The sequence below is a fragment of the Laspinema palackyanum D2c genome, from assembly GCF_025370875.1.
GTDB lineage: Bacteria > Cyanobacteriota > Cyanobacteriia > Cyanobacteriales > Laspinemataceae > Laspinema > Laspinema palackyanum.
Genome location: NZ_JAMXFD010000017.1, coordinates 1 through 57,671 on the forward strand (window position 1 = coordinate 1; position 57,671 = coordinate 57,671).

General features: G+C 49.3%; 55 protein-coding genes (1 of these 55 running past the window's edge). 24 read left to right on the forward strand and 31 right to left on the reverse strand.

Features of this window, described 5'->3' with window-relative positions; genetic code table 11:
• Positions 1-156: 156 nt before the first annotated feature.
• Complete coding sequence (locus NG795_RS18325) at positions 157-2,004, reverse strand: 3'-5' exonuclease (RefSeq protein WP_367290086.1); 1,848 nt, start codon at positions 2,002-2,004, stop codon at positions 157-159.
• Positions 2,005-2,198: 194 nt separating this feature from the next.
• Here NG795_RS18325 and NG795_RS18330 point away from each other — a divergent pair, with 194 nt between their 5' ends.
• Positions 2,199-2,468, forward strand: coding sequence for a hypothetical protein (locus NG795_RS18330; protein WP_367290087.1), 270 nt, complete (start codon positions 2,199-2,201; stop codon positions 2,466-2,468).
• A gap of 33 nt (positions 2,469-2,501) precedes the next feature.
• On the opposite strand, the gene NG795_RS18335 is transcribed toward NG795_RS18330, so the two are convergent.
• The 12 genes from NG795_RS18335 to NG795_RS18390 all read right to left on the reverse strand — a co-directional run bounded on the left by NG795_RS18335 (position 2,502) and on the right by NG795_RS18390 (position 14,987).
• Entirely contained in the window at positions 2,502-2,678 is a 177-nt protein-coding gene (locus NG795_RS18335) for a hypothetical protein (protein WP_367290088.1), read from the reverse strand.
• The gene (locus tag NG795_RS18340; protein WP_367290089.1) at positions 2,659-3,654 is read right to left on the reverse strand and encodes an IS630 family transposase; all 996 of its coding nucleotides are present in this window, start codon (positions 3,652-3,654) and stop codon (positions 2,659-2,661) included. The genes NG795_RS18335 and NG795_RS18340 overlap by 20 nt, the downstream gene beginning before the upstream one ends.
• Before the next feature lie 250 nt (positions 3,655-3,904).
• On the reverse strand, positions 3,905-4,282 hold the full coding sequence (locus NG795_RS18345; RefSeq protein WP_367290090.1) for a hypothetical protein: 378 nt from the start codon (positions 4,280-4,282) through the stop codon (positions 3,905-3,907).
• A gap of 191 nt (positions 4,283-4,473) precedes the next feature.
• The gene (locus tag NG795_RS18350; protein WP_367290091.1) at positions 4,474-5,172 is read right to left on the reverse strand and encodes a DUF1993 domain-containing protein; all 699 of its coding nucleotides are present in this window, start codon (positions 5,170-5,172) and stop codon (positions 4,474-4,476) included.
• 226 nt (positions 5,173-5,398) lie between these two features.
• Positions 5,399-5,578 carry a hypothetical protein gene (locus NG795_RS18355; protein ID WP_367290092.1) on the reverse strand — a complete coding sequence of 60 codons (180 nt, stop codon included), beginning with the start codon at positions 5,576-5,578 and terminating at the stop codon, positions 5,399-5,401.
• A 155-nt stretch (positions 5,579-5,733) separates the two neighbouring features.
• Positions 5,734-5,904, reverse strand: a complete 171-nt coding sequence (locus NG795_RS18360; protein ID WP_367290093.1) for a hypothetical protein — start codon at positions 5,902-5,904, stop codon at positions 5,734-5,736.
• Between the two features lie 432 nt (positions 5,905-6,336).
• Positions 6,337-9,210, reverse strand: a complete 2,874-nt coding sequence (locus NG795_RS18365; RefSeq protein WP_367290094.1) for a DUF5906 domain-containing protein — start codon at positions 9,208-9,210, stop codon at positions 6,337-6,339.
• A gap of 768 nt (positions 9,211-9,978) precedes the next feature.
• A complete protein-coding gene (locus NG795_RS18370; RefSeq protein WP_367290095.1) occupies positions 9,979-12,456 on the reverse strand; it encodes a S26 family signal peptidase in 2,478 nt (825 codons plus the stop codon).
• Positions 12,457-12,618: 162 nt separating this feature from the next.
• Positions 12,619-12,912 carry an excalibur calcium-binding domain-containing protein gene (locus NG795_RS18375; protein WP_367290096.1) on the reverse strand — a complete coding sequence of 98 codons (294 nt, stop codon included), beginning with the start codon at positions 12,910-12,912 and terminating at the stop codon, positions 12,619-12,621.
• A 215-nt stretch (positions 12,913-13,127) separates the two neighbouring features.
• Positions 13,128-13,514: a hypothetical protein gene (locus tag NG795_RS18380; RefSeq protein ID WP_367290097.1), complete on the reverse strand. Its 387-nt coding sequence runs from the start codon at positions 13,512-13,514 to the stop codon at positions 13,128-13,130.
• 125 nt (positions 13,515-13,639) lie between these two features.
• Entirely contained in the window at positions 13,640-14,197 is a 558-nt protein-coding gene (locus tag NG795_RS18385) for a YHYH domain-containing protein (protein ID WP_367290098.1), read from the reverse strand.
• 400 nt (positions 14,198-14,597) lie between these two features.
• On the reverse strand, positions 14,598-14,987 hold the full coding sequence (locus NG795_RS18390; protein ID WP_367290099.1) for a DUF262 domain-containing protein: 390 nt from the start codon (positions 14,985-14,987) through the stop codon (positions 14,598-14,600).
• Between the two features lie 228 nt (positions 14,988-15,215).
• Here NG795_RS18390 and NG795_RS18395 point away from each other — a divergent pair, with 228 nt between their 5' ends.
• Positions 15,216-16,175 carry a RelA/SpoT-related domain-containing protein gene (locus NG795_RS18395; protein ID WP_367290100.1) on the forward strand — a complete coding sequence of 320 codons (960 nt, stop codon included), beginning with the start codon at positions 15,216-15,218 and terminating at the stop codon, positions 16,173-16,175.
• Positions 16,176-16,202: 27 nt separating this feature from the next.
• Here the strand turns inward: NG795_RS18395 and NG795_RS18400 are convergent, their stop codons facing one another.
• Genes NG795_RS18400 through NG795_RS18415 form a run of 4 tightly spaced genes read right to left on the reverse strand, consistent with a single transcriptional unit; the run spans position 16,203 to position 17,915 of the window.
• On the reverse strand, positions 16,203-16,991 hold the full coding sequence (locus NG795_RS18400; RefSeq protein ID WP_367290101.1) for a polyamine aminopropyltransferase: 789 nt from the start codon (positions 16,989-16,991) through the stop codon (positions 16,203-16,205).
• Between the two features lie 15 nt (positions 16,992-17,006).
• Complete coding sequence (locus NG795_RS18405; RefSeq protein ID WP_367290102.1) at positions 17,007-17,222, reverse strand: hypothetical protein; 216 nt, start codon at positions 17,220-17,222, stop codon at positions 17,007-17,009.
• 1 nt (position 17,223) lies between these two features.
• Entirely contained in the window at positions 17,224-17,667 is a 444-nt protein-coding gene (locus tag NG795_RS18410) for a DUF5049 domain-containing protein (protein WP_367290103.1), read from the reverse strand.
• On the reverse strand, positions 17,664-17,915 hold the full coding sequence (locus tag NG795_RS18415) for a hypothetical protein (RefSeq protein ID WP_367290104.1): 252 nt from the start codon (positions 17,913-17,915) through the stop codon (positions 17,664-17,666). Before NG795_RS18415 ends, NG795_RS18410 begins: the two co-directional genes overlap by 4 nt.
• Before the next feature lie 13 nt (positions 17,916-17,928).
• On the opposite strand from NG795_RS18415, the gene NG795_RS18420 reads away from it, so the two are divergent.
• Positions 17,929-18,873 (forward strand): HNH endonuclease, encoded by a 945-nt coding sequence (locus NG795_RS18420; RefSeq protein ID WP_367290105.1) that lies wholly within the window; start codon positions 17,929-17,931, stop codon positions 18,871-18,873.
• On the opposite strand, the gene NG795_RS18425 is transcribed toward NG795_RS18420, so the two are convergent.
• The 6 genes from NG795_RS18425 to NG795_RS18450 form a co-directional block, all read right to left on the reverse strand.
• Complete coding sequence (locus NG795_RS18425) at positions 18,870-19,559, reverse strand: winged helix-turn-helix transcriptional regulator (RefSeq protein ID WP_367290106.1); 690 nt, start codon at positions 19,557-19,559, stop codon at positions 18,870-18,872. The two genes, NG795_RS18420 and NG795_RS18425, sit on opposite strands and share 4 nt — an antisense overlap.
• 2 nt (positions 19,560-19,561) lie before the next feature.
• A complete protein-coding gene (locus NG795_RS18430) occupies positions 19,562-19,981 on the reverse strand; it encodes a ParB N-terminal domain-containing protein (protein ID WP_367290107.1) in 420 nt (139 codons plus the stop codon).
• Complete coding sequence (locus tag NG795_RS18435) at positions 19,974-20,477, reverse strand: hypothetical protein (RefSeq protein WP_367290108.1); 504 nt, start codon at positions 20,475-20,477, stop codon at positions 19,974-19,976. The genes NG795_RS18430 and NG795_RS18435 overlap by 8 nt, the downstream gene beginning before the upstream one ends.
• Positions 20,478-20,480: 3 nt before the next feature.
• Entirely contained in the window at positions 20,481-20,999 is a 519-nt protein-coding gene (locus NG795_RS18440) for a hypothetical protein (RefSeq protein WP_367290109.1), read from the reverse strand.
• Between the two features lie 76 nt (positions 21,000-21,075).
• A complete protein-coding gene (locus NG795_RS18445; RefSeq protein ID WP_367290110.1) occupies positions 21,076-21,480 on the reverse strand; it encodes a hypothetical protein in 405 nt (134 codons plus the stop codon).
• 79 nt (positions 21,481-21,559) lie between these two features.
• Entirely contained in the window at positions 21,560-21,796 is a 237-nt protein-coding gene (locus NG795_RS18450; RefSeq protein WP_367290111.1) for a hypothetical protein, read from the reverse strand.
• 68 nt (positions 21,797-21,864) lie between these two features.
• On the opposite strand from NG795_RS18450, the gene NG795_RS18455 reads away from it, so the two are divergent.
• The gene (locus NG795_RS18455) at positions 21,865-22,785 is read left to right on the forward strand and encodes an AAA family ATPase (RefSeq protein WP_367290112.1); all 921 of its coding nucleotides are present in this window, start codon (positions 21,865-21,867) and stop codon (positions 22,783-22,785) included.
• 23 nt (positions 22,786-22,808) lie between these two features.
• Here NG795_RS18455 and NG795_RS18460 read toward each other — a convergent pair whose 3' ends face one another.
• The 3 genes from NG795_RS18460 to NG795_RS18470 all read right to left on the reverse strand — a co-directional run bounded on the left by NG795_RS18460 (position 22,809) and on the right by NG795_RS18470 (position 25,000).
• Entirely contained in the window at positions 22,809-23,336 is a 528-nt protein-coding gene (locus tag NG795_RS18460; RefSeq protein WP_367290113.1) for a DUF262 domain-containing protein, read from the reverse strand.
• 251 nt (positions 23,337-23,587) lie between these two features.
• Positions 23,588-23,956: a DUF6794 domain-containing protein gene (locus NG795_RS18465; protein ID WP_367290114.1), complete on the reverse strand. Its 369-nt coding sequence runs from the start codon at positions 23,954-23,956 to the stop codon at positions 23,588-23,590.
• 93 nt (positions 23,957-24,049) lie between these two features.
• Positions 24,050-25,000, reverse strand: coding sequence for a class I SAM-dependent methyltransferase (locus NG795_RS18470; protein WP_367290115.1), 951 nt, complete (start codon positions 24,998-25,000; stop codon positions 24,050-24,052).
• A 506-nt stretch (positions 25,001-25,506) separates the two neighbouring features.
• Here NG795_RS18470 and NG795_RS18475 point away from each other — a divergent pair.
• Both NG795_RS18475 and NG795_RS18480 read left to right on the forward strand, forming a co-directional pair.
• Complete coding sequence (locus NG795_RS18475) at positions 25,507-26,298, forward strand: ParA family protein (RefSeq protein WP_367290116.1); 792 nt, start codon at positions 25,507-25,509, stop codon at positions 26,296-26,298.
• 2 nt (positions 26,299-26,300) lie between these two features.
• Complete coding sequence (locus NG795_RS18480) at positions 26,301-27,443, forward strand: ParB/RepB/Spo0J family partition protein (RefSeq protein WP_367290117.1); 1,143 nt, start codon at positions 26,301-26,303, stop codon at positions 27,441-27,443.
• A 6-nt stretch (positions 27,444-27,449) separates the two neighbouring features.
• Here the strand turns inward: NG795_RS18480 and NG795_RS18485 are convergent, their stop codons facing one another.
• Positions 27,450-28,436: a methyltransferase gene (locus NG795_RS18485; RefSeq protein WP_367290118.1), complete on the reverse strand. Its 987-nt coding sequence runs from the start codon at positions 28,434-28,436 to the stop codon at positions 27,450-27,452.
• A gap of 286 nt (positions 28,437-28,722) precedes the next feature.
• Here NG795_RS18485 and NG795_RS18490 point away from each other — a divergent pair, with 286 nt between their 5' ends.
• Together NG795_RS18490 and NG795_RS18495 are read left to right on the forward strand one after the other, a co-directional pair.
• Positions 28,723-29,205, forward strand: a complete 483-nt coding sequence (locus NG795_RS18490) for a hypothetical protein (RefSeq protein ID WP_367290119.1) — start codon at positions 28,723-28,725, stop codon at positions 29,203-29,205.
• Between the two features lie 142 nt (positions 29,206-29,347).
• Positions 29,348-29,887, forward strand: a complete 540-nt coding sequence (locus tag NG795_RS18495; RefSeq protein ID WP_367290120.1) for a hypothetical protein — start codon at positions 29,348-29,350, stop codon at positions 29,885-29,887.
• Between the two features lie 299 nt (positions 29,888-30,186).
• Here NG795_RS18495 and NG795_RS18500 read toward each other — a convergent pair whose 3' ends face one another.
• Positions 30,187-31,692, reverse strand: a complete 1,506-nt coding sequence (locus tag NG795_RS18500; protein ID WP_367290121.1) for a hypothetical protein — start codon at positions 31,690-31,692, stop codon at positions 30,187-30,189.
• Between the two features lie 394 nt (positions 31,693-32,086).
• On the opposite strand from NG795_RS18500, the gene NG795_RS18505 reads away from it, so the two are divergent.
• From NG795_RS18505 to NG795_RS18530, 6 genes are all read left to right on the forward strand, one after another.
• Complete coding sequence (locus NG795_RS18505; RefSeq protein WP_367290122.1) at positions 32,087-32,947, forward strand: ATP-binding protein; 861 nt, start codon at positions 32,087-32,089, stop codon at positions 32,945-32,947.
• A complete protein-coding gene (locus NG795_RS18510; RefSeq protein ID WP_367290123.1) occupies positions 32,947-33,972 on the forward strand; it encodes a metal-dependent hydrolase in 1,026 nt (341 codons plus the stop codon). Before NG795_RS18505 ends, NG795_RS18510 begins: the two co-directional genes overlap by 1 nt.
• 4 nt (positions 33,973-33,976) lie before the next feature.
• Positions 33,977-35,116: an ATP-binding protein gene (locus tag NG795_RS18515; protein WP_367290124.1), complete on the forward strand. Its 1,140-nt coding sequence runs from the start codon at positions 33,977-33,979 to the stop codon at positions 35,114-35,116.
• A gap of 4 nt (positions 35,117-35,120) precedes the next feature.
• Positions 35,121-36,002, forward strand: a complete 882-nt coding sequence (locus NG795_RS18520; protein WP_367290125.1) for an HlyD family secretion protein — start codon at positions 35,121-35,123, stop codon at positions 36,000-36,002.
• Complete coding sequence (locus tag NG795_RS18525; protein WP_367290126.1) at positions 35,999-36,832, forward strand: DNA/RNA non-specific endonuclease; 834 nt, start codon at positions 35,999-36,001, stop codon at positions 36,830-36,832. The genes NG795_RS18520 and NG795_RS18525 overlap by 4 nt, the downstream gene beginning before the upstream one ends.
• A gap of 210 nt (positions 36,833-37,042) precedes the next feature.
• Positions 37,043-37,231: a hypothetical protein gene (locus tag NG795_RS18530; RefSeq protein ID WP_367290127.1), complete on the forward strand. Its 189-nt coding sequence runs from the start codon at positions 37,043-37,045 to the stop codon at positions 37,229-37,231.
• 484 nt (positions 37,232-37,715) lie between these two features.
• Here NG795_RS18530 and NG795_RS18535 read toward each other — a convergent pair whose 3' ends face one another.
• Both NG795_RS18535 and NG795_RS18540 read right to left on the reverse strand, forming a co-directional pair.
• Entirely contained in the window at positions 37,716-38,369 is a 654-nt protein-coding gene (locus NG795_RS18535; protein WP_261250916.1) for a 2OG-Fe(II) oxygenase, read from the reverse strand.
• 299 nt (positions 38,370-38,668) lie between these two features.
• Positions 38,669-39,610: a GIY-YIG nuclease family protein gene (locus NG795_RS18540; protein ID WP_367290128.1), complete on the reverse strand. Its 942-nt coding sequence runs from the start codon at positions 39,608-39,610 to the stop codon at positions 38,669-38,671.
• 910 nt (positions 39,611-40,520) lie between these two features.
• Between NG795_RS18540 and NG795_RS18545 the strand changes: the two genes are divergently transcribed.
• Both NG795_RS18545 and NG795_RS18550 read left to right on the forward strand, forming a co-directional pair.
• Positions 40,521-43,991, forward strand: a complete 3,471-nt coding sequence (locus NG795_RS18545; RefSeq protein ID WP_367290129.1) for a plasmid replication protein, CyRepA1 family — start codon at positions 40,521-40,523, stop codon at positions 43,989-43,991.
• A gap of 90 nt (positions 43,992-44,081) precedes the next feature.
• Positions 44,082-45,068, forward strand: a complete 987-nt coding sequence (locus tag NG795_RS18550) for an AcrVA2 family anti-CRISPR protein (RefSeq protein WP_367290130.1) — start codon at positions 44,082-44,084, stop codon at positions 45,066-45,068.
• 402 nt (positions 45,069-45,470) lie between these two features.
• Here the strand turns inward: NG795_RS18550 and NG795_RS18555 are convergent, their stop codons facing one another.
• Positions 45,471-46,637 carry a helix-turn-helix transcriptional regulator gene (locus tag NG795_RS18555; RefSeq protein WP_367290131.1) on the reverse strand — a complete coding sequence of 389 codons (1,167 nt, stop codon included), beginning with the start codon at positions 46,635-46,637 and terminating at the stop codon, positions 45,471-45,473.
• A 449-nt stretch (positions 46,638-47,086) separates the two neighbouring features.
• Here NG795_RS18555 and NG795_RS18560 point away from each other — a divergent pair, with 449 nt between their 5' ends.
• From NG795_RS18560 to cas1, 8 genes are all read left to right on the forward strand, one after another.
• On the forward strand, positions 47,087-50,182 hold the full coding sequence (locus tag NG795_RS18560; RefSeq protein WP_367290132.1) for a type III-B CRISPR-associated protein Cas10/Cmr2: 3,096 nt from the start codon (positions 47,087-47,089) through the stop codon (positions 50,180-50,182).
• A complete protein-coding gene (locus NG795_RS18565; protein ID WP_367290133.1) occupies positions 50,183-51,301 on the forward strand; it encodes a type III-B CRISPR module-associated Cmr3 family protein in 1,119 nt (372 codons plus the stop codon).
• The gene (gene cmr4, locus NG795_RS18570) at positions 51,301-52,140 is read left to right on the forward strand and encodes a type III-B CRISPR module RAMP protein Cmr4 (protein ID WP_367290134.1); all 840 of its coding nucleotides are present in this window, start codon (positions 51,301-51,303) and stop codon (positions 52,138-52,140) included. Before NG795_RS18565 ends, cmr4 begins: the two co-directional genes overlap by 1 nt.
• Positions 52,141-52,282: 142 nt before the next feature.
• Complete coding sequence (locus NG795_RS18575; RefSeq protein ID WP_367290135.1) at positions 52,283-52,681, forward strand: hypothetical protein; 399 nt, start codon at positions 52,283-52,285, stop codon at positions 52,679-52,681.
• 3 nt (positions 52,682-52,684) lie between these two features.
• Positions 52,685-54,646 carry an RAMP superfamily CRISPR-associated protein gene (locus tag NG795_RS18580; RefSeq protein ID WP_367290136.1) on the forward strand — a complete coding sequence of 654 codons (1,962 nt, stop codon included), beginning with the start codon at positions 52,685-52,687 and terminating at the stop codon, positions 54,644-54,646.
• 203 nt (positions 54,647-54,849) lie between these two features.
• Entirely contained in the window at positions 54,850-56,427 is a 1,578-nt protein-coding gene (locus NG795_RS18585) for a hypothetical protein (RefSeq protein WP_367290137.1), read from the forward strand.
• A gap of 171 nt (positions 56,428-56,598) precedes the next feature.
• Positions 56,599-56,883, forward strand: coding sequence for a CRISPR-associated protein Csx18 (gene csx18 / locus NG795_RS18590; RefSeq protein ID WP_367290138.1), 285 nt, complete (start codon positions 56,599-56,601; stop codon positions 56,881-56,883).
• A 181-nt stretch (positions 56,884-57,064) separates the two neighbouring features.
• Positions 57,065-57,671, forward strand: the 5' portion of a protein-coding gene (gene cas1 / locus NG795_RS18595; RefSeq protein WP_367290139.1) for a CRISPR-associated endonuclease Cas1. Its footprint extends 386 nt past the window's final position; the window shows 607 of its 993 coding nt (coding positions 1-607); it begins with the start codon at positions 57,065-57,067; its stop codon lies beyond the right edge, outside the window.

The following is a 57,671-nucleotide window of genomic DNA, read 5'->3' on the forward strand; positions in this document are numbered from 1 at the left end:
ACTATGATGTCAGATGCTATGTCTGTCATGGTTTTAAAATATTCCTCAACTCTCCTATTTTACCTGCGGAATGTGGGTTGAATCCAAATTTCATCGTAATAAATTCCCCTGAATCAAGAAGAAATGGCTAGAATATATCAAAATAAACCTGCCTCATTACGAAGCAACATCTAAACATTCACAAGTTTGCAAGTCTTGCAGGAAATCGAAATATCCTGAGCCAAACAGGTGCAAAACGTCTTGTGGGCGGGTCATCGCCACATAAAGTTCCCGTCTGGCTTCAACCGCATCTCCCACACCAAACTGTTGCACCCACAACACAATCACCGCCTTGAACTCTAGCCCTAACGCGGACTTGACCGTAACGATTCGCACTCCCCGTTGAGCAGCACTGTAATGTCGTTTTTCGTCATCGCCTTTCGTAATCCAGCAACATCCCAGTTCCAAGGTTTGCAGTTGTTCGCTCAGGTAAGTGAACGAGTTTTGCTCATGGTGACCGAGATAGCGATAGATAATGGCAATATCCTCGGGCTGATAACCTTGGGCGACTAACCCCTGAATTTGTGAAAGTACCCCTTCGACTTCAGCCTGCCGGTTGTCCATTAGATGCAGGATGGGGCGTTTTCCGCGTCGGAGTGCAGCTTTCGGTTCAACTATCGGAAAGGTCTCGTCATCGTCTTGTTCGCATAGTGACTGAATCATCTCCCAGGCGGCGGATAAAATCTGCTCGGTGTTACGATAGTTCTGGTTGAGCTTCCGCATCCGACCTTGGGCATTGATGCCGACAGATTTCCAGGTGAATTTTTGGCGGTTATAGAAACTTTGGGAGCGGTCGGAAACGATGAGCAAGTCGCCATCTTCTGGGTCTTTGAGTGCAAGTCGGCAAGCGGGAAACCACGAAGGCGAAAACGTATGGGCTTCGTCAATCAGCACCGCATCCCATTTATTTTCTAAGGGCATTTGCTCTAAAATATTGACCAGCCGCTCACCGAGCAAGTCATCGTAATTCTCCTTGTAAACCTGGGGGTTCGGTAGCCCACCTAGAATCGACTTAGCCCACTCGTGAAAGTGCATCACCTCGATTCGTTCTCGGTAAGCTGGGTTGTCATCTTGCTCGATAAGCGATCGCAACCAAGAAGCCAAAGTCATGTTGAAGCACAGCAACAGCACCCGTTTCTCAAACAGCCCACTGGCAACAATTTTGGCCCGACTCAGCAAAATCAGAGTCTTGCCTGAACCGGCCACCCCACAAAATAAACGATGCCCAGATTGTAGCGAACGAGCCAGTTGTTCTTGTTTGTGGTCGAGGGTGCGGATGATAGTTGCATCGGGACGCAAGGATTGCCCTGTTGGAATGCTGGTGGGTTTGGCGGGTTCTTCCCGGATTTTGGCTTCGGGGTGGATGATGCCGCGAATGGTGCTAATTTGGTCTTCTTCTAGTTCCCAAAACTTGAAACGATGGGTGAAGAATTGCTCCAACCGCTTGATGAGTCCGCGCTCTCCCAAGTCCTCCCAGTCTAGCAACTCATCTCGGTAACAAACTTGCGGCTTTTCGAGGAGGGCATACAAATTAGACTCCCGCGCCTGGGCTTCGGTCATGTTCGTCATGATGGCCCCCACACCAATCGGAAATGCGAGTTTGCCTTGATGTTCGCCGTCATCCTGGCAGAGAATCGAATACCCTTTGAGTTGGTGCAGCAACGCATCTAAATAGCCTTTTGCTTGGCGAAGTGGAGACTGACAACTTTCGATTTGCTCCCCTTGATTGACCTGAAAAAACTGGTTATCGGCGCTGGCTATTTGCCTCGCACTCCAGCCTTTGACCTCTAGGACTAGCACCCCAAACGTGGGACCGACCACCACAAAATCGGGATATAGTCCATTCACGCTCGGCTCGTAGTAGACGAAAAAATCATCGGGCAACTCATCTCGGAGCAACTTAAACACTTTCTTCTCGCCCTGACTTGCCTTTGCCGGGACAGCATCGGGAACAATCGCAGCCATCACACCCTCCTCTATTCTTGCAGCCTTGTGGCTACAAAATGACCTGAATTTATTCGTAAGCTGATAATTGCCTCTGAATTGATGAGGCTCAAATCACTCATTTTGTCATTATTAAACTCTATTAATTTGGAGTTGGTGTCTGTTTTGTGTATAACTTCACTAATTGTAATCTATTAATTTGTAGTAGCAAAAATTTGAACAAAACAAGCACAATTTTGTCAATTGGTGGAATTACGGAATTTTTCAGTCAGTTTCAAGCAGTCAAGGAGAATTCCTGGGTGATGCAATTTCACAGGGGACCGACCCAGGGCGACTCCCAGAAACCTAACGGGAAGGTGTCCAACGGTAGCAGTCGCATCTCAAGCCGAATCCACCACCGGCGCAGTGTAACCCAGAGTTGTCAGACCTTGATGCGATCGCTACCGGACTACCACCGACTCAGCCAGAGTATTGACCAGGAATAGTTCAGGGGATTGGGTCGGAACCAGACAAGCCCCTTAACCCGCATCATCTGAGCCATCCGGCTGCAACTCAAACTTGTTGTCACCTTGAATGGTCACATAACCATCAGAGAATCGAACATAAACCGTTTTGGTGTTTAGCGCTCGTTCTACCTGCCCAATTTGGCCGGTGTAGGGCCAGCCTTCTAAGCAGTCATGCAAAATTAATTGCATATTTCTTCCCCAGATTATCGAGGACATTAGTCACATAATCAACTAAATTTTGCCAACTTTTATAAGCTTCTATTTTAATCCATTCATATTTGAGAAATTTCCATAAAATTTCAATTAAATTTAGTTCAGGTGAATACGGAGGCAACCAAAATAGCTCCAGGTTCTTGGTCTTCCATTCTTCTAGTTTCCCTAGGACTGCGTTACTGGTGTGAATTGAAGCTTGGTCCATTACTACGACAGTTCTTTGGGTTAAGTTTTCACTAAATTTATCTAAAAACTTAATCAGTTTTTCGCTGTTTAGGTTTCCCGAATAGGTTTCATATTTTAATTCATTTCGTCGATTCATTACTCCCAATACATTCAACCTTTTACTGGAAGAACTTGGAAGAATAATCCTCTGGAGTTTATCTTGCCATCCGTAAGGTAGTGAAGGCGTCAAAGACATCCCTGATTCATCTAAAAAATGCAAGTCGATTTCTCCATTTTTATCTAACTCTTTTAATTCTTTTAGTTTTTCTAGTTTGAACTCAAGCTCCCATTCAAAGGGACTTCCAGCCAATCCTCTCTTCATTCTTCTCCAGGTCATACCTAACTGCTTTAATATTCTTTTTATCGTGTCTTTGCTGACTTTAACTCCCCATGAGTCTTGAACTTGGTTTATGACCCTTTTTAGGTCTTTTGGTTCTGCTTTTACCCACTCCTTAACTTGCTGTTTTTGGGGAGGAGTTAATTTGGTTTTTCTTCCTCTTCCAGGTTGGTCATACAAGCCGGTTAATTTATTTTGCTCCCAGCGTTGAAACCAGTATTGTAAAGTTCGACGACTTATTTTGAAAACTTCTAATAACTTTTCCATTTTAAAGCCTCTATGACTTAAAAGAATACAATGAGCTCTTTGCCTAACTTTATGATGCTGGCTATTTTGATAAATTCTTTTTAGCATTTTTTCAGTTTCGGGACATAAATTTATAAATTTCATGGATAATTCTCCTTGTTTAGGCATATTTATTGCGTAAATTACTCATTTTACATCAAACTTATAAAATATGCAATTAATTTTGCCTGACCGCTTATCAAGCAAACCACGCGGTCCCCAGGCTGAAAACGAGACTCGCCGTATCGTTTTTTGCCGTGAACATCAGCGCGGATTTCTGCTAGTTCTTTCTGGCGCTCCTGCTCTTTTTTTTGTTGAATTTCTGCTTCTATCCGCTCTCGTTCTTTAAGCTCTTCTACCGTGATATCGTGATATGGAGACTACTTGCTTTACTCCTTAATCGGTAATTTTCTTGATATTCTTCGCATCGTAACAGTGGAGCTTGAGCTGACTCATCTACTTTAGCAATTTCTGTGAGGGCGTGAATTGCATCTTTATAGCGCCAAATATCTCCACTCATCCCCTCGCGTTCCAAAATTTGAATTATCTCCGCATTTCCTGCACCAAATTCTCCTAGTCTCCATAATATTTTGCCAATTAGCTTATAATTATCTCCATACTGAACCCAGCTATGATACATAGCAATTACTTCGGATGCGGATTTTGCTTCAGGCAGTGTACGGAGCAAAACCTCATCAGTGCCATTCGTGTACTTTTCACGAAAAAGACTCATATTATAACTCCTGGTTTAGTTAAATAATTGACGGATTAAAATCGGGTCAATCAACAGCATTATTTTAATGAAATCAACCCTAGCTAAAAGAACGATGCTTCTCGAAAAATAAGCCTTTGAATGCCACCTGCCGACCATCAACCTCCAATTGGGCTAAACTGTAACGGTTTGTACTTATCTCATAATAAGCTTCATGCTTTCTGGATTAATGGAACTAAGTGCATCATATAATCTTGCTTTCCAATGGGTACGCCAGTCATGCGGAGGATATCGTAAGCCGTAACTAGATGGAAGTAGAAGTTGGGAATCAGAAAATCGTTGATGTATGCATGACCGAACATTTCGAGGTAACGGCCTTGGCTGAGGTCGATGCGGACCAACTCATTGAGCTTTTCATCTTCGGCATGAATGCTTGCAAGCAGTTCTTGGGTATTCGCGATATGTTCGTAGGCTGCCGCAACAGAGGTGACTTGTGGATCAAGATTATCCATCGGTTTGCCGCTACACCATAGAGCAAAGTTGCGAGGTTGATTACAGGTAAAAGCAATCTGCGTACCAAAGGGCAGCATATCAGCCGCAATCCGCTGGTCGAGAAAGGACTCACTCTCACCGAAATGCGTCTGGGCTAACTTTAGAAGGTGTTCGAGAGTCGTTAGGCGGCTTTGGAAGAGGGTTACGATTGAATCTATAGTTTGACTGGACATTTTGCGCTCTTTTAATGCAAGGGTCATCGTAGCCGACTTGACCCCCGGCTGCCACTGTATCCAGTTGCGTGGCGATCGCATTAGCCGCCGAGTTTCCAGGAGCCAAAGCGGTTTGTGCAATTGTAGCAGAGACGTATCGCCGCTGCTGATGGCAAACTGCCTCATTTTGATGGGTTGGTGACTCATGCGCGTCGCTTAGATTTCAGGCTGTAAGTTCTTCTTCCTAGAACGTACTGGCAACAATGTCGGTGGTTTGACACATCTTCTCACAACTGGCAAAAATGTTATGCCGATCGCCACTGACTGAGTTAGAAGCAATCGCCACCAATCGACCCGACAAGATTCAGAACCCTTCGCCAACTAACCCGACACAATTCAGAGCCAAAGCATCAGACTCAAACTGCACCGGCGCTCATTCCAAGCTAGATTCATTCCCAGCAATCCAGTTACCATCAAGCCGATCGCTACTGACTGACCCCAAGACAATTTGGAACCCATCGCCGCCGACTAACTTGCAGCCAAGCCACCCGCCGACCATCAACCCAGCGCTCGGCAACCATTCCAGGCAACCGCGATTCGGCCAACGATGCACAGGAACATCAACGGCTCAAAACTAGGCAGTGAGTAATTTACCCAGGCAGTTGCCAACGAGCACGAGAAGGGCATCAACTCAACAAGGCGGCCACTCAGCAACTCCACGAAGTATCAACCTGGTGACTGGCAACTCAACCAGCAGAGCGATCGGCCTCAACTCGGTGAACCCACTCGACACAAGCAATCGCCAACTTGACCAGGGACCGTAACTGGACGAGTGCGATCGGCCTCAACCCGGTGAATCAATTCGACACCAGCGATCGCCAACTTGACCAGGGACCGTAACTGGACGAGTGCGATCGCCCTCACCGAGAATGAATCCACTCGACTAGGCGATCACCAACTTGACCCAGTGAATTGACTCGACTAGGCGATCGGCCTCAACTCGGTGAACCCACTCGACTAGACGATAGGCTCCGGCATAGCTACGCTTACGGCAACCTGACCAGGGGTCGCAACTCAACCAGGCGATCGCATCTCATCAAAGACCACCAACTCCCCGGCAATGGCAACTCACCCAAACGAGCATCCACTCAACCCGTGCGGTCGCCACTCAACCCGGTCCAGTCAGGAATTAGCATCCATCCCCAGGCGTTTAAGATTGACTGGATTGATTGCCCACATTCGGATTCAGCCTGCCTTGTTCCCGTAGTCGGTATCGCAGTGCCACAGTCCTGGTCACCCAACATAGCGATCGCTATCGCATCTAAGACAAACCCGCCCCAACGAGTCCCTATTCAGTTGTTCGCAAATCCATCACGCCATGAATCCCCTCAACCGGACCCGTTCGGATTCCGACAACAAGGACCATGCAGATTGGAAGAACTCCTCAAAATAGTGTTCGTAAATTTCAGAGAACAGATTGCGAATCTCATGGAAGGCATCCGGATTATCAGCGAGGGCCAACCATTCGGCACAGTCTCGGATGTCCTGTTCAGTGGGGGACGCAATTGGGTCGGCTGACGCAGTTTCTGGCTGGGCTGACGCAGTGGCTGACGCAGTGGCTGACGCTGTATCGCTTTGCTGACAAGGAACTGACGCAATGAGGTCAGATTTTTCAACTGATTTCTCAGTTACGTTCACATCAACGATGCAATTGGATGGATTATCTTTTTGTTCAACAGTTGGCAAAATTGCGTCAGTTGCGTCAGTTGCCTTCTGGGTGTGGGTTGTAGCGTCAGGCATTGCGTCAGGACTGACGCAGTTTGCGTCAGGCGGTTCATCCGCAAAGGCCAAGTCCATCAGGTAGGTCCCGTTTTCATCACGACCCTTTCGGGCATTCGTGAAAATGCTGAGGATACGAGCCGGGACCTGGTTGACTGCTTTGCACAGCCGGTCAAATTGGTTGGGTAGGTCGTACCACAGCAATTTTTCCTTGCCCTTGTCGGTTTTTTCCTTTTCCAGAGTCCCTGTGTCCAGGTACCACTGTGTCAACGCCTCCCAGATTTCCCCGGCATAGAGTTTCGACCCTTTGCAGAACGTCAGGCCCGTATCCTTGGCGAACTGCCAGAGGTGGCTCGATTCGCATTGAATCGCTTCCAATGCCTCGGCACAGGCTTGATAGTCGATGCCTTCTGCCATCAGCGCCACCAACGACTCCAGAATTCGATTCAGGAACGCCGGGGCCACGTTTTCCCGGACAAATTCTGGGTCATATTTAAAGCGTGGGTCTGCGGGGAGTTCGTTTTTGGTGGGGTCTGGGTTGCTCTTGAAAGTCTTCGTGAATGCGATGACCCCATAGCGAGTCTCAATCGCGTTCAAGGAAGCAGTCAGTCGGGGTGGGTCGTTGACGTTGAACAGATGGACACATTTGGGGGAAATTTGATACTCGTCCTGGCCCTTGCGTTCAACTGGAAACGAGTTGTCCCCGGTGATGGCAACTTTCAGCATTTGCAATCGGTCCAGTTTCACTTTGTCCGGGTTTTCTGAGGGCCAGTTGACTCGGGAGCGTTCAATCGCGGCCACCGGGAATTTCCGACCGGCATCCGCTTGGGCAAAGTCGCCAAACCCGACACTTGTCAATCCTTGACCGCCATAGAGTAACGAAACCACCTCGCGCAGCGAATCCTTGCCGTTGCTCCCATTTCCTTTCAAGAGCAGGGCTTTGACTTCCCGACCCTTATGGGAACGCACAGTCATCAAATCCAATGATGCGGCAATGGTCCGTAGGAAGACGGCGCGTTGGGCTGGGTCTAGGGCTTCGAGGAGGCGATCGCAATCGGTCGGGTCAGCGTGAGGGTCGTACTTGACTTGTGGGGCATATAGGTAAAGGTGTTTGTTCGGGTCATGCGGAACGAGTTTCCAGGATGGCTTAGGACCCTTCCAAGAAATTTCTAGGACTCCGTTGGTGCAGTTCAGACCGGGGGGATTGGTTTCCGATGAGTCAATGCCCAACGAAATTTTGACCCATTGGAGAATCTCGGCTACCTTGCGCGGGTAAGCGTAGGGGAACCGAACTGAGCCATTTTTCTGGATGACCGGATAGTTATTGCAGTATTGACGAATCCGGCTTAATTCTTTGATGTCTGTGGAATATTCGTAGTGCGTTCCATTCCAAAAATAGAGCTTGCCCTCGACACAAATCCAAGGTTTATCACCGTACAACGATTCAAGTGCTTGCTGGGTAACTTCCACCTGCGGTCCCGCCTCAACGGGTGCGGCAATCGGTCGGCTTGCAGCTTCCTTGAGTTCGGCTTTGAGTTTGGCGACTAACTCCGTTCCCATCGCTGCCACCATCTCGCGGATGTCACCTTTGTTGGGTAGGTCGCGATAAATCGCCAACGGGTCAAGCTGAAGACAAGGCACTTGCTGCCGTGCCGCTGCCGTCACTACTTTCGCCGCTTTGCTGAGTCCTGCTGCATCGTTGTCCGGCAAGATGGCAACTGCTGCATTTTCGTGGACTTCTTGCAGCCGCCGCAGGAAACTTTCCAGTTCGACTTCAGTCCAGGCGCTTCCTTGAAAGGTCACTGCCGCCAGTCCCAGACTCCGGGCAATCTCTACGCAGCCCTCACCTTCGACGAGCAACAGGACCGGGAATCCATCGCTCACTGAACTGATCGCCTGGAATGCTTCCTCTTCCCGGTAGGCTTTCCAGGATTTGTCCCCCTTGGTCCAGACTGGCAACCCATCCTCGTTCAAGTGGCACTGCCGGAATGTCTTGCGATGACCTTTTTTATTGGTATCTTCCCACTCAAACCGATACACCGCTTGGGTTGCACTGTAGCGATACACAATTTCAGTGGCATGGGTTGGCACACCCTTCGGCACAAAACTTGGTTTCTGTTGTTGGGGTGCTTCTGTCACGGAACCCACTCGCACAAGCACCGGCTCTCCTTCTGGCATCTGCACCGGCGCGGGGGCGTCATGACGACGGACGACTGGGGCCATAATCTTAGCGTGCCAGGGGGCCACTGCTTGTCGGATGTCTTGGCATTCGCAGCCGTTCCAACATTGATAAGCGCCATTTTTCGGGTCAACGGTCAGATTGTTATTTTTGCAAACCGGGCAGTAGTAACGGTTTTTGCCTTTTGCGGGTTTCAGAGTTCCGAGGAAGTTGCGGATGTCAAACGAAGAATTTTTCTCAGAGACTGGCAAAACGCTCTGAGAAATGCTACCTTGTTGGTAAAGCATTAGTTATGTGCTCCTGGTCCTTTCAGGGGTTTACTAGAGTCGGGGTGGTTCCAAGCACCTCGGCTCATGCTTTTTATTATACAGATTTTTTCTTCGTTGCAACAAAAATTAAATTAAGAATTGTAAGAGGGGAATCCCTTGCACCAATTGCGTTCCAATTCCTAGTCCCTTAGTAAATGAGACCCACACTAAGGCCATTTGTAATTCATTTGTAATCTGGTTTTAATCCAGTTTAAAATCGCTTTAACACTTGCTGGGTCTAGCTTCTATGGATTCAGGCTAGATTCAGACAAGGTGAGATAACTGCAAACTTTACAGGTTGGTGTGTGAGATAACTGAAAAGGGTTACAGTTTGGTGCAAGGTCCCCACCCGCGCCGGTGGCAGTTGCCCGGTCTCCCGTTCGCCATAATCGCGGATTTGGTCCCACTTCCACTCCATTGCCATAGAGTCAGCTTGATGCGGTAAGCGGAGCTATCCCGTAGGGAATCGCCTGCCGTTGGGTTCCACTCTTGTCAAATCCAGCCCCTTCGGTTGAGGCGCAATTGCCCGAGTTTGGCTGGGGTGATGCTGGGGTGGCGGGAAAGTTGTGGATAGGTTGCGGATAGGGCGAGTCTGAGGAGGCGATCGCATCACTCCAATTTGCCCCGTGCGAATTATTCCAAAAACTCTGCTGCCACTTTATCCAGACTGGTTATGCAGTTGGTCGCGGTGAAGCGCTAACAAATCATCGGCTGTGTGATTGAGGAACGTTTTATCGTTTTCTTTGGCTACCGGATTAACCCCACGCGGTTGAACGGATAAATCCTCAAGACCATTTGAGAGCGAATATTTTCTAAAGGCACTACAGTTCCGTAGGTTTCAGGGTGGCGATAATTAGAATTATCCGCTATCACATAATATTCATTTGATGCCAAGGTGATCGATGGCTGGCTAAAATTGGATGAAATTTTGATTCGCTCATCGATGAGCAGGTTGCCATTGATAATAATTTTACCTTGACCGATTTCGAGGGTTTCACCGGGAAGAGCAACGATACGACGAGAGGTAAAATCAGATGGAAAGTTTGTTTTTAGACCCTCTGTGGAGAAACTAATCACTTGGTAACGCTCTGGATTTCGCAATTTTGGATACCATATTGTATCATGCAAGGCTAAATCATTGCTTTGAAAGATTGGACTCATCGCTTGTATGGAATCATTAGTAAATTGAACAACGCTTCCCATCAAAAATAAAAAAGCAATCAAAGCTAACGGTAGTTTCGCCCGGTTTAATTGGAACGCGATGGAATTGGTTGTTTTTCTGGGTGATAAAGGTTCTACATTTAGCGAAATGCTGGCCGCCAAATGCTTTCTAAGGCTCTGACCATAAAATCGATACCTTCCGCCGAATTGCTTCAAAATGTTACAGTCTGCCGCTTTATTCAAAAAATTGACATAATCTTTAGGTATTTTGCCTTGTTGATACAATACATACCGCAATCCAAAATGTTGAATAAATGCATATCCTCCCCCATATATTAAGTCTGCAAAACAGGCAGCTAGAACGCTACCGCCCAGAATGTTATATACATTTATTGGGTCCTTAATTATCACTAAAACCGAGGTAATAAACATAAAATATAAAAAAGAAGTTGACAAAAATATTACTAAAGAATTTTTGCCCGTTTGCCAAGTTCCTTGATTAGGATAATTTTTGCTCTTAAGCTCAGTTCTTAATTGCTTTACAAGTCCTCCAACCAGCCCTCCATAAACTGCAAATACTAGCATAACAAGTAAAACCAGAAATAAAGCTACTATAGGAACTACTATAGGAATAAAAACTACGCTGGCCGTGATAACTATAGCCGGATGTGAATTAGTTTTTATCATGGTTTGTAATAAAATAAATATCACAGCAATCGTAGATATGACTAGAGAAATATTAAAACTATTTTTAAACCACAATTTTCCTAAAATAAATAGAGCTTTTTTTAGATTTTTCCACGACCAGTCAAAGTTTTCCGTTAAAACAATCGATTCTTTTTGATATAGCGTAAAAATAATTAACCCCAGCAAAAAACTAAGGATTAAGCCTTGAAATGGAGCCATAACAAGAACTAGAGCCAAACTAAAAATTCCATTAACAATTAGCTGATATTGCTTTAGGGATTTTCTTTTTTCTAACCAAGTCGGCTGGAGCTTTTCAACCACAAATTCTTCTGGATCAATTTCGTTTCGCTCCATATTAGCAGCCAACCATGCTAGATAATATTTAGCTTTTTCTGGTTCGTATTCTGCTAGAGGCTGAGGAGTTCCGGTTGGAGGATAAAGAGTACGCGCCAAAAAATCATCAAATAATTGGCTTTGAAAGTCTTCATCACTTTCCGGTTGGTTATCTGGTAACCCCTGCGGATAGGTCATCGGCATCAGGGTCAATAACATAGGACGCCGTGCCAACTTCATAAACCCTGGATGAGACTGTAAATCGTTCCACAAATGCTCTACATGGTTTTGGTTTAAATAATGTTGAATTTGGTAATCGCTCAACTCGCAAAGTTTCACCGCTTGTTCAATTTGGCTAAAACGGATGAGAAAGTTATTCTCATCTTTAAGGTTTTCATAATCTTTCACTCGGCAGCAGATAACCAGCCCGGGTTGTTGAAGGGTAGGATGGTCTTGCAAGTCATCAATTGCATCAATAGCGTCCTTAGCTTTCTCTCCCAATTTATCTAGTCCATCTAGCAACGGGATGATGCGATTACTCACCAGCCACCCGCGACATAGCTTTGCACTGATATTGTATTCTGACACTATTTCGGCTACCATCCAATCCAGAATTGGTTCTCCTTGCCATCGAGAAAACTCAAAAATTACCGGAACAGGTTGACTTGGATCCCTTTGTGCTGTTTCTCCCAAGGTGACTGCGAGCTTGAGCAATTCTGTTGTTTTGCCACTGTCGGGTTCACCTAAAATTAGAAGGCGGTGGTTTGATTCTTGATAAATTTCTAAAATTGTTTTTTGGGAAGCCAAGTTTATTGGTTGTTCCGCATCTATACTTTCTAGGTTGACTGAATCCTCCGACTTGTCAGCCCAATTCAAAGCATAAAGGTCAATAGCAGTGCCAGAGATATAAGTTTTTAGTTGCTTTTTGTTTTTGCGATAATTTTTAGTTAAAAGCTCTTGCCATACCCGGTCTGGATTTTTTATTTTTTGCTGAAATAAATTTGCCAGAATTACAGCAATTGATGCAATAAAATGTACTCCCATAGATACCCCCTAATTGATAATTTAATTAGAAACAGCTATCGGTTGTTTATACTGAAACTTCATCGGGTAGAGTCGTTACGTCACGTTCAAAGGATGCAGTTGAAAATTATGCGATTGTTGTTGAGCAAAAATTAATGAATTTGCTAGAATCTGTGCCATTGCCTACCGTTCGCATCCAATCCCGTCTTTGTCCCGGTCAAACTTATGCGAGTCTGAGCCAGTCACGCGAAACCCCCGCTCCGAGATGTCGCCACAGTTCAGGTCCGGTGGATACACTGGAATGCAGACATCAGGATAGGAGGAGTCACACTTGGCACGGGGAGTTTCTTGCTTGACCCTTTCCGACTTGCTCGGTTGTGGGGTTGCAGGCTTGCTGGTTGGTCCAGCCATGACAGGCAGAGCAAGACTGACGGCTAGGACGAAGGCGAGGAGGATGGCAATGGGTCGAAATTTCATCGCGGTGAAACCTGAAAGTTCTGGCATAACTGTAACGCTTTACAGTTTGAGGATGCAAGTTGGGTCGAGATGCGATCGCCTGCCCGCGTGAGTCCCTTGCCGGTTCAGTGGTCGCTAGACTTCATTGGGTCCAGATGCGGTACTTCTTCAAAGAGGCGATCGCTACGTTGCATCCCCTGTTATCCGAATCCGCCCCAATCAGCCAGACTCTTTGCTCAGTTCTGCTCCTCTTCTGGTTCTTCTTCTACCCACCACCGAAATAAGGTAGGTTCTTCCTCGTTGTTGACGGTAACCAGAATCAAGCGCTGACCATAGCCATCACCAAACAAAGCGCGACAAAACCCGGCTCCCGTTCCGGAACAATCCTGGAATTCGGGATAGCCCAACTCATTGACCATCCGAGATAAAAGTCCAGTTAATTTATCCTTTTGGCTCAGGTCTCGATACCGAGTTAGCCATCCTTCGTGCAATAGCAGTTCTCTGGCTTCAGAGTAAGGCATATCCTGCCGTAAAGCCTCGGGGATTTCTTGAGCAGCTCCAATCCAGGGCAATAGCACAACATTCAGAGTGATAACGATTCCGGAAAAAAGTGCCTTACGCATCCTGTTTTTTGGCGAGTTGTGGTCAATGGAATGGGTGGAGTTTCTTCAAGGAGGCGATAAGTTTACGGCCTAGCTGCGCTGTGCGGCATTCCAATTGCCTCCTCGGAAGCTCTAGCCTAACTGAACTATTGAGCTTGAGCCGTTTCCTGGATATAGCGCGACACATTCTGAATTGCTTGGAGGGCGTACTCGTTCCCCAGGTCAAAGGCTAAGGCCCGCTTGAAATTGACCAAAGCCGTTTGGTAGTCCTTCTGATTGGTTGCAGTGTAGCCCAAGTTCATGCAATTACTATAATTTGCACAGGAGCCCGAGATTTGTCTCACATACGGTTCTAAAATGTTGACCATTGAAAAGGCTTCGACGTTACGAGGCTGCAAGGTCAGCGCTTGTTGGAAATAGTTGAGCGCCCGGTCTGCGTTAGTTTCCATGTAGGCATTACCCTGGCTCATGCAATCGTCGAAAGTCAAACAGGTCCCTCCTGAACTTCCTCCGCTTGGCGCTGGACTGGGCGAAGAACCGGAACCGGAACCGGAACCGGAATTATGGCAGTGGTAACCTCCATTTTTGCGGTCGTTATGGCAGCCGCTGGCGTCGGTACGGCCTCCATGTGACCAACCGGCATCGGCTAGAGAGACGAGAGAAAGGGCCAGCAATGCAGCGGTCAATACTTGATGAATTCGCATGAATTTTCCTGTTGTCTAGTGTTTCGAGGCTCATAACCAGCAACGGTGGAGAGCTTTCGATACCCATTGACCCTGACGCTAAACTGAAAACCTTTTCAGTTTGGGTAATGTTGGTGACTACATCAAGGACGCAATGGATTCCCAGATTCTGACTGGATTGTTCCAATTTCACTCGACTGGCAATATCCAGGTTGTTGGTCCCAGTTTTAGCAATCGGATCCTAATCCCCGCTCTCATGCAGTCACCGCCATTGAAACCGGCAGATTCTTTGAGCCAATTCGCCAGGGAATTGAGAGTGGCGATCGCTTACTGCATAGCTGCGCTTACTAGAACTCTCTGGCAACTCTCCCCCTAGGACCAAAGTGCAAACCGTTACAGTTTGGGCGGTTCCTGGTTCCACTCAACTGGACCAAGCCGGTTGCAAACGCTCGAAAATGCTTTGTTTAATCTGGAGAAACACTTCCTCGGGCAGTTTGTCGTTGATTGTCACAAAGATGGTTGCCAGTCGATACTCATCTAGTCTTCTAGCGATGCTGATAGGAAGTGTGCGGTAAGTTAGTCCATTCAGTTCAGGTTTGAATGTAATCTCTGTCAAAGTCAAGTTATTTTCATAGAAATCTCGTATCGCAAAAAATCTTTGATGCCCGTCAATTAATTCGTGATGGTTGTCGTCTATTTCGTAAAAATAAAGCGGTGGGCTAGGAATATTTAGTAACAGAGACTCAATCCATTCAGACTGTTTTTGAGGACTCCATTGCTTTTGTCTCTTGTGAGCCGGTAATAACTGCATACACTCCGGGTTCTTTAGGTTCCAAAACAAGTTCCTAATTGTTGAGCGTTCCCTCTCCTGCAAGACGTATGTATTTTCTAATTTATTCCGCATTAATTTAGGTTGTGCATTTCTAGGTGAACTATTTAATTTAGGCATAAATAAACTTTGAATGTTTACAGTATTTTATTGTAGCATAATCTTACAATTACTCTAGGATACAATCAAGGACAAACAACACCACAAACTATGACTTTCTCCCAGAACCAACTCAATCGAGCAGGTGACCTCCTCAAAGTCGAGTCTGCCGAACCCATCGAACGCCAACAGGCAGCTAACTTGCTCACCGCCTGGAGACTCGCTCACGGGGAAACGCTGCACCAGTTTAGCCATCGGATTTACCCATTGCTAGACCAGCAACCCGAGGCAATTTTAGCTCAACGCATCAAGCGCTTGCCATCGATTGTGGACAAACTCAAACGCTATCCCAACATCAAACTATCGAAGATGCAAGACCTGGTGGGAATGCGTGTGATTCTCCCCAATATCCAAGCCGTGCGAAATTTTGAACAATCGTTATTTGAGGAAAACTTAACCCGTAAACAAGATTATATCGCCCAACCAAAAGCAACAGGTTACCGAGGAATTCATTGCATTTATTCCGGGGAAAACCGGACTCAACTCGAACTGCAAATCCGCACTCAACACCAGCATTTATGGGCCACGGCAGTTGAGATGACTGGGGTATTTCTAGGAATCGGTGATGACCTGAAAACTCAATCCGTTTCCTCGGAATGGCTGGAGTTTTTCGCACTGGTCAGTTCCGCCTTCGCTCGGCTCGAAGGGATGCCGGTGGTGGCTCAACACGAACACCTATCCGAATTGGAACTGCATGATGCGATCGCCCGCTTGGAGGAACGGCTAGGAGTCGCGTCCCGATTGCAAGCGGTGCAGCCAGTCGAGGCTCCGGTGGTCCAGGTGGATGGCGATTGGCAGTTGCTCAACTTGATGCAGCAGCGGTTGACGGTGGATTGCTTAGACTGGGAACCAGCAGTGCAGCGTTATGAAGAGTTAGAGCGGGACCTATCCTCTCCGCAACAACTCGTGCTGGTTTCGGTGCAGTTGGACCAACTTAGACGCGCCTACCCGAATTATTTCCTAGACATTCAACCGTTTGTGCAACAATTGCAATTTATCGTGAACGGCTAGATTGAGTCCTCGTTCCATCGCAGCAAGTCACAGAAAGGCCAAGACTGACTGAGCAGCCCGCCAGCAATTATCGGGATAGTTGGGATTGTTGGCTTCAATCAGGGGAATGCCTACTGCCTGCACATATTCGTGATATTGGGCTAGAGTCGGGGGCGGTTGTTTACGCGACTCACTCAGAAAATGAATAAAATCAAGCTCTTGACCCCAAAGTGCAACCTGTTTGGCTTGGACATTCTGGTGAATCTGTTGTCCATTCTCGCGAAGTTGTATATCCCCCAGTTTGGGCCAGATATCCACGCTTAAGAAATCGACCGGACTATCGGGTTGCCAGGTCAAGGCATCTGCCACCACAAAACTTACTTTTTCCCACCCCGGCCAGGTGTTAGGTTGAGCAATTTTATGGAGCAGCTCTATCACCCTGCTATCTCGCTCAACCACCGTAACCCGCTCGACTTGTTTTTCGGCAATTACATTGAACAGCAGTAATCCCATGCCCAATCCCATAATGACGGTATGGCCGCAAGCATACAGGGCATGATGCGCTTGGCTTTCCAGTTCCCGAGGACCTAGACTCATCCATAGGGTGTCACCCTGGCTCAAAATATAGTTGGGGTTAGCGGGTTGTATTGCCGTGAAGTAACCTCCCATAATAAACGCATCCCGTCGCTTTAGGATCCACTCTCCATAGTGTCCCGTCCGATATTTAGGTATTTTGAGGGCTGGATAAGGTGGGGTCTGTAAGCGTTGATGTTCACGATAAGTTTCCGCTAAGGCTGCGATCGCATCAAGGCTTTCTTGAGACGGTTTGTTAGACATACTAAGTGAGAGAGACTAGATTGAATTCAGATGGCCCGTGTATCGTTCGACTAACTGGGCGAAATTGGCTTCACCTTCGTCGAGGGTGTCCGCATACAGGCCGTTATAGTAGCCGCCATCCTGCAAATTGTGGAAATGTGCTACCCATTTATCTTCGAGGTGGCGCAGGACAATTTCACCGGGAGCGGTTGCCCCATCACCGGGGACTGAGTGAGTCTTGATTGGTTTCATGTTAGTTTTGTACTGCCTCCGTAAGTTCTGTTGCACCGACAAATCCGCGAAACACGCCTTGAATATAGTCTTGCTTGTGGTCTTGAATCCATTCCACCGTGTCCACATAGCTCAAAGCTGCTGCTTGCAAGATAACGATTCGCACATCTAGCATATTCGTGGTGCCTGCATAGAGGACCGCATTGAGTCCTTCTAGCACCTTGTCTGGGACCTGCACCGGGTTCTTGCTGGGGGCCCGATTGATGCCAAATTTGCGTTTGGGTTGCGGTTGCTGGTACGGCATCAATTCGTCTAGGGGCTTACCTGTCGGATCGAATCCCACTGGCAGCCAGAAGAACTCTGAAGCCCAATAGTCGCCCTGATAATTCAGCATCCACCAGTCATTCGCCACGCCTCCGAGACAGACTTTATCAATGTCGAAATATAGCTTAATCTGCTGGGTCATGAGGGTTGCTCCTGTTTCGGCTTGCACCATTCCTTCCGGTCCATTGGCACCACCTCCACGCGGAAACTTTTCCAGGGATGGACCGTAAACCCAGCTTCGACTTCTTTAGGGTAAAGACTCCTCATTTGTTCGAGGGCCGCTTCCTCATCCTGGGCCATAATATAGTGGCCTTGTCGGACGCTCAAATCTGCGTTTTCTTGGTCGCCATCGTCGTACATGGCATTTCGGGTGCAACGAAATTCGTGCATAGTTGTTAGAAGAATGTTAGATTACTACGCTAAAAAGTTTGCCACATTGCGAGTCGATCGCAAGCGGGGTCCTGCTCCCCACAAGCCTATTCTACTGCTGTCGGTCATCGAACTGATAGAACGGGGCCACATCCGCAAAAACCAGATTGTCCTTGATGCTGAACTGGTTGCCGCCTTCTTGAAACTCTGGGGCCAACTCGCCACCACGGACCACCGCTCCGACATCGGTTTGCCGTTCTTCCACCTGCAAGGCGATGGCTTCTGGCACTACCAACCCAAACCCGGCTACGAGGCTCTCGTCCAGTCCAAAGCCAAAATCCGTTCCGTGGGAGCCATCCGCGAACTGGTCGAATGCGCTTTCCTCGATGATGAACTGTTCCACCTGCTGCGCCACCCCGTCACCCGCGCTCACCTGGCTCAAGTGCTGATAAATAAGTGGTTCCCCGAGAAAATATCTCAGATTGAAAACTTGCTACAACTTGATGCGTTCGAGGAGATGACGAGGCGGTTTCGGGAGAGCGGCGGGGAGATTTACCAGCCGGAAGACTTAGAGGACGAGCAGAAAACGATTGTCCGAGATGGGGCTTTTCGCAAGGTGGTCGTGCAGGTGTATCAACATCGGTGCGCGTTCTGTGGCCTGCAAATCCTCAACTCACTGGGTCAGAATATCGTTGATGGCGCTCATATCAAGCCATTCTCTCGCTTCTACGATGACCGCCTAGATAATGGCCTATCTTTGTGCAAGAACCACCACTGGGCTTTTGATAGGGGCTGGTTTAGCTTGGAGGACGACTACCGCATCGTCGTGGCGGATGACTTGCGGGAAGAGTCGCCCCACAGCCGACCCATGCGCGAGTTCGAGGGTGAGCGGATTTGGTTGCCCGCCCAAACAAAATATCGCCCCCGACCCGAGGCGATCGCATGGCATCGCACCCACATCTTTCAGCAGGCCAGTTAGGATTGTTCCTCGTCTGCTTCATCCATCCACAGTTCCTGATAGTTATCCGCCAATTGATAGAGCGGAATCTTGGCGTGGTGGCCGCGACCGGATTTAGGATTGGGGACCGTTGTAACTACCCGAATCACTCGTTGACTTTTGAGGCGCGTCAAGGCCGGGGAGACTGTCCGGGAGTCGAGCTTAATCATTTCGGCAATTGTAGCAAGGGTTGCCGTGCCACATTCAAGCAAAGCCTCCACAATTTGTCTTTGCAAACTCCCCAGCCTCCGACCTGGTTTGATGCTCGGTTTTTCCGAGCGTTCGTAGAGGGCAACCTTTTGTGCCCGTCGGCCACTTCCTTTGCCATAGTCTGGGTTCGGTATCATCTCCACAACACGAACCAGCCCTTGCCGTTTGAGACGGGTCATCGTACTGTTGATGGGGTTGGGTTCATGGCCGGTCACTTCAGCCAACTTCGCGGAAGTGGCTTGCCCGCATTGGGCCAACGCCTCTAAGATTTCATCTTGCAGTTCCCCTTGAGGGCGGTAATTTTGCTGCTTAAACTGGATGATTTTCAGTTGTTTCAAGCATTGCAATATTTCTGCTTTTATCGCTTCTTTATGGGTTTTTTCTAGGGAAGTTTTCTCCAAGTCTCGCAGGGATTGGACGGCATGAGCAATCGCGGCTAATTTCTCGGCTGGCTCCATTGTTAGTCTTCACCCTCGAACACTAAGCTTAAAAGCACCTGGTAATCGGCGACGGCATCCGGGTCGGTGCTCATCAGTTGGATCGCAGCTTCCCACCCGACAACTCCATCAATGACTTGCATTTTCGCATTACCAGGAATCGTGACCAAGCACATCGACTTGCCCAGGGGTTCGAGGTGGATTGCATTGCGCGCAACTTGGACGGTCACCGGGGGCAGGTCTAGTTCATCGGTGGTTACTTTGACCGGGTTGTACTGGAGAAATTGCACCGCCTCGCTCAGGGGTGGCGTGATTTGTATCCGTTCTCGTCCCGCTTGCTTGACGATTAGGCCAGGATAGACGAATTCATCGTGATAAACAGGTTGATTCGCTAATGATTTGACGCGGGTAGCAAACTGCTCAAACTCGGATAAATTAGCCATGATTCTTGTGAAATAACGGATGTAATGCGCCGGGTGGAAAACCGTTTTGTTTAAGTTCATGCCCGAACCGATAGTCTTCTTCGAGAATGCCATAAATTTTCGTTTTGAGTGCCATTTCTCTTAGGAACGACCGAGTGAACACTACGCCGAAATAAGCCACCTCGCCAAGCTCTAAATCAGTCCAGGTGGGTTCAATCACGGCTCCACTTTCATCGACTAACCACGCATGAGACACGGCTCTGTCCAAGTCCGTAGAAATCGCATACCCTTCGCAGTAGTGAAAATTTTTGTGTTGGTTTAGCAGTTGGTAGCAGTTTTGATAGCAAGCCTTAGTTTTACCGCTGAATTTCGATTTGGTTTGCTTGGTAAATGGAATCCCATAAGCTAATATTAGCGCTTCAGTGCCTTTATATTTGCAAGGATTACGAGGATACATTCTGGTTATTTCTTCAACTTTTTCTTTGAGAAATTCGGTGAGTCTTTCTAGTTCGCTCATAATTTAGCTTTGATGAAACTTGGGGTGGCGAGATACATTTGAAAATCCATGACGATGGATGAAAAAATCTTGCAAATAATCACTAGCTAGAATGCCATAACATCCGGTTTTTTCTACGTTTGCTTTAACAAAATCAGATTCGAGCGCTATGCCAAAATAGCCAGTTATTACAGGTTTCCAAGTTAGGTCATGGACTTGACCATTTTCGCCTATGAGCCAACTATGTATCAACGGTGTAGATACTCCTTCAGCCAGGGCATAGCCTTCACAGTAAATCAGCGAGGGGTCAGCTAACAGTCTTTCGTAACAAGTTTGGAAACTATCCTTTTTCAATGTTTGGAACCCGATGGGCACGCACTCTCCAAAGGAGCAGCCGTACTCTAGTACCAAACCTTCGCTAGAAGGAAATGTACTTTGGTCTGGGTTACGCGGTCTGCTTTGGTGAATCGCTTCGACAGCTTGAAGATAATTGACAATTTGACTAATCAAGTTGATATCACTCGGGGCAGATTTTAAAGACATTTGAGTTCAATTCTCCGATATAGTTTTGACGAAATTAGTCAGTTAATTGGCTAATTTGATTCTGGATTTTTTTCATTTAACTTTGATGAAACTGACGAGCTAGTGCATGGATTGGAAACCCATTCCGATGCAACGCAAAGTCTAACCTAAAATCGCTGGCGAGGATGCCATGAGATTTAGTTTGCGCTACCGTGTTCAGGACAAACTTACGTTCTAACTCAACCCCAAAGTAAGCGTTTTTTCCGGGCTTCCAAGTTGGGTCATGCACCTGGCCTTGTTCGCAGACTAGCCAAGCATGAAGCACTGGTAAAACCAGACCGTTGCAGATGGCATATCCTTCGCAATAAGTCAAGCTATCATCTTCCAATATCCAATCATAGCAAGTTTGGAAGCATTTTCCCTTCATTCCCCGTACCTGAGTCGGAACTTGTTGACTAAAAGAGCGACCATAGCGCAATACCAAACTTTCGCTTGACATCATTTTAGGCTCACCTCGGTCAGCATCCCGATAAACCTGATGGACCGCTTTGAGGTAGCCAACAATTTGCTGGGTCAGGGTGTTACTGATTTGAGTTATACTGCGACAAAACCAGATTATCTATCAGGTCAATGGCGTGTTGATAGGCAGACAGTTCTCCTTGATATTTAGCTTGCAATTCTGGGTTATCTTTAGCAAATTTAATCCGATTTTGACAGCGTTGAATCTGGATGTTTAGCTCAGTTTTTACATTGTCTATCAACGGCAAAACTGCCTGGTGATTTTCCTGCTCAAACCATCGCATTTCCGGTCTCATCATCTAGCTATTATTCCCGATATCATAACCAGCGTATGCTATCATATCACAGACCCCTAATGAGCACAGCAATGACCCCAATTAGTCGGCTAGGGTTGACCCATTTCAAATCATTCCAGAACCAGCAGATTGAGTTGAAGGCGCTGACGGTACTCTCTGGACTGAACAATACCGGCAAATCCTGCGTGCTGCAATCGCTGCTTTTGCTCCGTCAATCCTATCGTGCCGGGTTGCTCCCTGGGGTTGGTCTTGAACTCAATGGCGAGTTAGTCAACATTGGCACGGGTCGCGATGCGCTGTGTGAGCAAGCTTTGGAAGATAGTCTAGGGTTCGAGTTGGTTGATGAACAGGGTATTCATCGATGGGAATTCGGCTATAGTCCATCGGTGGATGTGTTGAGTTTGCTCTCGGGTCCTGATGGGTCTGGCTATGGTGCAAGTTTGTTTAGCGACGGGTTTCGTTATGTTGGTCCCGAAGGTCACGCTACTGGGCCACTCACCGGCGAAATTGGCACCTTGCGACTGCGGCATCCATCGGTAGAATCCCTTGACTTGGAATTGCAAGCTCGGGCATGGTTGGCCGAAATCAGTCCCCACGACAGCACGAACTCCCGCGTTTGGGCAATAGTTGTGGCAGTGCTGGCTTTGGCTCCCGGGTCGTTGCTGTTGGCCGAACATCCCGAGACTGGGCTGCATTCCAAGGCTCAAGTCAGGTTGGGTGAGTTGTTCTCGTTGGCCGCCAGTGCCGGAATCCAAGTGGTCCTAGAAACTCACAGCGACCACCTGCTGAACGGGATTCGCCTCGCCGTTCATGGCGGCAGATTGGCACCGGATGATGTGCAGATTAACTTCCTGAGTCTGAATCCGCAACAATTGACTGAAGTGGCCTCGCCTCGTATTGACCGCAATGGACGGATTGACCAGTTCCCCGATGGATTCTTTGACACTTGGAGCAAGAGTTTGGATGGCTTGCTTGAACCAGCGGTGCGATAAGCCGTGGAGATGCTCAGACTCTGTTAGGAATTAAACCGCTCAAAAAAGTCTCGGCGGTCTTCTTCCGTTGTGTCTGGGTTAAATTGAACCACCCGAACGCTTCGTCTTCTAAACTTTCTCTGCAAGGCGTTTGATAGACTGGCAAACTGAACTCCATTTAACTGGGTGAGTTTGCTCAGATTACAGAGGGTCAGTTGATTGTTGACAAACCGGGCTAACGTTTGGAGTCGCTGGCTGCCATCTATCATTTCTAGCTTTCTATCATCTTGGTCATTCTCTGACCAAACTTCGCTCACATAAATGCCAGTAATGGAAAACCCTAGAAAAATAAACTCAATAAAGTTAGACTGATGCTCTTCATCCCACCTCATGCCTTTGTGCGGGTCTGGGATAAACAGTTCATTGCTATTGTCGTCAATTCCAGTTAAATATTTGTCAACCAGCACCTCAATCGGATACTCGCGAGTTGTGTAGTTAATCTGTTTTTGCTCTTGCCGAATCTGTTGTTCAGCTAAATTCATCTTTTCTAAAGTGACCGAGGCTTCAGACATATTTACTTGATTAAACTAAAAAAACTAGAATATACCGCTAAATGCAGCAATAAGTTTGGAAACTCTCATGCTGCTGTGCGTTGAGTTCCATTTTAAACTATACCGGAATAAGCACTTTATCGCTACATAATGTACGAGGGTGTGCCGGTGTTGGAGGCGAGCGCAACATTCCCCAGTTTCCTATCGATGGGTTACACCGAGACCAACTGCTGACGAACTGGCTCGGTGGTGATTCAGCAAACTGCAAAGCGTTACAGTTGCTGCAATTTTTGCCAGAACTGGCCCAGCAAAAAACTCGACATCCCATCCGGGTGCGTGATGTTTAAACCTTGCAAAGATTGAGTCAGTGGATTCACCCGCCACAATTCCCAGTTATTACGGAGCCAGAGTGCCAAGCCCAGATGCTGTGAGGCCAAAAACTCTGCTTGGGTCATGGCCCGAGCTTCTTCGATAAAGTCGGGGTGTAGCATCTTTTCTAGTTCGGCAATCGCCTCCTCGATGCTGGACGGAATGAATAGACCTGTGGGCGAGTAGGTCGGGTTAATCTGTTGCTTCGGGTCTGTGGGTTCGGGAGTCACTCCAATCGGTAAGTCCATGCTCATGCGATGCGATCGCCTCATTCATTTTTATCCAGTTTTCCCCAACTCGTGCCACTCTTCCTCGTATCCGGGATATCTACGGTAAACGAGGAATTCGCCCTTAGAATCCCAAGTTTAGTTAGGCTTCCACGCAATAAGAGTACGATGACGTGGATCGCTAGGTACGGTTATTTTATGGGTCAATCCCACGGCTTCTATTTCAGCTTCCATATCTAGGGTATAGTATTCATCCGACCAAGGTTCGGTGCTTTTCATCAGAGTAAACAGCACGGGTGGCAAGTTCTGGATGACCGCAGACTTCGGGTTGTTATCTACCACCGCTAAACATCCGCCTTTTCGTAACAGCCGAAACGACTCTTTCAAGATAGCTTTAGTGGCATGATGGGGCAATTCATGGGTAACAAATTGCAGGGTTATCAAATCAAAACTCTGCGAGGGCAAGTTCGTGTTTTCGGCTCGTTCATGTATCCATTGAGAAATTTCGTGATGCTCATCAAGGGTTTGAGCTACGGCCAACATATAGGGAGACAAGTCCAATCCCACCGTTCGAGGTGCTTTGTCCTGTTTGTTTTGATAATAGCGATGTAGCGTTAAAGTAGAAAGTCCGATTGAGCAGCCAATGTCCAGGATATCTGCAACTTGTTTCGGGCCATATTCCCCTAGAACTTGGTGGAAACTACCGCGCAGCCGGTCTTGTGCCACCTGCCAGCTAATCGGTTCTTTCGGCCATACTCTAAGCGCCATTGCATAGGTCGCGGATGCGGCTTCAAATGCAGCCTCCCAACAGAGATTACCTTGGTTATAGGCGTGGAAAGGCACTTGATAATAGCTAGGATAGGTTACGGTGGAATTCGTGATTGTAGCGAGTAAGTTCTTGGCTTCAGATGCCTCTAAATCTGAATAGTTCTTACGCCAGGGAATGCCATTTTTTTCGGCAGTCTTGATGATAACTTGGCGGGCTTGTTGCTTCATCAGCCAATAAATAGGCTTAGTCTGAATCAAAAGGTTGACAAACTGGGAGAGCAGGTCACCACCTGCCCAATCTGGTTTAAGTTTTCTGGTCATTCTCAAAATAGCCAGTCAGAACATTTTTTATTTTAAGAGGCAGGGGTCTACTTGCTCCGCTTTTATCTGCGGCAATCTCCACTGTAGTTGAACAGATGCGATCGCCTACGGAATAACTGCACTCTGGCGTTTCCCTCATCCAAGCGATGAGACTGGGGTGGGGTTGTCTGGGGGAATGGGGTACTACGACAAGGAGGAACCGTTCAATCGGCTGCTGATTCTAACGATGGCGGATAAGAACACATGGGCGATCGCATCTAACTCGGCAGGGCTTCACTCAAATAAGCCCCCGGTCATTTCGCCCCACCGCTCCCAGAACTAGCCAATATCAGATAGCTTATCCGAAATTTCTCGTTTATAATTGGACCCGAGCAACCCAACAAACTCATTTCGGACCTGTCCCATTCCGTCTCTGAACCAATCGAAAACTGATCGGATAACGTTATCCGATCCGAGACAAATCGAGTACGATAAAGCCAAGATTAGTTTTTATTCGCTACAGCACTATGCCATCAGTTAGACTCGCTATTCTCAGCAACGCCGGAGGCAGCGGCAAGACCACCTTGAGCATTCATCTCGCCTACGAACTAGCCCGTCGTGGCGCAACGGTAGCGCTGATTGACCTCGACCCTCAAGGTTCGTTGAGCTTGTTTTGCGGATTGTCCCCAGCGGCCCCAGAGGAGTCCACAGCAGCGGTGCTCCGAGAAGAGTTTGAGGGTGATTGGCCGTTAGTTCAGTGCTGGCCCGAACAAGTTCAAGGGGTCGAATTGTGTCCCGGAGGATTGGTGCTGACCCAGACCACCCACGAAATTGCTCTGCATCCGAGGGGGTCGTACTTGCTGGCCGATCGCCTAGTCGATTACCCGCTACCCCATGATTGCCTGATATTCGATTGCCCTGCCACCTTGGGACCCTTGCCGATGTTGGCGTTGGCCGCTTGCACTCATATTCTCGTGCCGGTCCAACTGCAACCGAAATCGATTCAGGGTTCCTCGAAATTACTGGAGTGGCTCTATTTGATGAAGAGGCAGTTGCGGTTACAGCCCGAGCCGCAGATACTGGGATTTGTCCCGAACCAGTCCGACCAGAAACGAGCGGCTCAAAGGCAAATTTTAGAATCCTTGCCGGAAACCCTGGGCAAAATCAATATCAAGTGTTTCCCGCCAGTGAGGGACTCAGCGGAGTTCGTGAATGCCAGTGCCGTGGGTTTGCCATTGCCCTTGCATCGACCCTCTCATCCAGCCCGCAAAGATTTCGATGAAGTTGCCAAAGCTGTCCACAAGCTGATTGGAGGTTAGTCGTGGCAAAAAAACGTCCGATTGTGGATATGGACAATTTGTTTTCTAGTGCCAACCAAGTCTACCAACTCTCGGAATCCGAGGAGAAAATCCAAGAACTCACCGCAGAAATCGAACGCCTCCGACAAACCCCCGATGCCAGCGAACTGGAAACGGAACTTGAACGGTTGCGCGACCAACTCGTTCAAGGTGGTGGTATCCGAGAGATTCTAGTAGCACAGATTGAACCGAACCCAGACCAGCCTAGGCAAACATTCACCGCAGAAAGTATCGAAGGGATAGCGGCTTCGTTAGAACGGTTCGGTCAACTCCAGCCCGCGATTGTCATGGAAGCTGCGGATAAATTTTTGCTATTCGATGGCGAACGCCGGTGGCGTGGGGCAAGGCAGCTAGGCTGGAAGACGTTGCAGGTGGTGGTGATTCCCAGCAAAAGCGAGTTGCATCGCGAGGCACTGTTGACCTCGTTACACCGGGAAGACCTGAATCCGCTGGATAAAGCTGAGGCGATTCTCAAAGAACTTAACGAGAACACCCAACTCGAACCCGAGCAAATCATCCGAGAATTAGGCTCGGTCATGCGGCGACTGAGCAAGCAGGGCAAACTCGCTCAACTGACCGAACTCGTGAGTACCTCCACCCAAACTCAAGCTCAGGGACTAGACACCTTAAAGTTGTCGGAAAATGAACGGACCCTTTTGTTGGAACTCCTGAAACTGCAACTAAACCCGGCGAGTGTGAGTGCAAACATTTTTCCAATGGTTTCTTTGTGGGATGACCTCAAGCAGGCAATGCGAGATTCGGGGCTCAAGGGTTTCCAGGCAGTGGCACTCAACCAACTTTCACCCAAGAACTTGAATGTCACTTCAAAGAAAGCTGCTAACATCCGAGCCAAAGCAACCGCGCAAGTTCTAGCCGAAAATCTATCGGTTGCCAAAACTCGCCAACGAGTCAAACAGATTTTGCTAGACCACCAACCTGAAAAGCCAGCCCCCAAGAGCAACCGTGCGATCGCCACGGCTACGAAAACCCTAGACAAACTCTCTAGCGAAATCTTGTCGAGCGCTTCCCCCGAACAACTCGAACAACTGCAACAACGGCTACGAGACAAGCTGGAGGAAATTTCGCGGGCCATCAGTGAGCGTTAATCTGGGTTACTTGTAGCTGATGATGGCGCTTTCAGCGGAAGGCTCCAGGGGAATCAACTCATTGCGCTCAAAACCGGCAGCCTGGAAAATCTGCTGATATTCGGCCCAAGTGTAGGCATCCCCCGCAGGGGTCATCATCAGCATATTCAAACTGAAGGCTGCGGTTTCCGGTGGGGTTACTCGGTCTGGATTCGGGACAAATTCAACGGTCACCGCTCGTCCCCCGGGCTTGAGTGCCTGATAGACTTTCCGCATAAACTGTTCGCAGGTGGGCAAGTCGAAACTGTGGAAAAAGTTGGGAATCAGTACCAAGTCGTAATCACTGCCGAACTCAACCTCGAAGGCGCTACCGGGGATGAGATGATACCGGGATGCCACGCCAGCAACTTCGGCATTTTCCAGACCCACCGTTAAAACTTCCTCCCAGTCCAACGCATAGATTTGAGCTTGAGGATTTTGTTGGGCAATGCTGATGCCATACATCCCGTGGCTGGCGGCAATGTCGAGAACTTTCCAGGGTTTTGTGTCAGTAACCTGGACCAATCTCGCCACACTTTGAGCCAACGGCTTCATCATGTTGACCATGCTTTGGGCAAAGATAATCCATTTGCCCGGGTCGTTGTTCGAGTTGGTCGCGCCTCCATTGCGGACGGCATCGGTCAAGCTAAAACTGGCTTGAATTGACTCAGGGCGGGCGTTCCAGTCCATGATTCCACCGAGATATGCCGGGGAACGTCGGTCTAGGAAGGCGGCGCTATCTTCGGTTAAGGAATAGAGTGAGTCCCGTTTTTCCAGCAGTCCCAGAATTACCAGATAGTCACAGAGAATGCGGATTCCTTTTGTCGAGGCTTGGGTGCGATCGGCAATGGCTTCGACGGTCTGCGCTCCGGTGGCGATGGTCGTGAAAATGTCGAGTTCGACTGCTGCGCTCAGTGCCGCTGTCTTCTGATAGGCACGGGCAGTATCCATAATCAAGCTGGGATTGGGCATCATCTGGACCTCAAAACGACTTTATCTATGATGGCAAGTTTTCGTGAGGAGGCCAAACCCATGCAAATGCAACAATCCCGCCAGAAGGAGACCTGACGGGATTGCCTATTATCGGAGGTTTTTTAAAGAGACTCTCGTGAGTCCATGCTATTCACATTTGCTATGGTTCTAATTTAGCTGAACTGGTTTAGCACCAGCATCAGCCCCGGGACAGAATCTGCAACAGCCTTGCCTACTCCTCAGAGCGGAACTCTGCTAAAATTTTTTCGGTTGAATCAGCAGAGGTGCGATGAACCAGAAACTAGCCATAATTCTGTTGCCCTTGGTGGCGATCGCAATAGTCGGTTTTTTCATATTTCGCCCGAACGATGGCAGCATTATCCAAGCTCCGGCAGAGATGGACTGGAACACAGAGGAATGGTTGCTCAAGGATATCGCCAGTGCTGATACCCTTGTGGTCGAACGGGGTCAGGAGCAGCGGCGGGTGAAGCTGTGCGGCATCCAACCTGCAACCGAATCCACCGAGGCAATGGAGCGACTGATTGCCAATAGCAGCAACCGCGTCGAAATCGCTTTCTTAGGCCAACAATCTGAAACCTGGATTGGCGAAATTTGGGTGAACGCGGCCACCGAACAAGAAGACTTGCTCAATGGGCTGCTGATTGTGGAAGGCGCAGCAGTGCCGGATGAGAACGAGTGGATGAGTTGCCCGAACCAACGAGCTTTGGCAGATGCTCAGTACATTTTCCAGCAAAACAATGGTGCAAACTGAAACGGTTTACAGTTTAGTTTGCACTGCATCAATCTTGGCAAACTGTAAAGTTTACAGTTTCGTTAGAATGCTGACAGGACAAGGTTTGCGAGTTTCGCGGACAAGTTCTAAACTGGTGGGAATTGTTGATAAAATTATTCCAATGACTCCAGCATCAGAACTCATAGAAATCTACAAAAAAGCCACGTTTTACCAACGGCGCGACCTTCTAACCGAACTAGGCTACGACGTGCAACCCACGAAAGATGGCAGGAACGCCTACTACTCCGAAGAACAAGTCGAACTGTTCCGACTTTTGGACGAACACATCAAAACAACTAAAAGCACCGAAGGATTTCCGCCCAAAGCTGGAGAGTTGACCCTAGCTGAGGAAGAACCAGAAATGAACTCTGAAGTCAGCGGAGAGTTTACCTCGAATCCAGGGCTGCAACTGACTGAGGAAGAATTTGCCCAAGCCCAGGAAGGGGCCATGAAACTTTACTACGAAGCATCCGCCAAAAGGGTGGCGATCGCCACGACTGCCTTAGCGACCTACTACGCTGAAAACGGACTGCCCGCCAACGAACAACAGCAAGCCCGCACCCTCGAACTGCAATGCCAACAAGCTTTTACGAAACGGTTCGGGTCCCCTTACGAGGTGGCTGAGGCTGCGGTGAAAATGGGAAAAAAGAGGCTGCGCTAGTCGATGCAGATGCGGCGGTTGAATCGTTTAATTGGGTCTTGTCCGTGGAACGGTGCAGCATAGCCCGGGCCTGGATGTTTTGCTGCTCTATCGGTCTAATGGCGGGGGCGCTGGTAGGTGCGGGTTTGGGCAATCCTCGCAATGGAGCGTTGGTGGGCGGCTCGGTCGGGTTCTGCAACGCACTGGCGGTCTCGGTCTTGCTCCGTACTAAGCCGGTCCGGTTCCAACTGGGTGAGGACAACTCGCTCAAGAATCCCTAACCTCAAGCTCCCCGGGATTGGGGAGCCTTTATTTTGGCATCAGTCGGCGTAGTTGGGGTCGCTATTGCTCCAGTAGAGCGCCGTGTTAATTTCGGCTCCGTCGCCCTCGGTGAAGAAGCTCAAGCCGTAGTTGCCTGGTTCGAGCCAGGTTTGCAAGCGGGGACCATATTCGACCGTGGCGATCGCATTGATAGTCCCATCTGGATGAAACTCGACCAGTTCGGTGATGGCGTTGGGGTCAGTGTAGGCATTGAGGTAACTGCCTTCGTCTAGGAAAAAGGTCCGCCGGTCCACGCTATCCCAGTCACCCCCAACAGTCTCGCCACCTAGGTTTTCGGTGATGTAGCTGGCTCCTAAGTGATAACTCGGGTAAACGTAGCCGTGGGTCCAGGTCGTGCCGGTGTTCATTCCTATGTCACTTTCCCAGGGTCGTTGCAGTCCCAGGTCCCAGGCAGTTTGCCAGTCGTTGCCCATGTCCACTTCAGGATATTCGGGATAGGGCCAGGGAGGTTCGCCGAGGATGGGGTCGTGGGTGGTCGGGGCGGTGGAGGGTGAGGTTTCCGGGAACGACCACTCTAGCAACGGCAACTCAATCAGTTCCGAAACTTGCTCAATCGACCGAATCCGCAACTGAGAAAAATCAGCCCCATCCACGGTGTCCAAGGTGACAAATGTCAAGTTGCCATCAAGTACCTCCACGGTCGAGGTGAACCAGTCACTCTGCCAGCGGGTTGCGGAAACTTGCTCCGTCGCCACACTACGTTCGGCAAATAGTTCCATTGCATCGCCATTCCAGAAGTAGGCTGCATCCCGGTCCCAGTCATCTTCTGCGGTGTAAAATTGCCACTCGATTGCATATTCGCCATTTGGTACAGACCATTGAGCAATGCTGCCTTCAACGCCATAGTCTGCCAGGGCTTGATAGTCCCCGGTGAGTTCGCGGCTGATGGTGCTGATGGCGCGGTTGGCTGAGGCGGTCCCAATTCGTAACTCGTCCGGTCGGGTCGAGAGGGACGCATAGCTGACATCCCCTAGGCTCCAATTCGGTGCGATCGCCACTTCGGTCGGAGTCACCGGGGCAAACTGCAAGTCAGCCACTCGTTCGATGGATTCGATGATGGCTTCGGAGGTTCCGCGAGAGTTGTCCGCATCCAGGATGGTCAAGCCGAGAGTGTCGTAGGGAACGTTGATATAGAACGAGGTCGGCTCAGTTTCGTGCCAGACGGTGGAGTTTTGTCGTTGTTCGAGGGGCAGTTGGCTGAATCGGACCGTCCGCAGGGAGCGTTTATCCCAGAATCCTGCGATATCGTCGTTTTCGTTGTCCCGGGTGGCGAGTTGGCCGTTCAGTCGATAGAGTCCCGGTTCGAGGTCGGTCCAGAGTGCAGCGGAGCCACCAACTACACCGAATGGGTCGAGTAGTTGGTAGTCGTCATCGAGGAAGCGGCCAATGGAAGAAGCAGCGCGCGACCCGGTGCCGGTGGAAAGGGTGAGCGCTTCGTCGTTCAGGGTGGTTCTGCCGAGGGTTTCTGCGAGAGTTATTAGCATTAACAAGTAGTTTTAAGTAGATTTTCAGGTACAATTTAGCCTAAAATGTTGGTATTAGTGGGGTGAATTGGCTCAATTTAAGGTCTATTTTGTGGTCGAACTAATCACCGAACTTGTTCTGAATTAGTCTAATCAGTTGACTAGGATTATGTACTGGTTCATCAGCATAGTTTGGTACTGATAAAAACAAGTCTTGATTGAGCTGTTTTCAAACTAGATTCATTCCTGGAAAACTTTGATAGTCAAGGCTTGGACGAGTTATATCCTAGGCTGGACTCATGGTAAATTTAGCGAATACCACAAATATTAAACAAGTCTAAAGATTAATTTTAGCGTTGTCAATACGAGGATTGAATGTCAGAATGAACGAAAATAATACCTACTAAATTCAAGAATGCAGACAACTTTAGAATTAGAATTTCAGGCGGAAGTTAATCAACGCGAGCTTCCCCAGAAAGTTTGCTATCGTCCTGATGAGAAAGAGCGAATCGTCGCGTCATTGTTGGCGGGTCAGTCGTTGTTCGTCCTGGGGGAAGCGGGCAGTGGCAAGAGCGCATTGCTAGATTTTGTCGCGGAGGAACTCAAAGAGCAAGGGTTTCCGGTAGTGGCGATCGCACCGAGTACCGCCAAGCAAATGATGATGGAGTTGGCGCAAGGGTTTGGGCTAGAAACCGAATCACTCGAAGGCAAAGCACTAACAACCCTGCAACTTCAAAAAGCAGTGGATGAGTTTCTCAGTGCCAATATCGGCTTTATTATCGTGGACAACTTCCCGCGAGTTTCGTTATCCGTTAGGTTTTGGCTCGAAAAGCTGTACGACCGAGGTCAGCCGATTCTAGCAGCGGGCAAAACTAAACCAGAGAAAGATTTGATTTTCAAGTTGGTGGCGCTTGAACTTGGACCAATGCCGCCCTTGTTTATCCGGCAAATCATGATGGAAACGGCCAACAAACTCGAACTCGAAATCAGTCCCCATGAGTATGCGAGGCTTCAGCAAAGAACCGGGGGAAACCCAGCGATTGCCCAAAAAGTGATGCGCGAGTTTTTTCTCGGACTGCCGCAAGCTCGACCCGCTGGACACCAGCATTATCGCGGTTGGGGCAAGTGGATTATCCTACCTTTTCTGTTGTTGAGTTTGCTGCGCTATGCCGGACGCGAACCGATGCAGATAGTGGGTGCGGCGAGTATGAGTACCCTCGTGATTACGCGGATTCTCTTCACCCCCAGCAAGCGCCGATTGGGAGGGCATTACTGATGATGGGTTCTTCTCATGCGGTCCTGGGAATTGCGATCGCATCAGCAGCGCTGCAAACGCTCAATCCAGTTTTGCTTGGCATCGCCGCCGCCGCTTCCTTGTTGCCTGATATCGACAGCAGCCAATCGATTGCCGGACGCATCTTCTATCCGATTTCGGCTGAGTTGCAACGGCGGGGGGTGGTCCATCGCACAATCACTCACAGTTGGGTGGCGATTTTATGCGTTTGCGTTCTGGCAGCTCCGATTTGGTGGTTTTGGTCTCAGGCAGCTTATGCCTTGGTGTTGGGCTTCTGTGCGGGAATTCTCGGGGATATGCTCACGAGCAACGGCGTCGAATTTTTTTGGCCCAGCACTGCCCGGGATGTTTTGATTGACCATCCCCGGCTCCGGTTCGCCACGGGTAGCCTGAACGAATTTTTTGTAACGGTGGTGATTGCTGCCGCTGCGGTGGGCTTGTTCAATCTCGTGAGTGCGGGGGGTCTGATGCGGGCGATTGGGCAGTGGTCCGGTTCTCCTAGTGCGGCGATCGACTTCTACAACCGCAACTATGCCGAGTTTGTCATACAAGCTCACGTCACAGGCTGGACAAGTGCAGCAAGGGTTCCGGTGAATCAGGAGTTTCGAGTATTGCGATTGGAAGGAGCCACGTTCATTTTGCAAGACCCCCAAGGATTTCTGCATCGCGCTTCTCAATCGGACGCCGGTGAAATCTTGATTGACAAAATCCGCACCCATCGCGGCAAACCTGTGGTCACCGAAATCCGCACCCTGCAACTCAATGACCAGCCGGTTCTATCCACTCTAGCCAAACTGCCGTTGAGCGAGGAAGTTTACGTCAGTGGCACGTTAACAACCGATGACCCGACAGACTTGCAGTTTCCCAAGTCAACCGAGTGGTTCTGGCCGGTGGTTGCTACTGGTACGGGAGTCAGCCTTCATGCGGCACGGCTGGAGCAACTCGCACCTCTGGGCAACCGCTACGGAACCGGCACACTCACAGTCATGATAGTCCAGGAAAGATAGCACAATGTTCTCAACAAACAAAGCACCGTTACCCCAGGCCAAACTCAAGCCACCGGCGCAACTGCCAACCCTTGCAAAAACTCCGCAAAAATTGGGCGTGTTGGTGGGACATGACCCGCATAACAAACCGATTCACTGGAGCCCGTTCTCGTTACCCAACGGTCATATCACAGGCATTGGTGCATCAGGCATGGGCAAAACCCAGACCCTCAAGGGGTTGGTCTACAGTTTGCTCGAAATTTACCCAGCCTTGCGAATTGTGATGACTGACCTGCATGGTGACCTAGCGATTCCTGGGGAGACCTGCTATCAACTCAGCCGTACCAGTCCCGATGGCATCAACCTGTTGGCGATTGACCTGGACCCGGCAGGGGGTGGGCCAAAGATTCAGATGCAGGCGATCGCAACATTGCTCGAAAAGCAGTACAAGCTCGGGACCAGCCAGAAATCAGCACTCAAAGATATCATCCGCCACTGCTACGCCCAACGAGGAATTTTCGACAAACACGCGCAAACCTGGCAGAACGAACCGCCCACATTCGCCCAAGTGGAAGCCGAACTCAACCAACGCATCGAGGAAGCCGAATCCGCCAAAGAACGCAACACGCTGAATGCCCTGCATGACAAGCTCTCCGACGTTTTTACCTACGGCATTTTCAGCAAGCCACAGCCGGATATGTTCTCACCGCGATTGGTGCGGATTGACCTGTCGCCGTTGGCAAAAGTCGATGGATTACAGGCGATCGCAACTAACTCCATTGCCAAACAACTGCTCGACCGCCATCGGTTGCTAGGCGAGGGAAACTCGGAAAAACGTTATCTAATGGTAGACGAATCGCGCACGTTGGCTGGCTCCCGGCAAGCTGATGACATCCTGCGCGACGGAAGGAAGTTCGGATTATCCCTTGGACTCTTCTCACAAATGATTGAAGACCTCAGCCCCGCCGCCATCAGCAACGCCAGCAGTCTTTTGGTGTTGGGCGTGACCCCTGCGGATTTATCGAAAGTCAGCCGTAAGTTTCGGTTTGCCGAGGCTAAAGTTGCCGCACTGAAACCACTGGAAGCCCTCTGTCGGTTTGGAAACCAATCTCATCACGTTGCGGTAGTTCCCTATTTTCAACGAGTCGAAATTCAAGCGGAGTAAGCCAATGAAGCGATTATGTCAGTGGGCGATCGCATCCATTCTCGCCCTCAATTTCGGATGCGCCCAAAGCACTCAGCCCGAATACAATCCCCCGCCAGTACCAGCGGTTAGCCCAGAAACTTCCACCATTCCACCGGAGCCGGACGAGCTTCCGTCAGCCACTCCGCGCAAAGTGGACGTGACTGTTGCGCTTTCGGACCCGGAGGACTTGAAGGTGAAACCGGGAGACCAACTGGAAAAGGGCGAAATCATCTCGGACATGACCCGCCGTCGTACCCAACTCGAACGCACCAAAAAACAACTTGATTTGAGCCTGGAGCAACTCAACCTGCCGATTCCTGAACCGTTGCCCGTGGTGGATGTGGAACTACCGCCAGTGGATTTGACGATGGAAACTGAAGCTATCAAACAGGCACAATTGGCACTAGAACAGGCACAGGAATCAGTCGAGTTCCAGAAAGCCAAACTGGAAGCAAACCGCCGGTTCAAGATACCGGAGATGAACGCGATTGACCAAGCCCAGGGCTACACCGAACTCTTGCAACTTGAACAAAATCGGCAGAGTGCGGCCTTGGCAATCATGCAATCGGTAGCGGCCAGACAAGCAAAACAGCGCGATTATCAGTATCTGCAATATCAGCAAGCCCTGGAACAGCAACGCAATCTGATGGCCTATCAACGGGATGTGAGCAATTTTGTCGTGAATGTCCAGCGGGTCGGAGTTAGTCGCAATCAACTGTTGACCCGGTTAGACGAGGTGGAGACCGAACTGGAAAGCGCTTCGGTGTTCTCACCCTATGCCGGAGTGGTGCGGCGGGTGGATATCGAACGGCAGAGTAACGACACCCTCCTAGCTCGGTTGGTGCTAGATGTCGAGCAACCATGAAGATTCGACTCTGGCGATTGAACTGGATTATCCCCCTGGCGTTGCTAGGCTTGGCGGGCTACCTCAACTCGACCCATCAAGTTCCGGTGCGATCGCCTGGTTTGCCCGGTCTAGCTCCTTCTAGCCCCATCCCGTCCCAGCTTGGCAATTCGCAACATTTGCCCTATGGGAAGCCGTTGGGGACACCGGAGGATAACGATGTGGTCTGCCGTCCGATTTACTGCCTGAGCAACAACGGAACGACCAAGATGGCAGACTGGGTGGCGTATCGGTTGACTGTAGATGCCATCACCGGCGATGAGGAGCAATCTCGCGAATGGATGCCGGACCCAGATTTGCCCCCGCATAAAACGTTGCGTCCGAGTGACTATCGCGGCGTGGGCGCTCTCGGCTACGACCGGGGCCACCAGATGCCACTGGCTTCGGCGCGGGGGGGAGACTGGCAACTGACAAATCTGCTCTCGAATATCACACCACAACGAGCGGACCTCAATCGGGGGGCTTGGCTGCAACTGGAACGGGCCGAACGAGAGATGGCCCAACAGGTCGAGACAGTTTACGTTATCACCGGCACACTCTACGAACGACCGATGCCCCCTTTGCCCCATAGTAGCCAGCCTCACCGGGTTCCTTCGGGTTACTGGAAGGTGCTGTGGGATGGGTCCCGGATGTACGCTTTCATCTTGGACCAGGACGTTCCGCGTGACTACGACTACCGCAACGGACTGACAAGTGTGGCTGAAATCGAACGGCGCACGGGACTGGATTTGTTTCCACTGATGGAACAGAACCAGCAGCAACAACTAGAGCAAGAGCAGAATTTGCCTTGATGGGGTTCCGACATAAACCAGGGAAGAAGGGCGTATCCGGTTTTGCAGAATAAGAATGGCTCGTTTCAAGGCGGGGCTAACTGAGGGGTGGCCCTTTAGAAATAGTCGGATGCGATCGCACCTGGGGATTGGCGACGGAAATGACGGTTAAAACTGGAACGAAAGCTGACCGGGCGGGATGTTCGACTGTTGGCGGGTGTGGCAGCTCAAATGGCAGGTGCTGCACAGCGCAATCAAGTTTTCGGGCCGGTTGTCCTCGGGCATCCGGTTGTGGTGATGCACGTTCAGGGTCAACCTACCCCGTTCCGATTTGGTCAGGTGTTTAGTCTCGTCACCGGGGCGCAAGCATTGGCGACCACATTTGGAGCAACACCAGTTTGCTTGTTGTTTGACGGTTAGAGCGATTTGCTGCCAGTCTTTGGAATATCTCGACATTTTCGACTGTGGGGCCAATCCAGTTTTTTCTATTTTATCCGAATAGCATCCCGTTGGCCGCCAAAGTGAAAACGATTTCAGGTTGGGGGGACGGGCGCTTAGGGTTCGAGTTAAAGCGATCGCCATCCCAGACCTGAACCTAATTGGTACAATAGAATCCATTTGCAGTGCGATCGCATCTCCAGAACAAGAGCTAATCAGGACCATCGAATCAACCTGCAACCCGGTAAGCGCAGCTATGCCGTTAGGCTATCGCCTCCCAAGACATCCCACTCGACCGCGTTCAAAACTTTGGGAGCCATCCCGTTCAAATCTCTCAACACGGCATACAGCCGAGGTAATAGCAAAATAGGACAAGACGTAAAGTTTTGTGACGAAATTGTTCCATCTGCACCGGCGGGAATCGGATAACTGTCGGTAGTGACAGTTATTGGCCCGAGGCGATTCCCTACGGGATAGCTGCGCTTACCGCAACCAACACCCCAAGACCGAACTTAATTTTTGCTTTCACGGCCCTAGATTCCACTGTGAATCCTGGAATATCTTGCAGTTCTGTTTCGCTCAAACTGTACTGTTCGCAAACCAAACTCAAACGAGTTCCGGTACTTTTAACAGCGTTGACAGAGTGAGTCAAATCTCCTTGAAAATAGATCAGCGAGTTGGCTTGCGGCTTAATCTGTCCGACTTGCTGTTTGTTGCGCCGCAGTATCAACTCTCCCCCTTGCAAGTTCGGCGGTACTTGCACGTATAAAACGCTGACGGCTGCGGGAGGTTCAACTGTTTTGCAGTACGATCGCAAAGATCGATCGATATGCGGATCGACGCGGGAACCTTCACCCAGCAACAAAGGGTTGAGGTAAAAAGCATTGCATTCAGGCTGTAATGCTTGGTCTAGATAGGGTTTGAACAAGGGGAACCGCCGTTCTACTTCGGAAATTTCCGAACGTTGAAACACCACGGAAAACCCTTTTGTGCCAATGAAATCGCGATTGAGGTTGTTGATTGCTAGATAAGGGGAGGCTAGAATTGCTCCTCGCAAGTCGTTGAGGTAGTCGATCGAGAAAGCGTTAGGATGTTGGCTATAGTATTTCAAGGCACTCAAAAATCATCAAAGTTTAAGGAAACAGCAGATAGAAATGCAGCAATCGCTCAGACTTGGGATTGCTTCGTTTTTCGTTCCCAATTATAAAACCTTATAGCCCACCTTCCTGCTATTGAATCAAGTAAGGAAATAATATTTCTGGCAGGAAACTCCTAGAAACTAGCTGACAGTTTCTCTTTTTTAAGGATGCTTATATTTTTGCCATAAAAAATAATCACAAAACGCAAGGAGCCACACGGTTTTTCCTATTTTATCCAAAGGCTCCAAACCATTCTCAATCTACAACGTGGTAACCGCAACTATGCTGTTAGGCTATCGCCTCCCAAGACTTTCCACTCAACCGCACTCAAAACCTTGGGAGCCATCCCATTCAAGTCTCGCAACACTGGCTCAACCTTGGGAAATCGGAAATACTCGGTCAGAGTGCCAATGGGGAAGTTAAATCGCTGGTATCTGTGTTTGAAATAAAGCTCAACATTTCCCCGGTGTTGCCAGAGTCCGAGTAGCTCAACGGTTGCCTCTGAGAAATGCGATCGCATATCCCGTTCAACCTCCTTAATCCGCTGCTCAATCGGTCGGGTCGTGATGCCGATTTTATGGAACAGTTGCCCATCGGCTGTGACCTCCAAGAAATAGAGCGAGTTTAAGAGAATCCTCCTAAGTTGGGCCCGGTAGATTTCCAGGTCAGCCCGTCGTTCCGAAGCGCAATCCAGTCCAGCAGCGAGCGCAACACCGGCAGAGCGCTCCAGCTTTTCCAGTTCCTCCAACAACATCGGCTCCTGGACTTGGTTGAATTTTCCCAACGGCAACGAACCCACGGGAATCCGGCCCTGGTTGGTGAACTGGCAAAAATTGCGGTAAGCGGAGCCATGCCCGGAGGGCTTTTCGCCCGCCATCAGCCCTTTCAAAATCCAGCGGAATTCGGTCAGGTCTTTCGGAATCGGTCGCCGTTCCCTCCCGTACTCGCGCCACAGCACTTTCAACCGCTCCAGTTCTTCCCCCTTGAGTTGGATTAGGAAATTATCGTAGAGCGGCAGGGACGGGAACGCTTTGGTTTTGACCCGATGAATCACCGGGTTACAAGTCTCGCCAGTGTGCGCGAGGTGGTGTTGCTTCTGATTACCCTTCCTCGCCATCAACCCGCCACCACAATACAGGCAGGTTAATTTCGTCTTCCCGCGACCTACTTGGTCCACTCCGACCAACTCACCGGCGGGGGAAACTCCAAACTTTAACCACATGATTCAGGCCCTCTAAAACGTCAAGATTTCTTAACCTTTGCTAAGACAGGCTACCCCGTCCGGATGAGTTCCGGTGGGAGTCAGTTCACCTGGCGGCTGGCAGTTATGGATGAGGCGATCGCAAGTAGGCATAGTCGCGCTTACCGGCTCAGGCTAGTCAGGCCCCATCAAGCCCCAGTCTCCATCCCCACTAGGGGACCCTAAGATAGTGGGGCCTAGTGGGTAGAGACTGCCTGGTTTTGGTGATTAAGTTGGCGCTCAAAACTGAGTTAATACTTAAACAGCAGACGTTAAACTCCCTTTTTCACGTCACATTTCGCCGAAGTTGACTATTAATTTAGAACTTAAATAGTTGAACTAAAATTTTATTTTGCACTAGAGTCAATCAGTTTTATCTTAGGAATAAGATAAGGAAGTAATTCGCCTAAATCCTTGCAGGACAAGATTATCAGGGTTTTACCCTCGGTAAATCTTTAGGCTAAATTGGCTATATTTTTGCATAACAAATACCAAAATCCTGCTGAAATATCTTGAAACGGGTAGCCCAGCAGGATAAATGTGCTATCATGTTTTCAGAAAAAAAAAAAAGTGGCTGCCCCGGAAAGCTCGACGCCAATCGAGCGGATCCAGAACCCCCACACACAGAAGATTAAACACAGAACACAAGTTCTGTAATCTTGAAAAACTTACTTGCAGTCTAACAAATTTAGGTTCGCTAAACAAGTTAGCCGCTCAGTTTAATCTTCTCAGGGGAACTAGATCCATGAAGGGACGGCTCAGAATAAGGAGCGTCTATGGATACTATCCTGCAATCCCGGCTGACTGCCCGGGCATTGTCGAGCTATCAATTTAGCTGGCCCTGCCCCTTCGCTCAAGATTCGACCATCGTTGAGTTGGGGGGGCAGAACTAATGGCCTTCTCAATCTTCGATTATCTCGAAAAACTCGAACCCGCCAAGCGCAAAAATGCCTACATCTGCCCCGTCTGCGGTGGCGATCGCCTGACGGTGGACCCCAAGGATGGCAAATATAGTTGCTGGCACGGCTGCGAATGCTACGAGATTCGGGAGAAAGTCGCTCCCTGGAATGGGTTGAACTCGAACTATCTCGATCGCCTACAAGAGCAAGCCCAAAAACGTCGGGCAGAAAACCGGCGCATCCAGGAAGAGAAAGAGCGCCAGACCTCGGACCTGGACGACTTTCTAAATGTCCGGGATGCCGAACTGAAACGCTGGCTGAACACAATGGGTTTATCCTCGCAGCACCGAAATGACTTGCACCGGCGCGGACTTTCCGATGAGGTGATTGAGCTAGGTGGATTCCGGTCGTTGCCGTTTGGTCTGGTGTGTCCCGCTTGGATTGGCGGGAAAATTGCGGGCTACCAGATTCGCATGGACCAGGCGAAAAATGGGGACAAATATCGATGGGGCAAGCAGCAACGGCTCAACAATGGCGAAATGCCCATCACCGTGACTGGCTCACCCGTTGGAGCCACTGCCAACCTGAGCGAGGGCATCCTCAAACCGCTCATCTCTCAGCAACGGCATGGTGGGCTGTGGATTGGTGCGGCGGGGGGTCACTTCAAAGCGTCGGAACTGACTTTGATGCGATCGCTCTACCAACTGGGCATCAAGAAGATTGTCTATTGGCCCGACTCTGATGGGGTCAAGTTCAACATTCACCAGAAAAAAGCTGAGTTGTTGCAGTGGCTGGAGTCGAAAGGTTTTGAGGTGGCAGTGGCATATTGGGGACAACTCGAAGGCTCCGAGTTCGACTGCGATGAGTTGCCAGCCGTTATGCAAATCAAGGAAATCTCTCTCTCACAATATCGCACTAAAATTGGACTGGCGAAGCGGGTGCGGTCGCTGACTCGCCAACCCGATATTATCCTGAACAGCAAGCGGTTATCGCCGGACACAGTGAAGCAGATGCCTCGGTTTGGATTAGTCGGGACCAGGAGCGGGAAAAAGACTGGGAAAACTCGCTCGTTCATTCAGGAATATATTGCATTTTGCAAGGCCAATAATCTCTCGATTTTGTCGCTATTCCCTCGGATTTCTCTGGGATTACAAAGCTGTGCTGAATGGGGGATTCCCTGGAAAAGTGACCTGGATTTAGTCACGGAAGACGGGCAAGATTTGACGAGATTGCAGCGCGCCCATACCAACGAAATCGGTCTGTGTTTTGATTCGTTGCTCACCGTATCTTGGCGCGAGTGGGACGTGCTGATTTTGGATGAAATTCATACGTTACTGGAACATCTGCTGACTGCAAACACCGCCATTGCTAACAACCGACCGCAGATTATCGCGGCCTTCGAGAAACTCTGCCGCAATGCCAAACTAATTCTGTGCTTGGACGCCGATTTGGACGATGCCGATATCCAATATATGGAAGCGATTTCCGGACGAAAAATGTTTCTGGTTCGCAACGACGGCAAGCCCGAAGAAGGTAATCCTATCTTGTTTTATGAAGGCAAACCGGGTTCGATTCACGAGAGAATTCTATCGGCAACCAGTGCGGGAGAGCGGGTGATTTTCTTCTCTGATTCGCGCACTGAAATCGAAGCCATCGAGTCCATTCTGGTAGCGAATGATATCAATTGTCAGTCTTGGACACAAGACACCGCAAAACTTTCGGAAGTCAAAGAACAAATGAAAAACCCGAATCGCTGGCTTTCGGCTGAAGCGCCCCAGGTGTTGCTCATTTCACCCACTGCTATCGTGGGATTGTCCATTGAAATTGACTCGTTCAACTTACGAATTGGCTACTCGGCAGGTGTGTGCCAACCCTATGCGTTCCGGCAGCTTATCGCTCGATATCGTCCGAACATTCCCACTGAAATCTATGCCAGAAAATGCGGGATGCCAACCGGGGAATTGAGCCATTACACCGACCCCAAGAAAGTTATCAAAGCGCTCACCCTCAATGCCAAAGATGGCTTCGATGTGGCGGCATTGGCTCAAGCAATTGCCATCAAAGAAGACGGCTTCGACCCGGAGGATTGGGCGGAGATTTTGCAGGAATGGCAAGCTGAGGACTGGGCCAACTGTCCGAGTTTGCAACTTTACGCCGAAATTATTGCTCGTCGTAACTTTGCCTGGAAACATCACGCGGAGTTGTTGAAAGCGGAATTAGTCGCAGAAGGGTTTGAGATTATCGAAGTGATGGGCGAGGATTCTTATGCCTCCGAATTGGTCAAAGAAGCCAAACTCGAAATTAAGCAGAAGGAAGCTACCCAACGTTTCCAAGGCTGGAGTGGCCCGTTAACCCTTGAGGATGCTCGAATCATCCTGGACGACCCTGCCGCATCGGAAGCCGACCGCAATGAAGCCAAGGGCGTTCTGTTGCGTGAGGATTTGCCCGGTTTTGCGATGACACCCGAATGGATTTATACGAATATCATCCAGAACCCACTATACTTGTCCCGGCTGCGTTTGGGATACTGGCTGGAACGTCCCGAACTGGCGATGATTCTGGATGGGATGAAGTTGCGATCGCATCTCAAGCAGTGGTGCTCCAGTGTCATTTTTGTCCCCGACCTGACCACCGTGGGAGCTAAGTTGCGATTGTTGCAGGCCATCGGCATCCAGGAAATTATCAACTCGCCTGGATTTAGCACAACTTTGGAGGACCCGTTGATTGCGGCGTTCTGGGAAAAGTGCTGGTTCCGGCGTTATCAGATGAGTCGCATCCTGGGAGTACCCATCTCGGAAAACTCGAAGCCCGGGAAAATCCTTGCGTCCATTTTGCAAAAGATTGGTTTCAAACTCAAAAGCCGCATCGTCGGCAAAGACCGTAAACGCATCTATCAAGTTGTGGCCCCTCTCGACCGAGATGCTATCTTCTGCGCGTGGGACCTGAAGTATGCCGATTTAGTTGCGGCGGGTGAGTTGTCTCGGGGTCGTGTTCCAGAAATTGCCGCTGCCTTGACCCGGGACCGGCAAGCACCTAAAATCGCCCAAACCCAGTCCCAGCAAGCCTCCGTTGGGGTGATCACAAGTCCCGATAAAAACGCTGCTCTTATAAATAAGCCGACTTGTGATCACCTTGGCTCAATGGAACAATCTGACCTTAACCTCGCACCCAAGGTCCCACTCACCGGCAGTCTGGAGCGCAACTATCCCGTAGGCGATCGGCCTAACTCCGACCCTACCGATTTCGCCACCAACGGCACCGACATCGATGGCTGGACGGAACTGCTCAAGTTGGTGGCTGCCGAACCCGATGCCGATGCTCAGTTGCTGGCCGATGCCACCGTGGGTCTACCCCAGCAATGGCGGCGCACGATATGGCAGCGGCTGTCTCGGGAAGTGCGCGATCGCCTCCAGCAGATTCGCAACCTCGTCCAGCCCGTGAGTGATTGGATGACTAGCACATAAGTCACAAAATGTTGCCAATATTTTGGAGGTGCTTGAGTCAAACTATCACAAGTGCTATAATTGGTTTATTCTATTCAGTCTTTGCCAGCTATGAATTACACCTTGAAAGAAGCCAAGATTTTCTATCGCAAAGCCTTGAAACTTGCGAAAGAATCACATTGGTTTGCCAAAATCGACCGTCCCTATCCCAAGCTGGCGGGGTACGAACCGTTCTCCAGTGCGGCTAAGAATCTGGCTCACAATCTGCTAACAGTAGAAATGGGCGTATCCAGTGGGCAGTTAGATATCCGTAATGTGCTGGGTGACCTAGCCTGGAATGGAATTTTGTCCGCCGCCTGGACTTTGGCTCACAACGAGTTCCCAGTCTGGTGGCTGGGTAAAAATTTGTTCGCCGCGTTTGACGAGTCCGACGTACCTCGGGCAATTGGCGATTTGAAGGTCTTGGTTCCCTGCGGTATTATCATGCTACCCCGAGACAAAATCCTGAACCCTGAAAACAACGCTTGTGATTGGGTGTTCTTCCAGCATCTCCCGAAAGGCTTGGAACTGCCTCCGTTGAAGCTGGGAGGCCACACCATCGAACACGCTCCCCTAGAATGCGATAAGTTCCGGTGGGCTACCGTCCTGCGCGAAGGCACGGGTTATGCCAGCACGATTGAACTGGCAGGGGACGAACTGATTCACGGTGACTTCGAGATGGTCAATGTCGGATTTGTGGATTCCAACCAAGACCTCAACCTCGAACAGCAGTTCCAGCAGCGCATCGAACGCATCGTTCTCCAAACGCTCCTCTATTTGCAAATTCGACCCGATGACTTGACCCCTCCGGCTCCAGCGGCAATTTCCACCAAAGGTCAAGGATTTTCTAGCGGCAAGTCTAAATCGGAACGCTTTAGCCCCTTGATGATTGGTCAGCAGTTTCAGCCCAAAACTGAACGGGCTACGGGTACAGCCCACTCCACCCATGCCACTCCCCGGACTCATTGGCGTAAGGGTCATTGGCGCAGGGTGGCGATTGGGGAAGGACGGCAGCAGCGAGAGTGGCGCTGGATTCAGCCGGTGTTGGTGAATGGGTGAGGTTTGGAATGTGCAATTAGGTGTAGGTGTTTGAAGTGGATATCAATGCGGCGATCAACACGCGCTATCATGACCAACCCGAGCAAAACTGGTTCGGTGGTTGGCAGTTGCGGCGGGTTGAATAAGCGATCGCTCTCAACTTAGACTACTTCCTCGGGTCATTCGACGCAATCCACACCTAGAGGCTGTTTCCAGATTGGAATTGGACCGTGACCGTGACCGTGACACTAGCTAAAAACTGAAAAGGGTTACAGGTTGTCTGTGGCGATCGCATCCTTGCACTTCTAAGAATCAATGGAATTTGCTCATGGTGACGACATTCTGCATAATTTTCCCAAGCGGTGTTCGCCAAGGGATCGCCTAGAAATAAGAAATACCTCCCACCGGACCCCATCTCGAACTTTACTCCCAACGGGTGACTAAATCCTGGGCAGCTTGCCGGTGTTGTTGGACTAATTCAGGAGGAGACAGGACCATCGCGTTGTTCATGTAGCGATAGACCCACAGCAGAAACTCTTTGAAAGAGCGCCGGGGTAGTGGCACGATGTAATCGATATATTCAATTTGGCCCGTCTCATTTTTGGGACCGAGTTTAATTTTTTGTTGCCGATGGCGGCAGTCCCCTTCCCGGATAAACTCCATCACCGGACTGAAAAATCGGACCTTGACGGGTTCCAACGTTAAAGTCCCGGCTAATTCTGCTGCTTGTTCCTCCGGGTCACCCAAGTATAATCCCCAACCATTTTGCAAGAGTTGATGGGCATTTTTCAGGCTTTGGGATTGATGTTCGAGGGTACGGTGCTGAGTGAGCAACTGGCAGTAGTCGCCAAAGCGGTCGAATCGACCGATCGCCAGATGGCCGGTCTCACAATATTCGTAAATCAAATACCAAGCGATATCATGGTACACCAGTTGCAGAGGCCAGAGTCGCAAAAGACCGACCAACCCGCGACCATACGGGTCACGTTTGCGGGAAAGTTCGAGCGCCTGAGCGGAGGCGATTGCTTCCTCCACCGTTGCTTGCTGATGAAATAAGGTGTTTTGATTGTTCCCCCGTTTCATCATCTCCAGTGGGTCTGTTTCCATGATGGCTCGATTCAGATGTTGGCGTACTGGGTAAGAAAATTGCCCCCCGCTCGCCAATTCCATCCCGCGCAACCGCCGAGATAACAGGTCGTGAAGCTGACGCGCTTGGGGATTACCTTGGTATTTACCTTGCGATTCCAAGGCACACATCATCACCTGCAACTGTTCTTGGCTCATCACGCCAGTTCCCAGGTAGTATCCCCAACGATAAATCCGGCGCTCAAGGATGCCGTAGTCTCGCAAGCATTGTAAATCTTTGCGAAGGGTGGCAGTTGCCGGATAGCCTGGAGCCAATTCCATTCCCAAACTCGCCGCCAACTCGCGAAATTTTTTTTGGACACCTTGCAGCGCATCGCCGGAGTGACTTTCCCGTTCCTCTTTATGTCCGACGCCGGGATAGTGAACCAGGGCCGCAATCAGCAACATCAACCGCTCAAAACTGCTGCGGTCGGAATAAGGGTGGGGGGTCGGTTTCTTGGCCATGCGGGTTACCTTTTTTTTTGGGGAATGTCAAGGTAATGGCAATATTGACACAGTTTGTTAACAATGGCGAAATCTGTTCACTTGTAAAGGTTTGTATCGTTTTGCAATAATTTGGATACATATCTTCAAATTTCAGACAACCCTAGAAAAAACTGATAAATTTAGGGTTAATCGGGTTTTTGTGCGCGCCATTGGGTTCGTACATCGCGAGAGTCCTACTCTCATTAAATAATGTCACGGGCAAACCTTGCATATTGGAGCAATTGCTTCCCTAGAGAAGAAGCAGAATCCTTATGGCATTCCCAGGTGGAGGCTGGGAACGGCAAGAAATTCTAAGAATGCCCAGAAAATTGCGTAATTTTTCCCAAATATTCCGATAGGTAAACAGAAGGCGACGGCTTGCGTTAATTCCCCGCCGGTCCATTCATCTCAAGAAAAATCAACAAACCATGACAAATACACCCTATTGGCAAGCGAAAATCTGGGGATTGCTCCATGATCCAGCGCTCAAAGCATTGCAGACGAATGTAGGACGCGGTAGCGAGGGAGCATGGTCATCTTTGGCTTGCATGGAGGGCTGGATATCTCCGAAAGCCAAATCTCATAAGGAGTCTGTCTATAGTAGCAACTGGTTGAAAGAAATTAGCTTGTGCGATTTGATTGCTTCAGCCAGCGATCGCGCTGCCCTGGGTCGTCTGCCCGGTCATAAAGCAGTAGATTATGACGAGAACGGCTTAGAAATCAAGCATCTACTTTCGGGAGCCAAACAAACCCTTAAATTAGCCGAATGGCACGATTTCTTGCTCAATGACAAGACTAATCGAAGCAAATGGTTAGCGGAAGTGGAAACGATTTTGATTCCCGAAAGTATCCGCACCTGTACGGATGCGCGGCAAGTCTACTGGTGGTTATGGCGCTGCTATCCTGTGGCCCTCTCCCGCGCCTTGGACCAGACGGCTAATCTCTCAGAAGAATCCACGTTGCCCTTACTCCCGGCAGATACTCGCATTCCCGATGCATCGGTATGGAGCCATACCACCATGACTTCTGCTTTGGCTGGTGCGTTAGCAGGTTACCATTGTGACCCAGATAATTATCCCCGGAAGCGGGCCATCCAAGGCAAAAATTATCACCAATCCCGTCCTTATGTGGGCATTTTTAGCTTTACGCCGGTGCAGGAACTCATCAAAGCCAGCCGTAAGATGCGTGACTTTTGGGCGGGGTCTTGGTTACTCCATTATTTATCTGCGAAGGTCGCTTGGTCGCTTGCTTGGAAATATGGCCCGGACACCCTGGTGTATCCCTGTCTCTATGCCCAACCGCTGATTGATTCCTGGCTATTGTCAAAATATCCTGACTTTTCCGAGTGGATTGAATCCCCTAGCGAACGGCAACTGCTCACCGCTGGATTTCCCAATGTGCTGGTGATGATTCTGCCAGATAACGGCGCGGGCAGCACCGGCAAGGGGCAGGTGAAAAATCCAGTTTGTGCCGCGATGCAACAGGCTGAACAAACCCTCAAAGACGAATGGCTAAGTTTGGGAAACCAGGTGTTGACGGATTTGCAGGGTACTCAAAAATGGATGCCCAAGCTCAATCCCCATACTTGGTCCGACTGGCTCAAAGCGCAGTGGCAAACTTATTGGACCGCTTTACCCCTAGGCGATCGCCTTTTGGAACTGCACCAGTCCCCACGTCAACCCCAAAGTTATCAAACTTGGCAAAAGGCCCAAAATCAGTTTGCTCGTCCTGCGGAGAATCTACTGGTGGAGGCCGAAGCGCAATTTGTGGCCGAAACTTATCAGATTAGCGTTGCCGAAGATTGGCGCGATCGCCGCCAACGGTCGCAATCTTATAAAGCCAGACAGCCAAATTTGAACGTGGGTTCTTGGTGGGCCAGCATTTTCGACCAAACCCGGTTTGCGTTGACGGCGGTTAAAAATTCGCGAACTTGGAATATTCCGTCTGCCTTTGGACCCCGGTCTACGGTTTCTGGTATCGGTCCTGTGGTCCATAATGGTCCCGATTGGGTGACCGAAGGAGAAACGGCAAAAGACTGGCAGCGGTCGGTGGGATTGTTTGATGGGATTGAAGAACTCAATGCGACCGAAGTGCTTAAACGGGGATTGCACCGGATTCTGCCCGATTTATTGCAGCAACCCCAAACCCGGTTGCAGCTTTATTATCCTGACTTGACTTCGGGGGTGGCTGGATGGTTGCGACATCATCCCCAACAACAAGAAGCTTTGGCTTACTATCAGAAGGCTTGCGAAAGTTTAAGCGATCTTCCTTGGATTAAAAACAATTCTAAGGGGGAACCCCAATCTTGGGGAATTCCTTGGATTGCGGACCAACATCCCGAATGGCCTCATCCCCGGGTCTTGAATGCCGGATGGTACATTGAAGAGTTTGAACCACAAGCGCAGACAGCCGGGGCGGTCCTGACTAAAACCGAGCAAAAACAGCAGAAACAAGAAGAACTTCGGAAACTGCGTGAGGCCATCAGCCAATGGTTCCCCCCCGGCGCTAATCCGACGGATTGGTATGTGCTCGCCGCTGGAGATGGGGATGGGATGAGCAACTGGCTCAAAGGTGAACCGTTGCAAGCCTATAAGGAGTATATTCCCAAAGCCTTGCAAGACCAAATCCCGGAGTTAGCAGTTCGCGAGTCCTTAGAGAAGTTCTTAGAGTGCCAAAAACGCATGGGTCCGGCGAGTCATAACGCCCTGAGCCGCGCCTTGTTGGATTTTTCCAATCAGTTAGTCCCGTACCTGACCGAAGTGCGCTATGCAGGACGGTTGATTTATGGCGGTGGCGATGACGTTTTGGCCTATACCAACTTGTGGGAATGGGATAGCTGGCTGTGGGATATTCGCCAATGTTTCAAGGGCGGCAGCGACCCGAAAGGGGAATTTTCCTGTGATGGAGATTATTGGCGCTTCCAAGGAGAGAAATTACCTAAAAATCTTTCCAGCAGACCCTTGTTTACGATGGGTTCGAGAGCCAGTATTAGCTTTGGCATGGTCCTGGCGCATCATTCCGTTCCTTTGGCGATCGCTTTAGAAAACCTCTGGGAAGCGGAAGACGGAGCCAAGGATTATTCTACTCCAGCCGGAGAGGTCAAAAATGCAGTGCAGGTGCGAGTGCTGTATGGCAATGGGAATATCCTCAAGGCAACGGCCAAGTTTGAGGTGTTTGATAAGTGGCGATCGCTGCTGAATTTCCCTAAGTTAAATGACGTTAACTTAGATTTCCCTGCCCTAGATTGTGCCTTATTTGAGCAAGCAGCAGAGGTCTGGAGTCAACATCCCGTTCCCTGTGCCGACGCCATTTTCCACTGGACTACAGCCTTCTGTAGCCGTCGCGAGGTTTTCAAAGGCGATGACGCCTTGAAAGTTAAATTTCAGGAAGCCTTAAGCGAGTTCCTCAAGAATTTGTATATAACGACCCAAAGCAAAGACCAAGAAACCGACGTCAAAAACTGGCTGAAACTGGCGGCCTTCGTGCTGCGGAGTCGCCAAATTAAAGTAGGAGGTGAACATTAGATGTATTGGTACACAATCACGCCTCTGGATGTGCTGATGTTGCGGGATGCCAAACCCTTTACCCCGGGGGAACGCGCTTGGGCTGGGAGCATATTTCCCCCTAACGCTCATACCATCGCCGGGGCATTGCGGGGCATTAGTGGGGACGCAGGTAAGTTCCACCTCAAAGGAGTTTTTCTCGCTTATGACGATACTCTTTATTTTCCCCGGCCCTTGGGATTTGTAGGACCTACTCCCTTGCTGCCTTTGGACTGGATGGGAGACTTTCCTCTAAGCCAAGGATACTGGAATCCTCTCCAACCTTGCCCTTTGGTAAAACCCCGTACAGAGGGGAAGCGGGATGAGGAAGATGAACCAGAATCTGGATATTTTTACCGCCAGTTTTTGCCCACTCAAGCGATCGCTACTTATCTGAAAACGGGCCAAATTGCTAAACCAGATTGGCTAACTCAAGACCAGAACGCCGTCAAACCCTGGACTGTGGAAACTCGTTCCCATAATTCTTTGGAACAAGGGACTCGGCAAGTCAAAGATGCTGATGGCTATTTTGTCGAGAATGCAGTCCGGATGACACCGGGTTGGAGTTTAGCGATCGCCGTTAATCAGTTGCTCGACAAAACGGTAATTCAACTTGGTGGAGAGGGACATCGGGCAATTTTAGAACGCTCCCAACCGTTAGAGGAGCAGTGGAAAACCATCTCGACCCTGAGCGATCACAACTTCAAACAATCGGGCAAGGCGATCGCCTATCTGGTCACCCCAGGTGTATTTGAGCGCAAACAAGACTCAGGTCAAGCCGTTTGTCGTGCTTGGCCCTGGGAATGGAAATTAGCTCATGCGGCCAATGGCAATCAAAAAACGGGTAGTTTAGTTAGTGTAGCTACAGACAAAGCGGTGCCGATTAGTTGCCGGGTTCGAGAGAAAGAGAGTCAACAAGGGCAAGCTCAACGCAGCATTCCCGCCCCCCAAGTTTTTGCCGCACCCCCCGGAAGTTTGTACTACCTGAATCAGCCGGAACCCTTGTTCCAAGATAGTGACACCGCACCCCATCACGTTCAACGTTGGCGGCAGTTGGGGTATTCAGAATTGTTGTGGATTTCTTACGAAGGAGCAAATTAATGACCGAGTTAGTTTATCTATATCTGTTAGCCCCGTTACATACTGGCGGCACAACTCAAGAAGGAAACCTATTAGGAATTGCGCGAGAATCTCATACGGATTTGCCTTATATTCCATCGAGTACCATTCGAGGACGCCAACGCGCGAGTGTGGACAATCGCGTAGTCCGCACTCAACTGTTTGGGCCGGATTTGAAAGACTTGAATAATCAAGAGTTCCTAGCCGAATACCAATCCCAAACGGGTAAGACCATCACCCAGTTAGAACAGGGGGATATTTGGATTGGAGATGGTTCTTTGCTGTGGATACCTGTGCCTTCCCTAAGTCATGGGGTGGTTTGGATTAGCTGCCCAATGCTGCTTAATCGTTGGAAACGGTTTAATACCGAGTTGCATGAGATTCCGAAAGAATCCTATTTGACCAATGTCAAAAAAAATCAGTCGGGGATGTATCTGAAGGATGCGATTATCAATTCCAATGAGTTGCAAGACTGGAAAGACTGGCAGGCGTTTATCCCGCAGCATCCGGCAAGTCAAAGCATTGACCGGGTTTTGGTTTTGCCTGACCATCATTGTGTGACGTTAATCCAAATGAGTCTCTGGCGGCAGGTGAAGGTCAAGTTGGACGAGCATAAATCGGTCGATGGCGGATTTCGCTATGAGGAAGCGATTCCACCGGACACCGTGATGTATTTTCCTTGGGGCATTACGTCTCAGGCGAATGGTACTCGCCAAAGTTCTCAAACTGCATTTGAAAACTTGCTGAGTCGTCAAGAGATTATCCAGATTGGGGGTCAAGAAAGTTTAGGACGAGGGTTCGTTCAGCAATGGTCAACCTGACTTCTTTGGAACTCGTGAAAACAGTCTCTTTTTCAACACAGACTGTCCTTCGCCTAAAGAATTTACCACTAGAAAAAGGCCCGTATAATTGGGCTATTCTTCAACTTCAGCTTTAGTTTATTAATTCACTTCAGGAGTAACCATGATGACTTTTGACCCCCGGACTATAGCGACTCCCGTTTATGAAGCGCTGTCGGAGTTGCGATCGCAAACTCAGGACAACACTCACCTCAAAGAGCAGAAAAGTCAAGCTGTTGAACTCTATACCTATCTTTCTACTTGGGGCATGATGCGCCTGAAAGCAGAAGAACAAGCCCTCGGGCAAGAAGGGAAAAAGCAGGTTGTTCGTAAATATTTCGAGTGTTTACAAACCCTTGCCAATTTGCAGAATGGCAACCTAGCAGGCAATCAGGGCTTAACTACCCTCAAAAACTTAGATACCGACGAATATTTGGGGTTGACCGGATTGGGATTAGCTTTGGCCCGAGAGTTTAGTTTTTGGGCGACTGCTGTTTATCACAATGTTTCTGGAGAGGACTAAATCATGACACCAAATGTAGTCCAACCCCCGAAAAAACCCCAACCCCCGAAAAAACTCCAGCCCCCAGCGACTCCCTTAGCTGGCCCAACTCCTGTCAAAAACACCGCTAAACCCAAACTTCCTCTGGTTATTCCTCCCGTTGGTGGTGGCAATCAAGGTGGTGGTGGCAATCAAGGTGGTGGCGGTGGCGGGAATTCAAATTCGCCGCCATCTCCCTGGTTATATGCCGATCGCCCACCACAACCTGATAGCACCGCCAGTTTTGTAGAGTATCTGCGCTGGATGCGATCGCTTGATTCTCCGCAAAAAGACGGCACAAAGGTACAGATTCTGCAAATGGCAGAAGAAAAGGCCCAGTATCAGCAACGACTCCAACAACTCTGCGATCGCACCCAAGCAATTGCTGGTAAAAACAACACTTTCCAAGTCAAATGTCCTTGGCGGATTCGCGTTGGCGGACATCGGGGACCTGAAAGCATCCTGTTACCTGCTTTTGACGCCTTGGGGATGCCTTACATTCCTTCGGCAACCTTACGCGGGGTTGCAAGAACCCAGGCAATTCGCGAACGGATGGCAGCCGAGGGTGTGGGCTGGAAAGAAGCAGAGAAGCAGATTGCCCCTTGGTTTGGTTCTCTGGATGCCAAAGGTAGCGATCGCTATGGAAAAGTGGTCTTCCTCGATGCTTATCCCCTACCGCACAAAGCCGGATTAAAGGTGGATATGGCTAACAATATCTGGAAATGGGACGGGGATTCCTTGCCTAATTACAGTCCTAACCCTAATCCATTTTTCTCCCTAGAAGAACCCACCTTTTTAATCGGGTTACGCTTGGTCAGCAATTGCAGCGATACTTCGATTTTAGATAAAGTTAAAGCATGGCTGGTCACTGGATTGAAAGCAGGGATTGGCTCTCAAGTCAATAGTGGGTATGGAGAACTGATTCGTGCCGGTGCCAGTAAACCCAAGGATGAATTTTTCCGGCTAGAATTTACCTTGCAAGGTCAACTGATTCACGGACGCCAAAAGTTTACCGAATGGAAGAAGGATAAGCAGGATAAATGGCAAATGCGCGGACAACCCGATGCAGAAGTTCGTCCGATCGCCTTCAAGTCTATGTTGCGTTATTGGTTCCGCAGCTTCGCTTTAGGTGTCTTACCCCCGAGAGAAGTCCAACTATGGGAAGCGCAACTCTTTGGAGGCATCAATCCGACGAAACAATGGGGGTGGGTCCGAGTCGAGATTTTGGAGGGGAAAGTTACTCAAAAAGAACCCCGTTCTACAGGCCAAGGACAAAATGATGAATGTGGCGAACAGGTGGGAATTCTTGTCCTGCGCTATTCTCCTGAAGCCCCCGGGAATCAGCAAAAAGCAGTTGCCTCTTTGTTCAAGACTCTCACTTGGATGATGTTTCATCTGGGGGGAGTGGGACAAGGCTCACGGCGTCCTTGTTATTCCCGTCAGAACCGCGAACGAGCGCCCTGGTATCGCGGGTCTACCTTATATCCTGAAAATGCAGATTCATTCTGGAACCTACCCGATACTCCCCTAGAATTTCAGCAGCTTTTCCAACAGCGGTTACAGGAATTTTACCAGGCTTTAAACCAGGTGACTCAGCTTGCTGTAAATCCCCGTTCACCGTTACAAGCTGGGCCTGTTACCAGCAACCGTTGGAGTGAAGCCGTGGATCGCAATTGCCGAATTGTCGTTGTTTCGGGTCAAAACCAAGATAAACCTTATGCTTTAGATATTCTTCACCGAGAATTCCATAACCTGGAAAACCAGAGGAAATTTGATGAGGCTAAAAGTTTGTGTGGTGGAGTTCAACGAGGAGCAACTCCTTCTCCGATTTGGATAGCTGATTTAGACCACTATCAAGTTGTGACTGTATTTGCTGCAACTGCTGACCCGCGTAAACATTACCTGGATTTGTTAAAATCACCCGCTCAAATCTGGCCGATAACGTAAGTCAAACCTTCGTGGGTGATTGGCATCATTCCTGACGCCTAGGGGGATGTTCCAATTTTAAAAGCCAGGATGGGCAAATTTAAGTAATCCCTATTTGTCCAACTGGCCTTCTCGTTCAAGTTTTTCGCTTGGGTTAATAGCTATTTCTGAAGGGTATTCAAGGAAGGATACCCCTACACTTTGAATGGATGCAAAAAATCATCATGAAAACAACTGCACAACTGGAAATCGATCGCGTTGATACACTGATTATCACCGTGGGAACTCGTCAGGTCGGTTGGCGGAGCAAGGATGGAGTGGTCCGCTGTTTTGGGGCCGATGGCGATCGCGGTCATCCTCCCCATATCAACCAGTTGTACCAAGAATTGGGGATTGAGAGGGGTGCTTATGAACCGGACAAACCCAATATGCTGTGGAGTGTTCGGGATTTGGGGTCTCGATACTATGAACATTGCCAAGAGTGGTTGGGGGGTGATTTTAGTTCGGTTGAACTGTTACTGGACCATCAAATCATTGCCGATAGTGTGGCTAAAGGGCTGAATCACATCATCCTTTGGGCTACGAATCAGCCGGAGACGGTGCCTTGGAATTACCGGCGGGCGGATACCTGTTGGTTGGCGCAGTTGATGAAAGGCAAGATTGAAACGGCTTGGCCCGGAGTCAGGGTGGATGTTTTAGATTTGGGGGTAAATGCCAACGATCGCCACAAAATTCGGGAAGAGTTTGAGAATTTTATCTGGCCTTTTGCCTTAGACAAGCGGTCCCAGTCTCCCTCGAATGAATTTGTATTACTGATTGAAAATAAAGGGTCCGTTCCGGCGATCGCAGAAAGTCTAGAAATCTGTGCGGCAGCTTTGGTGCGTGAGTTCCAGGTGATTAATGCTTCGCCGATTGAACCGCCCAGTCCTTATTCAGCTTGTGAGAAGGAGATGTTTTCGGCAAGTCTTTCTCAAAGCTATGAAATGGTACCCTTGAGCGAGTATTTTTGGCCGCTAGAGCGCTCTCGCGTAATTTCAGCTTGGGAACGGGGAGATTTTCAGGAGGCTCAAATTTGGTTATCGGCCCATCAAAGCCGCCATAAGCCTTTATATCAGCTTGCCGGATACCTCACGCTTTCCACCAATTGGGAAATCGTCCGGTTTGCTCAGAACAAACAAATTGAGAATGGGTGGTTGCGATCGCGTTTGGTGGAACAACTCGCCGGGGCCGAACAGGTGCAGCAATGGCGCGATCGGCTGTTGGAGTTGCGAACCAATCCAGGTTTGCAAACCTGGGAAACGGTGTTTTTAATTGAATTGCAGTTAAAGCGCCAAAACTATACCACCACCTTTATGCAATTTTCTCAAACTGTCGAGCGATTGCTTTATCTTCGGAGTGAGCAAGAAAATTGGTTAGGAAAAAATATTATCAGCCTCCCCCCTAATTTTGACCCTTATGGGAAACCCTATCAACCGGGTTTTTATGGCTTAATTAATGGGTGGTGCAAACTGGAAAATATCCGTGAGTCCGATAAATGGTACAAACTGCTACATGGGATTCGGTTTAAGCGTAATGATTTGATTCATAAAGCAACTCCAGTAACCTTACAGGAGATGCAATTGCTCTGGTCAAACAATGGATTTCCGAAGGTTTCTGAGAGTCCAGAACTTTTGATGAAGTTAATGGTTGAGAGTCTCCGAAAGGTCTGCGATCGCCATTGGCAAATTCCTCAACAACCCCTATCGCGCTCATTATATGCTTGGGCACTAGAGATTTTACGCTCTGAGGTAGGTTCCCCCTAGGGTTTCACGAAACCTCAACTTTTCGGAGGACTCTGTTCATCTCTGCCACAAGTACGATCGCCCCCGGTTGATTCCCCTCAACGTTCACACCCCGTCCACTTAGCGCTGCCCCAAAATTCCGAAAAGGCGGCCAGGATTTATCTACCTTTCATCAATCAGGAGTCAAAACTCATGTATCTATCAATGCGTGGAATTCTCATTCGTCATATTGCCGTCGCTTGTATTAATGGCATCATTACTTTAGTTATTCTGCTGATTGCGCCTTTGGGATTAACCGCTGTTATTACTAATACTATAATGGTGGTTTTATCCACATTAGTGACTTCAGCTTTTGTCGATGGAGTGGTGCGTTTTTTAAATCCTGGTGAAACGGAAATGCTGCGAAATGCTCAAGCTCAAAAAGCCGCTTCAGTGATTCCCAATCGCAATTATGATGAACTAGACCGCCGGTCTTAATATGTTTATCTGTAGGGGCGTTTAAGTAAATTGCCCCTACAGATAGAACTCGGGCGTTAAAGCTATTTCTGTAAAAACTATTAGCCACTCTTCGCGGGCTGTATCTTTGGAACCCGACGCTTTCCAAGCGGAACCCTTATACAGGTGCAGGTCAATTGATAGATTTCTTTTGCCAACTTTTATGCAGACTTTGTATGTTTCTCAACAAGGTTGCTATGTTTGTTTAGACGGCGAACTCTTGCTCGTTAAACGGCACGACACCATTCTAAATGAGATTCAATTGCCTTTACTAGAAATGATTCTGGTGTTTGGGAAATCTCAAATAACTACCCAAGCCATTAGAAGTTGCCTCTGGCGGAACATTCCCATTGGCTACCTATCGCGGATGGGATACTGTTATGGTCGGATTCTGCCGATTGAACGCGGGTATCGGCAACTGTCCCGGTATCAACAAGAATTGAGCTTGATAGACCGCTTGATTGTGGCGCGGCGCATCGTCCAAGCTAAACTAAAAAACTCCCGGGTGATTTTGATGCGCCAACAACGGCGTCAAAATTCTGACGTGGTTGCTTTTGCGATTCAGAGTTTGGATTATTTGATGACCAAAGCAGGAAAAGCGGAACGAGTTGACCAATTGATGGGGTATGAAGGGACCGGCGCGGCCCAATATTTCTCCGCCTTCGGAGACTGCCTCAACTCCCGCGATTTTGTGTTTGCCGGTCGGTCCCGCCGTCCTCCGGGGAATGCGGTCAATGCCATGTTGTCCTTTGGTTATCAAGTGCTTTGGA

Coding starts and splice junctions, on each gene's coding strand:
- NG795_RS18325 (WP_367290086.1), bottom strand. CDS start 2,004: ATGGCTGCGATTGTTCCCGATGCTGTCCCGGCAAAGGCAAGTCAGGGC.
- NG795_RS18335 (WP_367290088.1), bottom strand. CDS start 2,678: ATGCAATTAATTTTGCATGACTGCTTAGAAGGCTGGCCCTACACCGGC.
- NG795_RS18340 (WP_367290089.1), bottom strand. CDS start 3,654: ATGAAATTTATAAATTTATGTCCCGAAACTGAAAAAATGCTAAAAAGA.
- NG795_RS18345 (WP_367290090.1), bottom strand. CDS start 4,282: ATGAGTCTTTTTCGTGAAAAGTACACGAATGGCACTGATGAGGTTTTG.
- NG795_RS18350 (WP_367290091.1), bottom strand. CDS start 5,172: ATGAGTCACCAACCCATCAAAATGAGGCAGTTTGCCATCAGCAGCGGC.
- NG795_RS18365 (WP_367290094.1), bottom strand. CDS start 9,210: ATGCTTTACCAACAAGGTAGCATTTCTCAGAGCGTTTTGCCAGTCTCT.
- NG795_RS18370 (WP_367290095.1), bottom strand. CDS start 12,456: ATGGGAGTACATTTTATTGCATCAATTGCTGTAATTCTGGCAAATTTA.
- NG795_RS18375 (WP_367290096.1), bottom strand. CDS start 12,912: ATGAAATTTCGACCCATTGCCATCCTCCTCGCCTTCGTCCTAGCCGTC.
- NG795_RS18380 (WP_367290097.1), bottom strand. CDS start 13,514: ATGCGTAAGGCACTTTTTTCCGGAATCGTTATCACTCTGAATGTTGTG.
- NG795_RS18385 (WP_367290098.1), bottom strand. CDS start 14,197: ATGCGAATTCATCAAGTATTGACCGCTGCATTGCTGGCCCTTTCTCTC.
- NG795_RS18390 (WP_367290099.1), bottom strand. CDS start 14,987: ATGCAGTTATTACCGGCTCACAAGAGACAAAAGCAATGGAGTCCTCAA.
- NG795_RS18395 (WP_367290100.1), top strand. CDS start 15,216: ATGACTTTCTCCCAGAACCAACTCAATCGAGCAGGTGACCTCCTCAAA.
- NG795_RS18400 (WP_367290101.1), bottom strand. CDS start 16,991: ATGTCTAACAAACCGTCTCAAGAAAGCCTTGATGCGATCGCAGCCTTA.
- NG795_RS18405 (WP_367290102.1), bottom strand. CDS start 17,222: ATGAAACCAATCAAGACTCACTCAGTCCCCGGTGATGGGGCAACCGCT.
- NG795_RS18410 (WP_367290103.1), bottom strand. CDS start 17,667: ATGACCCAGCAGATTAAGCTATATTTCGACATTGATAAAGTCTGTCTC.
- NG795_RS18415 (WP_367290104.1), bottom strand. CDS start 17,915: ATGCACGAATTTCGTTGCACCCGAAATGCCATGTACGACGATGGCGAC.
- NG795_RS18420 (WP_367290105.1), top strand. CDS start 17,929: ATGTTAGATTACTACGCTAAAAAGTTTGCCACATTGCGAGTCGATCGC.
- NG795_RS18425 (WP_367290106.1), bottom strand. CDS start 19,559: ATGGAGCCAGCCGAGAAATTAGCCGCGATTGCTCATGCCGTCCAATCC.
- NG795_RS18430 (WP_367290107.1), bottom strand. CDS start 19,981: ATGGCTAATTTATCCGAGTTTGAGCAGTTTGCTACCCGCGTCAAATCA.
- NG795_RS18435 (WP_367290108.1), bottom strand. CDS start 20,477: ATGAGCGAACTAGAAAGACTCACCGAATTTCTCAAAGAAAAAGTTGAA.
- NG795_RS18440 (WP_367290109.1), bottom strand. CDS start 20,999: ATGTCTTTAAAATCTGCCCCGAGTGATATCAACTTGATTAGTCAAATT.
- NG795_RS18445 (WP_367290110.1), bottom strand. CDS start 21,480: ATGATGTCAAGCGAAAGTTTGGTATTGCGCTATGGTCGCTCTTTTAGT.
- NG795_RS18450 (WP_367290111.1), bottom strand. CDS start 21,796: ATGATGAGACCGGAAATGCGATGGTTTGAGCAGGAAAATCACCAGGCA.
- NG795_RS18455 (WP_367290112.1), top strand. CDS start 21,865: ATGACCCCAATTAGTCGGCTAGGGTTGACCCATTTCAAATCATTCCAG.
- NG795_RS18460 (WP_367290113.1), bottom strand. CDS start 23,336: ATGTCTGAAGCCTCGGTCACTTTAGAAAAGATGAATTTAGCTGAACAA.
- NG795_RS18465 (WP_367290114.1), bottom strand. CDS start 23,956: ATGAGGCGATCGCATCGCATGAGCATGGACTTACCGATTGGAGTGACT.
- NG795_RS18470 (WP_367290115.1), bottom strand. CDS start 25,000: ATGACCAGAAAACTTAAACCAGATTGGGCAGGTGGTGACCTGCTCTCC.
- NG795_RS18475 (WP_367290116.1), top strand. CDS start 25,507: ATGCCATCAGTTAGACTCGCTATTCTCAGCAACGCCGGAGGCAGCGGC.
- NG795_RS18485 (WP_367290118.1), bottom strand. CDS start 28,436: ATGATGCCCAATCCCAGCTTGATTATGGATACTGCCCGTGCCTATCAG.
- NG795_RS18490 (WP_367290119.1), top strand. CDS start 28,723: ATGAACCAGAAACTAGCCATAATTCTGTTGCCCTTGGTGGCGATCGCA.
- NG795_RS18495 (WP_367290120.1), top strand. CDS start 29,348: ATGACTCCAGCATCAGAACTCATAGAAATCTACAAAAAAGCCACGTTT.
- NG795_RS18500 (WP_367290121.1), bottom strand. CDS start 31,692: ATGCTAATAACTCTCGCAGAAACCCTCGGCAGAACCACCCTGAACGAC.
- NG795_RS18505 (WP_367290122.1), top strand. CDS start 32,087: ATGCAGACAACTTTAGAATTAGAATTTCAGGCGGAAGTTAATCAACGC.
- NG795_RS18510 (WP_367290123.1), top strand. CDS start 32,947: ATGATGGGTTCTTCTCATGCGGTCCTGGGAATTGCGATCGCATCAGCA.
- NG795_RS18515 (WP_367290124.1), top strand. CDS start 33,977: ATGTTCTCAACAAACAAAGCACCGTTACCCCAGGCCAAACTCAAGCCA.
- NG795_RS18520 (WP_367290125.1), top strand. CDS start 35,121: ATGAAGCGATTATGTCAGTGGGCGATCGCATCCATTCTCGCCCTCAAT.
- NG795_RS18525 (WP_367290126.1), top strand. CDS start 35,999: ATGAAGATTCGACTCTGGCGATTGAACTGGATTATCCCCCTGGCGTTG.
- NG795_RS18530 (WP_367290127.1), top strand. CDS start 37,043: ATGGCAGGTGCTGCACAGCGCAATCAAGTTTTCGGGCCGGTTGTCCTC.
- NG795_RS18540 (WP_367290128.1), bottom strand. CDS start 39,610: ATGTGGTTAAAGTTTGGAGTTTCCCCCGCCGGTGAGTTGGTCGGAGTG.
- NG795_RS18545 (WP_367290129.1), top strand. CDS start 40,521: ATGGCCTTCTCAATCTTCGATTATCTCGAAAAACTCGAACCCGCCAAG.
- NG795_RS18550 (WP_367290130.1), top strand. CDS start 44,082: ATGAATTACACCTTGAAAGAAGCCAAGATTTTCTATCGCAAAGCCTTG.
- NG795_RS18555 (WP_367290131.1), bottom strand. CDS start 46,637: ATGGCCAAGAAACCGACCCCCCACCCTTATTCCGACCGCAGCAGTTTT.
- NG795_RS18560 (WP_367290132.1), top strand. CDS start 47,087: ATGACAAATACACCCTATTGGCAAGCGAAAATCTGGGGATTGCTCCAT.
- NG795_RS18565 (WP_367290133.1), top strand. CDS start 50,183: ATGTATTGGTACACAATCACGCCTCTGGATGTGCTGATGTTGCGGGAT.
- cmr4 (WP_367290134.1), top strand. CDS start 51,301: ATGACCGAGTTAGTTTATCTATATCTGTTAGCCCCGTTACATACTGGC.
- NG795_RS18575 (WP_367290135.1), top strand. CDS start 52,283: ATGATGACTTTTGACCCCCGGACTATAGCGACTCCCGTTTATGAAGCG.
- NG795_RS18580 (WP_367290136.1), top strand. CDS start 52,685: ATGACACCAAATGTAGTCCAACCCCCGAAAAAACCCCAACCCCCGAAA.
- NG795_RS18585 (WP_367290137.1), top strand. CDS start 54,850: ATGAAAACAACTGCACAACTGGAAATCGATCGCGTTGATACACTGATT.
- csx18 (WP_367290138.1), top strand. CDS start 56,599: ATGTATCTATCAATGCGTGGAATTCTCATTCGTCATATTGCCGTCGCT.